Source organism: Rhodoferax sp., from assembly GCF_028715765.1.
Lineage (GTDB): Bacteria > Pseudomonadota > Gammaproteobacteria > Burkholderiales > Burkholderiaceae_C > Rhodoferax.
Genome location: NZ_JAQURE010000004.1, coordinates 1 through 57,671 on the forward strand (window position 1 = coordinate 1; position 57,671 = coordinate 57,671).

49 protein-coding genes (1 of these 49 running past the window's edge) are annotated in these 57,671 nt (G+C 58.6%); 21 read left to right on the forward strand and 28 right to left on the reverse strand.

Going from position 1 to position 57,671, the window contains the following annotated elements:
• Positions 1 to 314: 314 nt before the first annotated feature.
• Positions 315 to 1,568, forward strand: a complete 1,254-nt coding sequence (gene icd, locus PHT20_RS02325) for an NADP-dependent isocitrate dehydrogenase (protein ID WP_300080750.1) — start codon at positions 315 to 317, stop codon at positions 1,566 to 1,568.
• A gap of 184 nt (positions 1,569 to 1,752) precedes the next feature.
• Here the strand turns inward: icd and PHT20_RS02330 are convergent, their stop codons facing one another.
• Both PHT20_RS02330 and PHT20_RS02335 read right to left on the reverse strand, forming a co-directional pair.
• Positions 1,753 to 2,076, reverse strand: a complete 324-nt coding sequence (locus PHT20_RS02330) for an AzlD domain-containing protein (RefSeq protein WP_300080747.1) — start codon at positions 2,074 to 2,076, stop codon at positions 1,753 to 1,755.
• Positions 2,073 to 2,780, reverse strand: coding sequence for an AzlC family ABC transporter permease (locus tag PHT20_RS02335; protein ID WP_300080743.1), 708 nt, complete (start codon positions 2,778 to 2,780; stop codon positions 2,073 to 2,075). The genes PHT20_RS02330 and PHT20_RS02335 overlap by 4 nt, the downstream gene beginning before the upstream one ends.
• A 150-nt stretch (positions 2,781 to 2,930) precedes the next feature.
• Between PHT20_RS02335 and elbB the strand changes: the two genes are divergently transcribed.
• Genes elbB through PHT20_RS02355 form a run of 4 tightly spaced genes read left to right on the forward strand, consistent with a single transcriptional unit; the run spans position 2,931 to position 5,100 of the window.
• Positions 2,931 to 3,623 carry an isoprenoid biosynthesis glyoxalase ElbB gene (gene elbB / locus PHT20_RS02340; protein WP_300080740.1) on the forward strand — a complete coding sequence of 231 codons (693 nt, stop codon included), beginning with the start codon at positions 2,931 to 2,933 and terminating at the stop codon, positions 3,621 to 3,623.
• Positions 3,620 to 4,210 carry a TIGR00730 family Rossman fold protein gene (locus PHT20_RS02345; RefSeq protein ID WP_300080737.1) on the forward strand — a complete coding sequence of 197 codons (591 nt, stop codon included), beginning with the start codon at positions 3,620 to 3,622 and terminating at the stop codon, positions 4,208 to 4,210. Before elbB ends, PHT20_RS02345 begins: the two co-directional genes overlap by 4 nt.
• A 57-nt stretch (positions 4,211 to 4,267) precedes the next feature.
• A complete protein-coding gene (locus PHT20_RS02350) occupies positions 4,268 to 4,897 on the forward strand; it encodes an RNA polymerase factor sigma-70 (protein ID WP_301019268.1) in 630 nt (209 codons plus the stop codon).
• Entirely contained in the window at positions 4,894 to 5,100 is a 207-nt protein-coding gene (locus PHT20_RS02355; RefSeq protein ID WP_300080731.1) for a hypothetical protein, read from the forward strand. Before PHT20_RS02350 ends, PHT20_RS02355 begins: the two co-directional genes overlap by 4 nt.
• Positions 5,101 to 5,104: 4 nt before the next feature.
• Here PHT20_RS02355 and PHT20_RS02360 read toward each other — a convergent pair whose 3' ends face one another.
• From PHT20_RS02360 to PHT20_RS02375, 4 genes are read right to left on the reverse strand one after another with little or no spacing between them, the layout of a single operon-like run.
• On the reverse strand, positions 5,105 to 5,578 hold the full coding sequence (locus PHT20_RS02360; RefSeq protein ID WP_300081119.1) for a DoxX family protein: 474 nt from the start codon (positions 5,576 to 5,578) through the stop codon (positions 5,105 to 5,107).
• Positions 5,579 to 5,628: 50 nt separating this feature from the next.
• Entirely contained in the window at positions 5,629 to 6,399 is a 771-nt protein-coding gene (locus PHT20_RS02365; protein ID WP_300080728.1) for a DNA-binding domain-containing protein, read from the reverse strand.
• Positions 6,396 to 7,325 carry a DUF692 domain-containing protein gene (locus tag PHT20_RS02370; RefSeq protein WP_300080725.1) on the reverse strand — a complete coding sequence of 310 codons (930 nt, stop codon included), beginning with the start codon at positions 7,323 to 7,325 and terminating at the stop codon, positions 6,396 to 6,398. Before PHT20_RS02370 ends, PHT20_RS02365 begins: the two co-directional genes overlap by 4 nt.
• Before the next feature lie 28 nt (positions 7,326 to 7,353).
• Positions 7,354 to 7,677: a DUF2282 domain-containing protein gene (locus PHT20_RS02375; RefSeq protein ID WP_300080722.1), complete on the reverse strand. Its 324-nt coding sequence runs from the start codon at positions 7,675 to 7,677 to the stop codon at positions 7,354 to 7,356.
• Between the two features lie 525 nt (positions 7,678 to 8,202).
• Between PHT20_RS02375 and PHT20_RS02380 the strand changes: the two genes are divergently transcribed.
• The 3 genes from PHT20_RS02380 (at position 8,203) to PHT20_RS02390 (ending at position 16,539) form a co-directional block, all read left to right on the forward strand.
• The gene (locus PHT20_RS02380) at positions 8,203 to 10,071 is read left to right on the forward strand and encodes a hypothetical protein (RefSeq protein WP_300080717.1); all 1,869 of its coding nucleotides are present in this window, start codon (positions 8,203 to 8,205) and stop codon (positions 10,069 to 10,071) included.
• A 211-nt stretch (positions 10,072 to 10,282) separates the two neighbouring features.
• Positions 10,283 to 12,352: an EAL domain-containing protein gene (locus PHT20_RS02385; RefSeq protein WP_301019269.1), complete on the forward strand. Its 2,070-nt coding sequence runs from the start codon at positions 10,283 to 10,285 to the stop codon at positions 12,350 to 12,352.
• Between the two features lie 164 nt (positions 12,353 to 12,516).
• Positions 12,517 to 16,539: a DNA methyltransferase gene (locus tag PHT20_RS02390; RefSeq protein WP_301019270.1), complete on the forward strand. Its 4,023-nt coding sequence runs from the start codon at positions 12,517 to 12,519 to the stop codon at positions 16,537 to 16,539.
• 441 nt (positions 16,540 to 16,980) lie between these two features.
• On the opposite strand, the gene PHT20_RS16705 is transcribed toward PHT20_RS02390, so the two are convergent.
• Positions 16,981 to 17,319, reverse strand: coding sequence for a BrnA antitoxin family protein (locus tag PHT20_RS16705; RefSeq protein ID WP_366520876.1), 339 nt, complete (start codon positions 17,317 to 17,319; stop codon positions 16,981 to 16,983).
• A 126-nt stretch (positions 17,320 to 17,445) separates the two neighbouring features.
• Between PHT20_RS16705 and PHT20_RS02395 the strand changes: the two genes are divergently transcribed.
• Both PHT20_RS02395 and PHT20_RS02400 read left to right on the forward strand, forming a co-directional pair.
• Positions 17,446 to 18,015 carry a carboxymuconolactone decarboxylase family protein gene (locus tag PHT20_RS02395; protein ID WP_301019271.1) on the forward strand — a complete coding sequence of 190 codons (570 nt, stop codon included), beginning with the start codon at positions 17,446 to 17,448 and terminating at the stop codon, positions 18,013 to 18,015.
• Between the two features lie 100 nt (positions 18,016 to 18,115).
• Entirely contained in the window at positions 18,116 to 20,266 is a 2,151-nt protein-coding gene (locus tag PHT20_RS02400) for a bifunctional TVP38/TMEM64 family protein/FAD-dependent oxidoreductase (protein WP_301019272.1), read from the forward strand.
• A gap of 50 nt (positions 20,267 to 20,316) precedes the next feature.
• Here PHT20_RS02400 and PHT20_RS02405 read toward each other — a convergent pair whose 3' ends face one another.
• The 6 genes from PHT20_RS02405 to modA all read right to left on the reverse strand — a co-directional run bounded on the left by PHT20_RS02405 (position 20,317) and on the right by modA (position 26,599).
• On the reverse strand, positions 20,317 to 20,958 hold the full coding sequence (locus PHT20_RS02405; protein WP_300080709.1) for an ATP-binding cassette domain-containing protein: 642 nt from the start codon (positions 20,956 to 20,958) through the stop codon (positions 20,317 to 20,319).
• A gap of 1 nt (position 20,959) precedes the next feature.
• Positions 20,960 to 22,525, reverse strand: coding sequence for an ABC transporter permease (locus PHT20_RS02410; RefSeq protein ID WP_300080706.1), 1,566 nt, complete (start codon positions 22,523 to 22,525; stop codon positions 20,960 to 20,962).
• Positions 22,526 to 22,643: 118 nt separating this feature from the next.
• Entirely contained in the window at positions 22,644 to 23,822 is a 1,179-nt protein-coding gene (locus PHT20_RS02415; protein WP_300080702.1) for an ABC transporter substrate-binding protein, read from the reverse strand.
• Positions 23,823 to 23,967: 145 nt separating this feature from the next.
• Complete coding sequence (modC, locus tag PHT20_RS02420; RefSeq protein WP_301019273.1) at positions 23,968 to 25,056, reverse strand: molybdenum ABC transporter ATP-binding protein; 1,089 nt, start codon at positions 25,054 to 25,056, stop codon at positions 23,968 to 23,970.
• A gap of 6 nt (positions 25,057 to 25,062) precedes the next feature.
• On the reverse strand, positions 25,063 to 25,752 hold the full coding sequence (gene modB, locus PHT20_RS02425; RefSeq protein WP_301019274.1) for a molybdate ABC transporter permease subunit: 690 nt from the start codon (positions 25,750 to 25,752) through the stop codon (positions 25,063 to 25,065).
• A gap of 70 nt (positions 25,753 to 25,822) precedes the next feature.
• Entirely contained in the window at positions 25,823 to 26,599 is a 777-nt protein-coding gene (gene modA / locus PHT20_RS02430) for a molybdate ABC transporter substrate-binding protein (protein ID WP_301019275.1), read from the reverse strand.
• A 217-nt stretch (positions 26,600 to 26,816) separates the two neighbouring features.
• On the opposite strand from modA, the gene PHT20_RS02435 reads away from it, so the two are divergent.
• A complete protein-coding gene (locus PHT20_RS02435; protein ID WP_301019276.1) occupies positions 26,817 to 27,671 on the forward strand; it encodes a TOBE domain-containing protein in 855 nt (284 codons plus the stop codon).
• Positions 27,672 to 27,704: 33 nt separating this feature from the next.
• Here the strand turns inward: PHT20_RS02435 and PHT20_RS02440 are convergent, their stop codons facing one another.
• Positions 27,705 to 28,838: a helix-turn-helix domain-containing protein gene (locus tag PHT20_RS02440; protein WP_301019277.1), complete on the reverse strand. Its 1,134-nt coding sequence runs from the start codon at positions 28,836 to 28,838 to the stop codon at positions 27,705 to 27,707.
• Between the two features lie 86 nt (positions 28,839 to 28,924).
• On the opposite strand from PHT20_RS02440, the gene PHT20_RS02445 reads away from it, so the two are divergent.
• The 8 genes from PHT20_RS02445 to PHT20_RS02480 all read left to right on the forward strand — a co-directional run bounded on the left by PHT20_RS02445 (position 28,925) and on the right by PHT20_RS02480 (position 38,995).
• Positions 28,925 to 30,739, forward strand: coding sequence for an ATP-binding protein (locus tag PHT20_RS02445; protein ID WP_301019278.1), 1,815 nt, complete (start codon positions 28,925 to 28,927; stop codon positions 30,737 to 30,739).
• Positions 30,714 to 32,093 (forward strand): sigma-54 dependent transcriptional regulator, encoded by a 1,380-nt coding sequence (locus tag PHT20_RS02450; RefSeq protein ID WP_301019279.1) that lies wholly within the window; start codon positions 30,714 to 30,716, stop codon positions 32,091 to 32,093. The genes PHT20_RS02445 and PHT20_RS02450 overlap by 26 nt, the downstream gene beginning before the upstream one ends.
• Before the next feature lie 164 nt (positions 32,094 to 32,257).
• On the forward strand, positions 32,258 to 34,180 hold the full coding sequence (locus tag PHT20_RS02455) for a cytochrome c3 family protein (RefSeq protein WP_301019280.1): 1,923 nt from the start codon (positions 32,258 to 32,260) through the stop codon (positions 34,178 to 34,180).
• 312 nt (positions 34,181 to 34,492) lie between these two features.
• Positions 34,493 to 34,969 (forward strand): 4Fe-4S dicluster domain-containing protein, encoded by a 477-nt coding sequence (locus PHT20_RS02460; protein ID WP_300080677.1) that lies wholly within the window; start codon positions 34,493 to 34,495, stop codon positions 34,967 to 34,969.
• A 38-nt stretch (positions 34,970 to 35,007) separates the two neighbouring features.
• Positions 35,008 to 36,861, forward strand: coding sequence for an aldehyde ferredoxin oxidoreductase family protein (locus PHT20_RS02465; RefSeq protein ID WP_301019281.1), 1,854 nt, complete (start codon positions 35,008 to 35,010; stop codon positions 36,859 to 36,861).
• A gap of 98 nt (positions 36,862 to 36,959) precedes the next feature.
• Positions 36,960 to 38,348 carry an FAD-dependent oxidoreductase gene (locus PHT20_RS02470; protein ID WP_301019282.1) on the forward strand — a complete coding sequence of 463 codons (1,389 nt, stop codon included), beginning with the start codon at positions 36,960 to 36,962 and terminating at the stop codon, positions 38,346 to 38,348.
• 34 nt (positions 38,349 to 38,382) lie between these two features.
• A complete protein-coding gene (locus PHT20_RS02475; protein ID WP_300080668.1) occupies positions 38,383 to 38,637 on the forward strand; it encodes a MoaD/ThiS family protein in 255 nt (84 codons plus the stop codon).
• A gap of 58 nt (positions 38,638 to 38,695) precedes the next feature.
• The gene (locus PHT20_RS02480; RefSeq protein WP_300080665.1) at positions 38,696 to 38,995 is read left to right on the forward strand and encodes a hypothetical protein; all 300 of its coding nucleotides are present in this window, start codon (positions 38,696 to 38,698) and stop codon (positions 38,993 to 38,995) included.
• A 115-nt stretch (positions 38,996 to 39,110) separates the two neighbouring features.
• Here PHT20_RS02480 and PHT20_RS02485 read toward each other — a convergent pair whose 3' ends face one another.
• The 12 genes from PHT20_RS02485 to gyrA all read right to left on the reverse strand — a co-directional run bounded on the left by PHT20_RS02485 (position 39,111) and on the right by gyrA (position 52,915).
• On the reverse strand, positions 39,111 to 39,413 hold the full coding sequence (locus PHT20_RS02485; protein ID WP_300080663.1) for a helix-hairpin-helix domain-containing protein: 303 nt from the start codon (positions 39,411 to 39,413) through the stop codon (positions 39,111 to 39,113).
• Between the two features lie 23 nt (positions 39,414 to 39,436).
• Complete coding sequence (rfaD, locus tag PHT20_RS02490) at positions 39,437 to 40,456, reverse strand: ADP-glyceromanno-heptose 6-epimerase (RefSeq protein ID WP_301019283.1); 1,020 nt, start codon at positions 40,454 to 40,456, stop codon at positions 39,437 to 39,439.
• Positions 40,453 to 41,382: a D-glycero-beta-D-manno-heptose-7-phosphate kinase gene (rfaE1, locus tag PHT20_RS02495; protein WP_301019284.1), complete on the reverse strand. Its 930-nt coding sequence runs from the start codon at positions 41,380 to 41,382 to the stop codon at positions 40,453 to 40,455. The genes rfaD and rfaE1 overlap by 4 nt, the downstream gene beginning before the upstream one ends.
• The gene (gene lapB / locus PHT20_RS02500) at positions 41,379 to 42,536 is read right to left on the reverse strand and encodes a lipopolysaccharide assembly protein LapB (protein WP_301019285.1); all 1,158 of its coding nucleotides are present in this window, start codon (positions 42,534 to 42,536) and stop codon (positions 41,379 to 41,381) included. The genes rfaE1 and lapB overlap by 4 nt, the downstream gene beginning before the upstream one ends.
• Positions 42,526 to 42,828: a lipopolysaccharide assembly LapA domain-containing protein gene (locus tag PHT20_RS02505; RefSeq protein WP_300088006.1), complete on the reverse strand. Its 303-nt coding sequence runs from the start codon at positions 42,826 to 42,828 to the stop codon at positions 42,526 to 42,528. The genes lapB and PHT20_RS02505 overlap by 11 nt, the downstream gene beginning before the upstream one ends.
• 59 nt (positions 42,829 to 42,887) lie before the next feature.
• Positions 42,888 to 43,190, reverse strand: coding sequence for an integration host factor subunit beta (locus tag PHT20_RS02510; RefSeq protein WP_300088004.1), 303 nt, complete (start codon positions 43,188 to 43,190; stop codon positions 42,888 to 42,890).
• Positions 43,191 to 43,269: 79 nt separating this feature from the next.
• Positions 43,270 to 44,976 (reverse strand): 30S ribosomal protein S1, encoded by a 1,707-nt coding sequence (gene rpsA / locus PHT20_RS02515; protein WP_301019354.1) that lies wholly within the window; start codon positions 44,974 to 44,976, stop codon positions 43,270 to 43,272.
• A gap of 132 nt (positions 44,977 to 45,108) precedes the next feature.
• Entirely contained in the window at positions 45,109 to 47,106 is a 1,998-nt protein-coding gene (locus PHT20_RS02520) for a bifunctional 3-phosphoshikimate 1-carboxyvinyltransferase/cytidylate kinase (RefSeq protein WP_301019286.1), read from the reverse strand.
• Entirely contained in the window at positions 47,100 to 47,978 is an 879-nt protein-coding gene (locus PHT20_RS02525; RefSeq protein WP_301019355.1) for a prephenate dehydrogenase/arogenate dehydrogenase family protein, read from the reverse strand. Before PHT20_RS02525 ends, PHT20_RS02520 begins: the two co-directional genes overlap by 7 nt.
• Positions 47,978 to 49,060: a prephenate dehydratase gene (gene pheA / locus PHT20_RS02530; RefSeq protein ID WP_300088260.1), complete on the reverse strand. Its 1,083-nt coding sequence runs from the start codon at positions 49,058 to 49,060 to the stop codon at positions 47,978 to 47,980. Before pheA ends, PHT20_RS02525 begins: the two co-directional genes overlap by 1 nt.
• Positions 49,061 to 49,091: 31 nt before the next feature.
• Complete coding sequence (serC, locus tag PHT20_RS02535; RefSeq protein WP_300088262.1) at positions 49,092 to 50,180, reverse strand: 3-phosphoserine/phosphohydroxythreonine transaminase; 1,089 nt, start codon at positions 50,178 to 50,180, stop codon at positions 49,092 to 49,094.
• 71 nt (positions 50,181 to 50,251) lie between these two features.
• A complete protein-coding gene (gene gyrA / locus PHT20_RS02540) occupies positions 50,252 to 52,915 on the reverse strand; it encodes a DNA gyrase subunit A (protein WP_301019287.1) in 2,664 nt (887 codons plus the stop codon).
• A gap of 262 nt (positions 52,916 to 53,177) precedes the next feature.
• Between gyrA and ompA the strand changes: the two genes are divergently transcribed.
• A complete protein-coding gene (ompA, locus tag PHT20_RS02545) occupies positions 53,178 to 53,828 on the forward strand; it encodes an outer membrane protein OmpA (protein ID WP_301019288.1) in 651 nt (216 codons plus the stop codon).
• 73 nt (positions 53,829 to 53,901) lie between these two features.
• On the opposite strand, the gene PHT20_RS02550 is transcribed toward ompA, so the two are convergent.
• Positions 53,902 to 54,879 (reverse strand): GMP reductase, encoded by a 978-nt coding sequence (locus PHT20_RS02550; protein ID WP_301019289.1) that lies wholly within the window; start codon positions 54,877 to 54,879, stop codon positions 53,902 to 53,904.
• 277 nt (positions 54,880 to 55,156) lie between these two features.
• Positions 55,157 to 55,348: a hypothetical protein gene (locus tag PHT20_RS02555; RefSeq protein WP_301019290.1), complete on the reverse strand. Its 192-nt coding sequence runs from the start codon at positions 55,346 to 55,348 to the stop codon at positions 55,157 to 55,159.
• 21 nt (positions 55,349 to 55,369) lie between these two features.
• Here PHT20_RS02555 and PHT20_RS02560 point away from each other — a divergent pair, with 21 nt between their 5' ends.
• Positions 55,370 to 57,671, forward strand: partial view of a UvrD-helicase domain-containing protein gene (locus PHT20_RS02560; RefSeq protein WP_301019291.1) — the 5' portion only. Its footprint extends 107 nt past the window's final position; the window shows 2,302 of its 2,409 coding nt (coding positions 1-2,302); its start codon is at positions 55,370 to 55,372; the stop codon falls past the right edge of the window.

Sequence of the window (57,671 nt, forward strand, 5' to 3'; positions counted from 1 at the left end):
GCGAATGGCTTTGGCACGACGGCGACGAAAGTGGTTTGAGGGCCTTTGGGCTCAAGCTGAAATTGACCCAAGTCTGCACAAGTTCGGACTCGCTTGAAACATCGAAATCTCTAATGGATTATCTGGGGTGAACTGACAACCCTTCAAATTCAAAGAAGGTGCGTCTTGAACGACTGCCACAGCCGTATCGTTGACAGAAATTGGTAATTTAATCCGACTAGAATCAAATTCACAAGGGGAAGCCCCGAGCCGCATTGTGAAAAATGATGCTGTTCAAAACAGGATGATTGATCAATTACCGGAGACCCAATTCCATGTATCAGCACATCAAGGTGCCCTCAGAAGGCCAAAAAATCACCGTCAATGCCGACAATTCATTGAACGTGCCAGACCAGCCCATCATTCCGTTTATCGTCGGTGACGGTACTGGTTTTGACATCACGCCGGTGATGATCAAGGTGGTGGACGCTGCGGTTGCCAAGGCCTACGGTAGCAAGAAAAAAATTCACTGGATGGAAGTTTATGCCGGTGAAAAAGCCACCACGGTGTACGGCCCTGATGTCTGGTTCCCCACAGAAACACTCGATGCTCTGAAAGAATATGTGGTGTCCATCAAAGGCCCACTGACCACGCCCATCGGCGGCGGCATTCGTTCGCTCAACGTGTTCATGCGCCAAGAGCTTGACTTGTATGTCTGCCTGCGCCCGATTCAGTATTTTGAAGGCGTGCCCAGCCCGGTCAAAGAGCCCGAAAAAACCAACATGGTGATCTTCCGTGAAAACACCGAAGACATTTACTGCGGCATTGAGTTTGATGCCGAGTCTGACAAAGCCAAAAAGCTGATCAAGTTCTTGCAAGACGAATTGGGTGTGACCAAAATCCGCTTCCCCAACACCTCAGGCATTGGCATCAAACCAGTGTCACGCGAAGGCACTGAGCGCTTGGTGCGCCAAGCCATTCGTTACGCCATTGACAACGACAAACCCAATGTGACCTTGGTGCACAAGGGCAACATCATGAAATTCACCGAAGGTGCATTCCGTGACTGGGGCTACGCCTTGGCGCAAAAAGAGTTTGGTGCCGAACTGATTGACGGCGGCCCATGGTGCAAATTCACCAGCCCCAAAACGGGCAAAGAAATTGTGGTGAAAGACTGCATTGCCGATGCCTTCTTGCAGCAAATTTTGTTGCGCCCGGCTGACTACAGCGTGATTGCCACCATGAACCTGAACGGCGACTTCATCTCTGATGCGCTGGCCGCACAAGTGGGTGGCATTGGCATTGCTGCTGGTGCCAACCTGTCAGATGCTGTGGCCTGCTTTGAAGCTACCCACGGCACGGCACCCAAATACGCCGGCAAAGATTACGTGAACCCAGGTTCTGAAATCTTGTCGGCTGAAATGATGTTGCGCTACATGGGCTGGTTTGAAGCCGCCGATGCCATCATCAATTCCATGGGTCGCTCCATCAAGAGCAAAAAGGTCACCTATGACTTTGCCCGCCTGATGGACGGTGCCACGCAAGTCAGCTGCTCTGGCTTCGGTCAAGTGATGATTGACAACATGTAATGCAAATAACAACCGCTGACAGCGGTTGAGCCAACCCCTAAGCGATTGATTTGCTTAGGGGTTTTTTGTTTTTTGTGCAACGACTGTGACACCCAACGGAAAAGTTTTACACCATAAAAGAGCCTCTATGGTGTAAAAAAAGCAGCCAACCTGATTGGATGGTGTCACCATGGTGTGTGCTGCTTCAGCCCCCATTTCTCAGCAGCACATACAAGGCGGTGCCGGCCAAGATGCTCAGCAGAGCTTGCTTGCGCAAAGCCTGCAGTGCCACCACGCAGGCCACTGCGGCCAGTTCAGCCCACGGGCCCTTGAGGTTGCTTTGGGCGCTGCCCACCAGGGTGTGCAGCAGCAGCAAGGTCATGATGGCCAGCGGCAAAAAGCGCCCCAGGCGCTGCACCAGCGGGTGACTTTGCAAAAAACGTGCAGCCAAAAAGGGCAGGGCGCGCAGTCCAAACGTGACCCCTGCCATGGCTGCCAGCGCTCCCAGCGCATAGGTTGTGTTGATCATGGCGCCACCTCGTCAGCGGTGGGTTGGGCCAAAAACACACCAGCGCACACGCTCAAGCCGATGGCCAGCAGCAACGCCTGTTGTGGCCACACCCACCAAGCCACAGCGTAGCTGAGCACCGCCATCCACAGCGGCGCGCCAGAGGCTGCACTGCGCCACTGCTCCACCGCCAGCACGGCAAACAGGGCAGCCAGTGCAAAGTCCAAGCCCACCAGCCCCACTTGCGCCTGTGCGCCAATCACCGCCCCCAGCAGCGTGCCCAGCACCCACCAGCCCTGATTCAACAAGGCCACCGTGACCATTTGCCCGGTGTGTGTGCCGGGTGGCAAGGTGGTCAAGACTGAATAGGTTTCATCGGTCAGGGCAAACACCAAATACCAGCGCGCCAGGGGTTGCGTGGGCAACTTGTGGAGCAAAGACAGGCCGTAAAACATGTGGCGCAGGTTGACCACCAGCGTAGCCAGCGCGATGGAGGCTACCGGCAAACCTGCTGCCAGCATGGGCACCATCATGAACTGCGAGGCTCCGGCATAGACCCCAACACTGGCGACCAGCGCCAACCACCAGGGCGCACCCGCTTGCACAAACAAAAAGCCAAACACCATGCCCAGCGGCACATAGCCCATGGCCACGGGGATTGAGAGTGACAGCACCGACATGCTGGGTTGCGCTGGGCTGGGCGGTTGCGTGGGCGGGTTGGACATGGTGCTGGTTTCTGGCCCATGCCGGCGCTGCAAGGGTGAGGTTGTGGAGGACGCGAGATTTTGACAGACACCGGCAAAGGCCAACCTGAAACCTTTGTGCCCACTGCAGGTTGCGTCGCATAATCTCAAAAAAACCACCTCAAGGACACCATGACAAACCCTCAAAAAACTCCCAAAGTGGCCGTGCTGCTCTCCGGCTGCGGCCATCTGGATGGCGCTGAAGTGCGCGAAGCCGTGTTGACCCTGTTGGCGCTTGATCAGCAAGGTGCACAGTACCAATGCATTGCGCCTAACGCGCCGCAGTTCCATGTCATCAACCATGTGACCGGTGAGCCGGTGGAGGGTGCCAGCCGCAATATTTTGGAAGAGTCCAGCCGCATCGCCCGGGTGGGGCAATGTCTGGACTTGGCGCAGGCCCAGGTGGCTGACTATGACGCACTGCTGATGCCTGGTGGCTATGGCGTGGCCAAAAACCACTGCTCGTTTGCCTTCAAAGGCGCAGAGGCTGAGGTGCGCCCCGACGTGGCTGCGTTTGTGCGTGGTTTTTTTGACGCGCACAAGCCCGTGGGTGCCATCTGCATTGCCCCGGCACTGGTGGCGCTGGCGCTAAGTCAAGCCCACGACAGCGCCGCCATGACGCTGGGCAATGACGCAGGTTGCGCCGCCGCGTTAACCCAGCTGGGTCAGCACAACCACAACACGCCCAGCGCCAAAGAGATCGTCATTGACGAAGCCCACAAGCTCATCACCACCCCCGCCTACATGTTTGACGACGCCAAATTGGCCGATGTGTTTGTGGGCATTGAGCGCTGCGTGGCAGAGGTGCTCAAGCGCGTGGCATGAAGGCCATTTGCGTTTACTGCGGCTCCAGCCCGGGGCGTTTGGCTGACTATGCAAAGGGCGCGCGCGCCTTGGGGCAAGCGCTGCTGGCACAGGGTTTGGGGCTGGTGTATGGCGGCGCCAGCATTGGCCTGATGGGCCTGGTGGCCAACACCGTGCTGGCCGGTGGCGGGCGTGTGGTGGGGGTCATACCGCAGGCGCTGGCGTGCCAAGAGGTGGCGCATGCCGGGCTGACTGAGTTGATCGTTACCCAAAACATGCACGAGCGGAAAACGCGCATGGCCGAGTTGTCAGACGGCTTCATTGCCTTGCCTGGCGGCATTGGCACGTTTGAAGAATTGTTTGAAATCTGGACCTGGGCGCAACTGGGCATCCATGCCAAGCCGGTGGGGTTGCTCAATGTGGCGGGCTATTACGACGGCCTGGTCTCATTTTTAGACCACGCCACGCAAGCGCAGTTTTTAAAGCCGCAGCACCGCGCGGCGTTGCTGGTGGAACAAGACCCGGTGCTGCTGTTGCAGCGGTTTGCTGCCCAGGCATCGGCCCAGGTGTCAGGCGGCGCAGCCGTGCTGAACATTCACCAGGTTTAAATACTGTGTTGCCAGTTACAGCACGACCAAAAACGAACTGATACCACGAGGACATTCATGATGGAGACTTCGCCCATTAAAGCATCGGGGCTGGCTGCGGCCGACACATCCATCCTGTCTGATACAGCATTTTTGAACGACTTGCGCCGCCAGATGGTGAAGTTTGCGACGCTGCAACTCTCCAACAGCCACGCGGCAGAAGATGCCGTGCAAGAGGCGCTGGTCGGTGCGCTTAAAAATGCCACTTCTTTTGCCGGTCGCGCAGCATTGAAAACCTGGGTGTTTGCCATTTTGCGCAACAAAATTGCCGATGTTTTGCGGCACAAAATGCGAATGGTCGATGCCAGCAGTCTGCTGCGCGAAGATGAGGAAGGCGAAGACTTTTCGGAGCTGTTTGATCGCAAAGGTCATTGGCAGGCTGATGAAAAGCCTGCCACCTGGGGCAACCCTCAGAGTGCCTTGCACCAGAACCAGTTCTGGAAAGTGTTTCAGGCGTGCCTGGAAGGCTTGCCTGGCAACCAAGCCAGGGTGTTCATGATGAAAGAATTTGTTGAACTCGACACAGCCGAGATTTGCACGACTGTCGGCATTACCACCACCAACCTGAATGTGATGCTGTATCGCTCACGCCTGCGCCTGAGAGAGTGCCTGGAAAACACCTGGTTCCTGAAGGGAGAACACGCATGATGAATTGCAAGCAAGCCACCCGCCTGATCTCTGAATCGCAGGAACGACCACTCCCTTTGGCTGAAAAGATGAGCCTGAAAGTTCACTTCATGATATGTACGGGATGCAAAAACTTTAGTCTGCAGGTGCCTTTCCTCAGTCAGGCGATGAAGGCGTATGCCAAGGGTGCTGACGAAGATTTTCTGCCAACGACAAAAAAATAAGCCTTCACGGGTAAAACCGGGCGATCCAATGGTCAACAGACAGCTTGCCCGGCCCGTGCACCATCAGGTACAGCAGCACCGCAGCCCAGGTGCCGTGGGTCGGGTACGCATCTGGGTAGACAAACAGCTGGATGGTCATCGTCATGCCCAGCAGCGCAAAGGCTGACAGTCGGGTGGCGAAGCCCCACAAAATCAGCATTGGGAAAAGATGTTCTGCCGTCGCAGCCATGGTGGCTGCAATTTCGGGTGGAATCAAAGGCAAACGGTATTCATCGCGGAACAAGTCCACCACCGAGCTTGAGAGGCGCGGCCAGCCCAAGGTGAATTCGCCATTGACAATGTCAACCGCAAAGCCTTGAATTTTGGTCTGGCCAGACTTCCAGAACACAGCCGCAATCGAAAAGCGTGCCACAAAGGCCAGCAAGGTGTTGGGTATGCGCTCGGCGATGTCAATGAACTGCCGAATCAGGCCTGGCATCAAGCCCTCATCAGCAGGTGAAGCTAAGCCCAATTGGGTCGTGCGTGTGTTCATGCTCTGTCTCCGGTATTCAGGTGGGTGATGAGTTGCAAGCGCAGCAGCAGCGTCAGCGCGTGGGTCAAATCAAATGTGGGGTCAAGGTCGCTTGCGGCTTGCGCGGCATCGGCCAAGGTCTGGCCAGCCAGCAAAGCTTTGACAAACATCCCGGTTCCAGCGGCAAGCGCCAGGGTGTTGACAGTCAGCCCGGCGCGGTACACCAGCGCCGTCTGCGCCACATCTGGGTCGACTTCTAACGCACTCACTGCGCCTTGATGCGCGGTCCATACGGAAACAATAGCAAAACTTGATTCAATGACCTGTATCGACGGATGCAACACCAGTTGCAATGACAAAAGCTGTTGCGCGTTGGCCAGCGCCGCTTGCAACACTTGCGGGTCAATGGCGGCGACATCGGCCGCGTGGTAAGCCAGCACCCGTGCCATTTCCAGACGTGCCACATCGGCCAGGTAAGGCACTGAAGCAACTGGGGGAAAAGCCGCCACAAAATCTGCAAAGTTGCGCCCGTAATAGGCCATGACCGCCGACCTTGGTGGATGGTTTTGAGCAAACTCCCGTGCCATGGCGCGAAAAAATGCTTCACCCACCAGTGTTTGCACTACCGGGTAAGTGTCAGCCAAGGCGTCAATCAAGGACACCATCACGTTGTTGCGGTACACAGCAAACCGCAGGGTGGGGTCAGAGCCATTGCAGGTGACCAAACCACTTGGGGGTGGCAGCTGTGCATCAAGCACCGCTTGGGCAAAGGCCGTCTGGGTGCTCATGCCGCCACCTCATGCAAAGCCTGTTGTTCTGCAAGGGGTGGTTGACCCACTGTGGCCGGGTGTAAGTAGCCCTCGGCCAACGTCGCTTCAGCCAGCAGCACCGGCCAGGTGGGTATGTCGTTGTCACGCTCCAGCAAAGTAGCCACCGGGCCGGTCAAGGTCAGCGTGTAGGCATACAAGTCCCACATCGCCTGCGCCACTGGCGAGCCGTGGCTGTCAATCAGCAGCCGATCATTGTTGCCATCCACCTGCTCGGCAAAGCCCGCCAGGTGAATCTCGCCCACTTGCGCCAGCGGCAATGCGCGGATGACGGCCTGCGCATCACGCTGGTGGTTGACACTGCTGACATACACGTTGTTCACGTCCAGTAACAGCCCGCAACCGGTGCGGCGCACTACCTCAGAGATAAAAGCCGCCTCGTCCCAGGTGGACGCGGCAAATTCAACATAAGTGGCAGGGTTTTCCAGCAACATGCGCCGTTGCAGGTGCGCTTGCACTTGGTCAATGTGGTCGCAAACCCGCTGCAAGGTGGCGGTGTTGTAGGGCACGGGCAGCAAGTCATTCAAGAAGGTTGCACCGTGTGTTGACCACGCCAGGTGCTCTGAAAACGATTGCGGCTGATGCTTATCTAGCAAGCGCTGCAAGGCATTCAGGTGTTCAATATCAAGCGGTGCATCAGCCCCAATCGACAAGCACACACCATGCACTGAGAGCGCATAACGTTCGTGGATGCGGCTCAGGTAATGGTGAAACGGGCCACCCGCCACCATGTAGTTCTCGGCATGGACTTCAAAAAAACCGATGTCTGGCTGGGTCGCCAAAATCTCCTGAAAATGTTCGGGTTTGAGCCCCACACCCGCCCGGGTGGGCAAGGTGGGGGTCAGAGCAACCTGGGGCGGTGTGTGTTGGCTGCTTGGGTTCAACATGCCAGGTGCTCCGTGGTCTGCCAATGAATCAGGCTTTGACTTCCTTGAATTCTTTCATTTGGCCATGACCCGTGGGCGAGGTTTTTGACACGGTTTTTTCGCAAGTGCCCTTGGGCACCATCGACCAGGCGTTGCCTTGGTAGTCAACCTTGGAGGTGCCCGCGCAGGTGGTGCCGGCACCCGCTTTGCAGTCGTTTTTGCCTTTAAGGGCTACGCCAAAGCACTTTTCGGTGTCAGCTGCTTGGGCGGCAATGGGTGTGGCGGCAATCGTCAGGGCGGCGCTCATGGCCAGCGCCAGACCAGCGGCGGTTGCGGTACGACGGGTCACAGAAGATTGGGATGCGGTTGTCATGGTGGTGTCCTTCAATGCGTAAATGGTGGATAAAAAGTAACTAACCAGCAAATGCCATGTTTTTGACACTGCTGCTCGATTGGTCGAAGCAGCAGCACTTTTATTACAGTGCCTTGAAGAAAAATTTGCTTGCTCTGCAAAATGCAGCTTCAGGGCTTGAGAAAACCAGCGCCTCATGGGCTACACGCAACAACGAAGGGTAACAACCCGTAATGCCTTCATGCGCCATAGATGGCAAGGATTCTGGTTTGATGCTGGTCTGCTGCTGACTCGACCACCCATTCACGCTTTTTACCAGCCAGTGATTTCTGAAAGCGCGCACTTACCGACTGTTACCTGTTCATATAGCCGTTGATCAGCGAATCCAAATACGATGACTTCGAGTCTGTCAGCCACTTCGCCCACCTGCTTGGGATGCCTGATGAGCCCGTTGTGGTGCGGGTGATCAAGGCCATCTGGTTTGTCGACTCGGGGCGTTACAGGTAGCTCTGTGACGCATGGCGTTCAACAACCGGAGTAAACGAGATGAACAGGAACATGTATCGCGCGGCACGCATCGGGGTCAGTGCAGCAGTGGCAGCGCTGATGGTGGCATGCGGCGGAGGGGGTGGCAACGACAGTGCGACCGCTTCACCCATAGAGCAGCTGGCCAGTAGTCGGTCGTCGTCAGACAGCTCATCTAAGAGTGACGAGCGTAAAAAGACGAGCGACAAAAACAAGCATGAGGAAAGCAAAAAGAGCAAGGATAACCACGACAACAGCAACCACGATGCACAAGGGGGAACAACCCCAACCCCAACCCCAACACCCAATCCGACACCTACTCCAAGCCCAACCGCTGGCAATGGCTACACACTGCTGGCCTGGAACGACCTTGGCATGCACTGTGTGGATGGCAAAGACTATTCGGTGTTCTCGATCCTGCCGCCGTACAACAATTTGCACGCGCAGCTGATCAACGCCACCCAGGGTGGCTTGGTCACGAGCGGGGTGACATTGACGTATGAGGCCATGGCCGATGCCACCGGTTCCATCAACACCACCAGCGCCAACAAGACCAACTTCTGGAGCTGGGTGAAAGCGCTTTTTGGGACGACGCTGGGACTCGACAGTGGTCTCAAGGGCAACGCGGTACCCACCTCAACGCCCCGCGCGATGACCTTTAACGCAACCAACAAATGGTTCGAGGCTGAAGGCATCCCCATCACCCCTTACGACGATGCGATGCGTAAAAACTTTTACCCTATGGTCAAAGTGGTGGCCAAGAATGCCAGCGGCACCGTGTTGGCCACAGCACGCACCGTGTTGCCGGTCAGTGATGAGATGAGCTGCAAGTCGTGCCATGCCTCAACAACGATCAGCACCGATGCCAAACCGGCAGCAGGCTGGGTCAACGACGCTGACCCCGAGAAAGACTGGAAGAAAAACATTTTGCGTCTGCATGACGAGCGCAAACTCGCCAATCCGGCGTTTACTGCGGCGTTGGCGCAACTGGGCTACAACCCCGCTGGCTTGCAGGCTACTGCCGCGGGGGGGCAACCGGTTTTGTGTGCCTCGTGCCACAGCTCCAACGCCTTGCCTGGCACTGGCGTGGCCGGCATCACGCCGCTGACCCAAGCGTTGCATACTTTGCACGCCAAAGTGAAAGACCCGGTAACGCAGTTGACGATGGACAGCAGCACCAACCGCACCGCCTGCTACATGTGCCACCCCGGCTCGGAGACGCAATGCCTGCGTGGCCCCATGGGTAACGCGCTCGACGCCACTGGCAAACCGGCAATGAATTGCCAAAGTTGCCACGGCAGCATGACGGCAGTGGGCAGCAACGCACGTATCGGCTGGCTCAACCAGCCCACCTGCCAGTCTTGCCACCACGACGGCAAGCGTGAGCTGAGCGGGGTTAACGCGGCGGGTCTGCCCAATGTCTGGACAGATCAGCGCTTTGCCTCCAACGCCAATGCGCCTGCAGCGGGCTTGAACCTTTACCGCTTTAGCAGCGGCCACGGCGGCCTGCAGTGCGAGTCTTGCCATGGTGCAACACACGCTGAATACCCCAGCTCGCACGTCAATGACAACGTGTTGAGCACCGATGTGCAGGGTCATGCAGGCACCATCAACGAATGCACCGCCTGCCACACCACGATGCCCAACACCATATCGGGCGGCCCGCACGGCATGCACACCACCGGCAACAGCTGGATTTCAACCCACAAGGACGTGGCTAAAAAGTCCACCAGCGACTGCGCTTATTGCCATGGCGCTGATTTCCGTGGCACCGCGCTCAGCCAGGTCAAGATCAGCAAGACGCTGGCAGTTGAAAAGGGTAACAAGACGTTCTCTGCTGGGCAAAACGTGGGTTGCTACGATTGCCATAACGGTCCCAAGGGAGGGTGATTCGCCCATCAAAGCAATCCATGAATTTTGCATTCATGGATTGCTGCATTTGATTGAACTGTAAGTAATCAGGTCAGTCGGCAGACTAATCGGGCACACCCTGTGCCTGGAATGGCACATTTATTTCTTTGATCCATTTCAGGTGTCGTTGTGTTTGTCGCTGCACACGACAATGCGCCTGTTCATGGGTCTTAAACTGATGGTTCACAAGATGTCGATTCGTACCCGCCTGATCCTGGCCTTTTCTGTTTTGCTGGCATTGCTGTTGGCTGTGGCGGCGGTGTCATTGCAGCGGCTGGAAGCATTGACAGCCACCACACAAGACATTGTTAACTTTCAGGCTCGCCGCGCGCAGCTTGCACAACGCATCAACCAGCACGCGCAAGCTGAGGCTATCCTGCTGCTCAACCTGTTGCAAACCACCGAACGTGACGAGCGAGTCAAACTTTACGCCGCTCTGGATCGTGAGATTGCAGCCTCTGGCAAAGCGGTCAGTGACCTTGACATGACCATGCTCAGCCCACAGATGCAAAACGAAATCAACCAGGTCAGTGACCTGCGCCAACGCTATAGCGTGCTGCTGCAAGAGACGGTGGAGCTGATTGAAGTTGAAGGCACTGCCAGCGCCCGCAATTATTTTGAAAATCGCACGCACAAGGTACTCAACACCCTGCTGTTTGACACCCAGGCGCTGGAACAACACCTGCAACAGATGATGCAGTCCGAGCTGGAGCAGCTCAAACTTGCTGCTGACCAGGCGCGGCAACGGGTGATTTGGCTGGCCATTGTGGCACTGGTGATCGGGGCCCTGCTGGCCTGGTTCATTGCGCGCGGCATTGTCATCCCCGTTCGCTCGGCGGTCGCTTTGGCGCGCGACATTGCCGCCGGGCGTTATGACCTGGATGTGCCGCAGGGCCAGCGCGGTGAAATTGGGGCACTGCTGCGAGCGCTGCGCACCATGCGCGACAGCATTGCCAGCCGCGAAGAAAAAATCCTCAAACTGGCTTATGTCGACCCGCTCACCAATTTGCCTAACCGCACCCGTTTCAATGAATTGTTTGAGGCACGCCAGGCCACTGACATTGGGGCTCTGGTGCTGCTCGACATCAACCGCTTTGCGCCCATCAACAACGCGCTGGGGCACAACGTGGGTGACCGTTTGTTGTGCGCGGTGGCCACGCGCATTCTGGGTGTGGTGGGCACTGACAACACTGTGGCGCGCCTGTGGGCAGATCAATATGCGCTGCTGTTGCCGGGTGTAGACCAGAGCACTGCCACTGCGCTGATGAAGCGTGTCATCGACGCGGTGCGTGCCCCGATGTTGATTGAAGGTCAGCTGTTGGACATTGAAGTCAGCACCGGGGTGGCACTGTACCCGCAAGATGGCGTGGATAGCACCACATTGCTGCGCCGCGCCGGGCTGGCTCTGACGGCGGCCAAGCGGCGGCACGCAGTGCTGGAATTTGCAGCCCATTGGCCAGATGAGCCATCGCCCAGCCAGCTCTCGCTGATCGGTGAAATGCGCGAAGCCCTCAAGCGCGGCGAGTTTGTCATTTATTACCAGCCCAAGCTGCACCTGGCAACAAACAAAATCACCGCCACCGAGGCGCTGATCCGCTGGCGGCATCCGGTCAAAGGCATGGTGCCGCCGATGCAGTTCATTCCGTTTGCCGAGCAGACCGGGTTCATTCGCGACATCACGCCCTGGGTGTTGCGCCAGGTCATTGCAGACGCGGCGCAGTGGACGCAGCGCGGTTTGGCCGTTGTGGCATCAGCCAATTTGTCTACGCTTGATCTGATGTGCCAGGGGCTGGTGCAGGATGTGGCGCAGATGCTGGCCGAGTCAGGCCTGCCGCCGGCACAACTGTGCCTTGAGATCACCGAAAGTGCCTTGATGGACCAACCCGATCTGGCGCTGCAGCACCTGCATGAGTTGTCAAAGCTGGGCTTGAAACTGTCGATTGATGACTACGGCACCGGCCAGTCGTCGCTGGCATACGTCAAGACCCTGCCGGTGAATGAACTCAAGATTGACCGCGCCTTTGTCACGGCAGTGGATGTAACCCCGAAAAACGCGGCCATCGTGCGCTCCACCTTGCTGCTGTGCCAGGAGCTGGGGTTATCTGTGGTGGCCGAAGGCGCGGAAACCGCCGAAGAGCTGGCTTGGCTTGTCAACAACCACTGTGATCTGGTGCAGGGCTATGTGGTGGCCAGGCCGATGCCGTTGCCGGAGTTTTTGGCTTGGGTTGAAAAATTCAACGTCAGCTCTGCCATCCACTGATTGAAAAAGATTAAGGATGTGGCAAGAAATAACTTCCCCAATTCGCTGCGGCGGATTCGGACGCCTTGCGCCTAGCAGCGCATCCCGATGTGAAGCAGTTGAGTTGCTGCGCCGGGTAGCGCCTAGCCCACCGCTATCATTCCCGCCATAGGGAATGACCCACCATGCACAACCCCAATCCACCAATCAACCCAGACACCCTGGCCGCCGCCCAGGCCTTCATCGCCCGCTGGGTGGGCAGCAGTGCCAGCGAACTGGCCACAGCTCAGAGCTTTGTCATCGACCTGTGCGCGTTGCTGGGTGTCGCAAAACCCCATGCCACGCCCGAGCAGGACTACATGTTTGAGCGCCCCGTCACCTTTGTGCACGGCGACGGCAGCACCAGCCCCGGGCGCATTGATTGCTACCGGCACGGCCACTTTGTGCTGGAGGCCAAAAAGTTCAAGGCTCCCAGCCACACCAAAGGCTTTGACGATGGCATGTTGCGTGCCCGCTCGCAGGCCGAAGGCTACGCGCGCGCCTTGCCCGCCACCGAAGGTCGCCCGCCCTTTTTGCTGGTGGTTGATGTGGGCAACGTGATCGAGGTGTACGCCGAATTCAGCCAAAGCGGTGCCACCTACACCCCGTACCCCGACCCGCGCAGCCACCGTCTGCAACTGGCCGACCTGGCTCGGCCGGAGGTATTGGCGCGCCTGCGCAGCATCTGGACTGCACCGCAAAGCCTGGACCCGGCGCGCATCAGCGCCCAGGTCACGCGCGACGTGGCGGCCACGCTGGCACGCCTGTCACAGTCGTTGGAGGCAGGCTTTTCTTTACAACAAAATCAGCCTCTAGCGCTTGATGCGTCTGCGCAAGCAGCACCTGAATTTGTAGCAAATTACCTCACCCGTTGCCTCTTTTCGATGTTTGCCGAAGACGTGGATTTGCTGCCCAAAGGGGCTTTTCAGGGCTTGCTGCAAACCCACCGCGACGACCCGGCTACGCTGCAGCAGATGCTGCGCATTTTGTGGGCCGACATGGATCGGGGCGGCTTCTGCGCCGCGCTGGCCAAAAACGTGCTGCACTTCAACGGCAAGTTGTTCAAGGGCGCGCAGCAAGACCACTACAGCTTGCTACTCACACCGGCGCAAATTGACCTGTTGATTGAGGCTGCCCGTGCCAACTGGCGCGAGGTGGAGCCCGCCATTTTTGGCACACTGCTTGAGCGCGCCCTGAACCCCACCGAGCGCCACGCGCTGGGCGCGCACTACACGCCGCGCGCCTATGTGGAGCGGCTGGTGTTGCCCACGGTCATCACACCACTGCGCCAGGAGTGGGCCAACGCCCGCGCTGCAGCGCTGGTGCTGGCGCGCGAGGCCGCCAGCCTGGAGGGCAAGGCGCAAGAGGCCAAACTGGACGCCGCCCGTGCCGAGGTGCTGCGCTTTCACCACCGGCTGTGCAGCCTGCGCGTGCTCGACCCGGCCTGCGGTAGTGCCAACTTCTTGTACGTGACGCTGGAGCATTTGAAGCGCCTGGAGGGCGAGGTGGTGAACCAGTTGCAAGAGCTGGGCACCACGCACGCGCATCAGCAAGCCAGTCTGGGCTTTGAGGGCGAAACGGTCACGCTGGCGCAGTTGCGCGGCATTGAGTTGAACGAGCGCGCCGCTGCGCTGGCCGAGCTGGTGCTGTGGATTGGCTATCTGCAGTGGCACATTCGCAGCCGTGGCAACGCCGCCGTGGCCGAGCCGGTGGTGCACAACTACGGCAACATCGAGTGCCGCGACGCCGTGCTGGCCTGGAGCGCGCAAGAGCCCGCGTATGACGCGGCCGGCCAGTTGCGCACGCGCTGGGATGGCGTCACCTTTAAAACCCACCCGGTCACGGGCGAGCCGGTGCCCGACGAGGTCGCGCAGGTGCCGCTGTGGCGCTACGTGGGGGCGCGCAAAACCGCCTGGCCGCAGGCCGATTTCATTGTGGGCAACCCGCCGTTTATTGGCAACAAACGCATGCGCGAGGCACTGGGTGACGGCTATGTGGAAGCACTGCGTGAGGTCTGGCACGGCGTGCCTGACAGTGCCGACTTTGTCATGTACTGGTGGCAGCACGCGGCCTATTTGGTGGGCTGTGGGCAGGTGCAGCGCATGGGGTTGATCACCACCAACAGCCTGACGATGATCTTTAACCGGCGTGTGGTGCAGTCGGCGCTGGACGGGACTGCCGGGATGACTGGGTCAGTTGGTGCAATTGAGGCTGGTCGCGCTGCTTTTGCATCGGGCAATGGGCACTCGGGCGCTGATGGTGGGTGTGAGTCAGAGGAAACCGGGGTTGCGAACTTTGTCGGTGGGGCCGAGGGGCAGACTGGGGTCGCCCTCATGCTGCCAAACGCGCAGAAATCGGGCGGCCCCAGTCTGCCCCTCGGCCCTGCCAGTGTTGTACCCTGCCACCTGGAAATGGCGATACCAGATCACCCCTGGGTGGACAGCGCCAGTGGCGCGGCGGTGCGCATTGCGATGACCGTGCTGGCCGCTGGTGCGGGCGAAGGCGTGTTGCAAACGGTAACGGCTGAACAGGCCGGGGAGCATGGCGAGATGCGCGTGCAACTGGCCGAGCGTGCCGGGCTGATTCATGCTGATTTGAGCGTGGGGGCGAATTTGGCGGGGGCGAAAACATTGCGCGCCATGGATGGCCTGGCCAACCGTGGTGTGATTCCGCATGGCGCGGGCATGACCGTCACGCTTGAGCAAGCCCGCGCTCTGGGTTTGGGCGTGGTGCCCGGCATCGAAAACCATCTGCGCCCATACCGCAACGGCAAGGATTTGACCGACAAACCGCGCGGCGTACTCGTCATCGACTGCTATGGCCTGAGTTCCGAACAAGTGCGAGACCGTTTCCCCGCGATCTACCAATGGCTGCTGGAGCGCGTTAAGCCCGAACGCGATCTGAATCCCCGACCAAAGCGTCGTGAACTGTGGTGGCGCTTTGCTGAGGATCAGCCACGAATGCGTGCGTCGCTCAATGGCCTTACACATTACATCGCCACAGGCCAGGTCTCCAAGCACCGCGTGTTTCAGTTTCTGGACGCGTCCATCCTGCCCGACGACAAACTTATCGCGGTTGCTCTGGACGACGCTTACTCGCTGGGCATTCTCTCCAGCCAAGTTCACATCGACTGGGCGCTGGCACTAGGTGGCAGGCTTGGCGTGGGCAATGACCCGGTTTACAGCAAGTCCCGCTGCTTCGACACTTTCCCCTTCCCCGACGAAGACACCGGCCTCACACCCGTCCTGCGCGCGCGCATCGCCCATCTGGCCGAGCAAATAGATGCCCACCGCAAGCGCGTGCTGGGCTTGCCCGTGACTGCGCCTGTGCCCGCGCCGGGCGGGGTCAACGCACCAAGCGCTGGTGGTAGAGCCCTGGCAACCGCCGCAGTTCAAGAGCAAAATCAGCCTCTAGCGCTTGTCAATCAAGCGCTGACAGCTATCAATACAAAAGCAAATGGTGGTGTTGCTGACGCGCAGTCAGACGCCATCGGGGTCAAACCGCATCAAGACGTCACGCTGACTGGCCTGTACAACGTGTTGCAAGCCTTGCGCCAGGGGCGCGCGCTCACGGCCAAAGAAAAAATCATCCACAGCCGCGGCCTGGTGGGCGTGCTGCGCGAACTGCATGACGAGCTTGACGCTGCCGTGCGCGCCGCTTACGGTCTGCCCGTTGACGCCAGCACCGCAGACACGCTAGCGCTGTTGCTGCAGCTCAACGCCCGCCGCGCCGCCGAAGAGGCGCAAGGCCTCGTGCGCTGGCTGCGCCCGGCGTTTCAGCACCCCACCGCGCCACAGCAGGCACCGCTAGAGCTTCAAAATAAAGAGCTGCCTGCGCATGCGGATCAAGGGCTAGAGGCTAATTTTTCATATAACTCTGATGCATCATCTGGCCTACCACCGGACGCAGCGCCAGACGCACTTTCCGGCACCTTGTCCGGCGCAACCAGCCGCCCCAGCACTGCGCAACCCTGGCCGGCCACGCTGCCTGAGCAGGTGCGCGCCGTGGCCGCCGTTTTGACGGCCAGCCCCGCGCCGCTGTCTTTGTCCGCGCTGGAAGCCCACTTCAAAGGTCGCGGTGCATGGAAGAAAGGTTTGCCCATCATTCTCGACACCCTTGCCGCGTTGGGCCGGGCGCATTGCCAGGCGGCGCTGTGGCGTGGGGTGTGAAGCATGGCTGGGTTGTGTGATTTCAGCCGCCTCCTGTGCGCAGGGGCAACGTAGTGGGCTAACACGGCTTCAAATCGGCTAAATGCCGTCAGCCTATCGCGTGAGAAGTCCCCGCCAGGACCTCCGACACTACACGCTGGGTAACCAGACTGCGGCGGCGGTCTGATTTTTTCGTGCCTTGAATCGGCGGGTGTCGCTGCGTAAGCTTTGAAGGTTATTGCTGTCTTGCCGGTCTGGATGCATAGCTGCACAGCGATGCCACCCGGTGCGACTGTGAAATCGCACGACTGCTCAGACAGGGTGAAAAAAATGAGGCAGCCCCTGGACTGCCTCGTGGCTACTGCGCGGCGGGCTCCCCTGACCGCCGACGAAACCTTTGGGTGCCAGGAACACCCTCAGCATAATGCCGGGAGACTTTGCCGCAGTGGCTTGGCGTTGAATTTACACCAAAAGCTCGCCCCAACATCTAACGTCCGAAACGTTTCTGGGTATGAGCCAGACGATGCCATGCACGAGCTGAATCATTTTACAGATCAGAACATCAGCATCAACAAGATATGAAAACAATAGCGCATGCTTTGCCAGCACAGCGGCGGCGCGAGTCTGCCTGCCCTTGCCTGACGCACGCAAGCGATTCAATGCTGTTGTATCGAGGCGCAGGGTTGTTGGTATTTTTTGACAGCTTGTACGCTGCCCACCGCGCGGCCACCGCGCCGGGACATGATTTGCTCGGGGCGCTGTGCAGCGGTCAGTCAGGATGCCTTTGAGACGGGCGCGCAAATATTCGAGACGATCGGTGCTATGGGTCTATGCGCCTGTTCTTACCATTCACGGACACGCTGAAGGGTTGCCACGGATTCGCTGTCGGTTGCCAGTTTCAACGTGAAAGCTCAGGAGACCTCTACCATGTCAACCACCCCACTCGTCCATCAACTCAAGCCCATCGACCACGCCAGCGCTCAGGGTAAGTCGAAGGAAATTCTCGACCTTGCCCTCAAGCAAGTCGGTTTCATTCCCAACATGTACGCCAACATGGCCAATGCACCGGCTGTGCTGAGCACTTATTTGCATGGTTACAGCTTGTTTCGCAGCGAATCGGGTCTGAAGCCTGCCGAGCAGGAAGTCGTTTTTCTGGCGGTCAGCCAGGTCAACGGTTGCAAATACTGCACCGCAGCGCACAGCATGATCGCCGAAAAAATGTCGGGCGTTCCAGCCGATGTGCTCAAGGCCATCCGGGCGCAAACCGCTATTCCCGATGCCAAACTGGCCACGCTGTATGCCACCACAGTGGCCATGGTCAAAAGCCACGGCCAGCCCAGCCCCGAAACCGTCAAGACATTTCTGGATGCGGGCTACAAGGAAGCCGACCTGATGTACATCGTGCTGGCGATTGCCGTCAAAACCCTCAGCAATTTCAGCAACCATTTGTTTGCCACCCAGGTGGACGAGCGCTTTGCAGCGTACAAAGTCGATTGACCCTGCTGTAGAAGCTGTAAGAATCCAGCCCTGAACTCGACAAAGTCAGTACTGGGCGTTGGCTTTTCGCCTGCGTGATTTCAATGACACTGGGCGACCCATGAAAAAAATACTGATTCTTGTCACTGCAGGCCTTTTGGCCGTTGGATTCTTTGCGCTGGACTTGAACCAGTACCTGACCCTGGAGGGCATGAAAGCCAGTCTGGGGCAGTTTGAGACGCAACGTGCGGCATCGCCCTTGGGCGTGGGGCTGGCCTTCTTTGCAATCTATGTGGTGGCCACTGCCTTGTCACTGCCAGGTGCGGTGATCCTGACCCTGGCGGCAGGCGCGTTGTTTGGTTTGTCGGTGGGCACGGTCATCGTGTCATTCGCCTCAAGCATCGGAGCTACTTTGGCTTTTTTGGCCTCGCGCTATGTGCTGCGCGATGTTATTCAACGCCGTTTTGGGGATCGTCTCAAGGCCATCAACGACGGCATGGCCAAAGAGGGCACTCTGTATTTGTTCACCTTGCGTTTGGTGCCCATCTTCCCGTTCTTTCTGGTCAATTTGCTCATGGGTTTGACCCCCGTGCGCACCCTGAGTTATTACTGGGTCAGCCAGTTGGGCATGTTGGCTGGCACTTTGGTCTATGTCAACGCCGGCACCCACCTGGCCCAAATCAAAAGTTTGGCGGGCATTGTGTCGCCCGGCCTGCTGCTCTCTTTTGCACTACTCGGCGTCTTTCCCATGCTGGCCAAAAAGTTCATGACTGTTTTGCAAAGCCGCCGTGTCTATGCCAAGTGGCAGCGCCCTAAAACCTTTGACCGTAACCTGGTGGTGATTGGCGGCGGCGCGGCGGGCTTGGTTACTTCGTACATTGCGGCCGCGGTCAAAGCCAAGGTCACTTTGGTGGAGGCGCACAAGATGGGCGGTGATTGCCTGAACTATGGTTGCGTGCCGAGCAAGGCACTCATTAAATCGTCACGTGTAGCCCATCAGATGCGTCATGCCGAGAACTATGGTTTGAGCGCAACTGCCCCCCAGTTCAGTTTCAAAAAAGTCATGGCGCGCGTGCATGAAGTCATTGCCACAGTGGCCCCGCATGACAGCGTGGCGCGCTACACCGAGCTTGGCGTGGAAGTGCTGCAGGGCTACGCCACCATTGTTGATCCCTGGACGGTTGAGATCAAACTGAACCATGGTGGCACGCAGCGCCTGACTACCCGCTCTATCGTCATCGCTGCCGGTGCCAGGCCTTTTGTGCCGCCTTTGCCGGGCCTGGACGATGTGGGCTATGTCACCAGCGACACCTTGTGGGACGAATTTGCCAAACTTGACGCACCGCCCGCGCGGCTGGTGGTGTTGGGTGGTGGCCCCATTGGCTGCGAGCTGGCGCAAAGCTTTGGCCGCCTGGGCTCCAAGGTGACACAAATCGAAATGGCACCGCGCATCATGATCCGCGAAGACATCGAGGTCTCTGACTTGGCTCGTGATTCTTTGTCACGCGATGGCATTGATGTGCTGACCAGCCACAAAGCCTTGCGCTGCGAACGCGAGGGAAATCACAAATTCATCGTGGTTGAGCACCAGGGCCAAGAAAAACGCATCGAATTTGATGCCCTGCTGTGTGCCGTGGGTCGCGTGGCCCGCTTGCAGGGGTATGGATTGGAAAATTTGGGCATTCCCACCCAGCGCACCGTGGCGGTGAATGATTACCTTGAGACTCTGTACCCCAACATCTATGCGGCAGGCGACGTGGCTGGCCCTTATCAATTTACCCACACGGCCGGGCACATGGCCTGGTACGCGGCGGTGAATGCGCTGTTTGGAGAGTTCAAGAAGTTCAAGGTGGACTACTCCGTAGTGCCTTGGGCGACCTTTATTGAGCCCGAGGTGGCGCGTGTCGGCCTCAACGAACAGGATGCCAAGGAAAAGAACATTCCCTATGAGGTCACAAAATACGGCATCGACGACCTTGACCGCGCCATAGCCGACGGCACTGCGCACGGTTTTGTCAAAGTGCTGACCGTGCCAGGCAAAGACCGGATTCTGGGTGTCACCATCGTCGGCGAACATGCCGGGGATTTGCTGGCCGAATTTGTGCTGGCCATGAAACACGGGCTGGGCTTGAACAAAATTTTGGGCACGATCCACACCTACCCGACGCTGGCCGAGGCCAACAAGTATGTGGCGGGCGAGTGGAAACGCGCCCATGCGCCGCAAAAAGTGCTGGTCTGGCTGGGGCGGTTTCATGCCTGGCGGAGAGGCTAGTTTCATCTCGCTATTGGTTGGCGTATTAAAGACCTTCAGATGGCAGGGTGTTACCCCTGCGCGAGTTCTATCACCCGCCCGCCCGCTGGCACATCCGCCGGGTCATGCGTGACCAGCAAGGTGGGGATGCGCAGCAGCGCAATTTGCTCACACACCAAGGCGCGAAACTGGCCGCGCAGCGCTGCATCAAGCTTGGAAAACGGCTCGTCGAGCAACAGCGCCTGCGGTTCGGCAAGCAGTGTGCGCATCAGGCTCACGCGCGCCCGCTGCCCACCCGAGAGCGTGGCTGGGTCACGGTCATGAAAACCGGCCAGCCCTATGCTGGCAAGCGTTTGCTCAATGCTCTGGCGCCGTGCCGCCGCGCCCTTGACTTGGGCTGGCAGTGCAAACGCCAGGTTGCGCCCCACACTCAGATGCGGGAACAGCAAATCGTCTTGAAACAGCAGCCCGATGTGGCGCGCCTCAATCGGCAAGGTGTCGCTGCGCACGCCGTTGACCCACAACTCGCCGGTGGCCGTGAAGTGGGGGTCTAACGCCCCCACCACCCAGTTCAGCAGGGTCGACTTGCCCGAGCCAGACGCACCCGTCAAGGTGACCACTTCACCGGGCTGCACCTCTATGGATAGACCTGAACACAGCGGCTGTGCAGGCAGTTGGGTGGGTGCCAGGGTCAGGTTTTTGATGTGCAGCATGTCAGCGCAGTCCTTGTCGGCGTCGTCCCAGCGCATAGGCCATCACGCTGGCCAGCCCAAAAGCGGCCAGCGGCAAAGCAATTTGCAGCAAGGCCTGCACTGCCAGCACCCGGCGGTTGCCGCCTGCGCTCGACGCCACTGCCTCGGTGGTCACGGTGGCAAATCGGCCACCACCCGCAAACAGCGTGGGCAGGTATTGCGCCACGCTTACGGCAAAACCGACTGCCCACGCGGCCAGCAGGGGGCGCAACAGCATGGGCCATTTCACCGTCAAGCAGGCGCGCCAGGGCGAGCAGCCTAGGGCGCGTGCGCTGGTCATCAGGCGTGCATCAAAAGCGCGGTAGGCGCCTATCAGGGTCAGCACCATGTAGGGCAGCACCCACAGCAAATGGCTCCACACCAAGGCCACTGCTGTGCCGTCAAGCTGTGCCTGCAGCAGCACCGCATATTGCCCGGCGACCAGCGGCAGGGCGGGCACGATCAGGGGCAGGTACAACATCGCATTGAGCTGCTTGGGACCCCATTCCAGCCACAGCAGCACCGCGGGCAAACACAGCATGCTAGCCACAGTGGCAAGCCACAAGGTAGTCCAAAACGGGGTCCAGTCGGCTTGCCGCCACGCTTCAAGCGACACGCCATCCGGCAACAGCGCCGGAAAAAACCACCCTTGCGACACCGACCACAGCAGCAGCACGGCTACCACCGCATAGCCGCTGAAAAACCACAGCGTGTGCAAACTGAACCCACGCCAGCGTGATACGGGTATGCGCCGCCCACTGGGGTAGGGTTGCAGCTGCAACCACAACCCAGCCAGACCACGCCCCCCCAAAGCGATGATGAGCAACCCAGCCAGCAGCACCAACGCAGCAGCACTGCCAAGGGCTTGCAGCGCGGGGTTGGGGTCGGTCAGCCAGTGCCAGGCCAGCACTGCCAAGGTGGGCGGCGTGTTGGGCCCCAAGATCACCGCCATGTCCACCACCGACAAGCCATAAGCCAGCACGGCCAGCACCGGCCATTGCATGCGTGGCAGCAACTGCGGCCACAAAATCTTGACCCAAACCTGGGTGCGGCTGTAGCCCAAAGCGCGCCCCATCACCATCTGGCGGCTCACCGCCTGCTCGCCCAATACGGCTGCCAGCACCCACAGCAAAAACCAGCTCTCTTTGATGGCCAGCGCCAGCGCCAAACTCAGGCCATAGGGATCTTGCACTGTGACCCAGTCTGGCGGGCTAGACCATTGAACAAATTGGGCTGTAGCCCTTGCCAACCAACCGGAAGGTGCTATTAAAAAAAACATGCCTACAGCAAAAGCCGCATGCGGAACCGACAGCAGCAGCGGCAAGCGGCGCTGTAGCCGCAACCACACCCAGCCGGGGTAGTACAGCGTGGCCATCAAGGCAGCTATGGCGCAGGCCAACGCAGTGCTCAAGACACTGGAAATTAGCGTGGCGCGCAAAGCCTGCGGCCACTGGGCATCGCGCCACAGGGTCTGCCACACAGCGCCATCCAAAGCGGGCAGCAACGCCCAATACAGGCCAGGCAGCAGTGGGCCAAAGATCAGCAACATGGGCAGAGCCGCCAGCCACAGCCCCCACCCAAGCCCCCACCCCAACCCTCCCCCAGAGGGGGAGGGAGAGGATATTTGGCAGGCGAAAGCCATGAATCAGATAGACGAAGAGCGCAACTTAGCGCGCCCCGTAACGTTTGAGCCATTCAGCCTCTAGCGCCTCCACCCAGCTGGCATGCGGCTCGGGCAAGGTTGGCACTGCTTCAACCAATGCCCCGGGTGCTTTCTTGCGCATCAAAGCTTGTGAGTCTGCAGGCAATTTGGCCGTATCCAGCACCGTGCCGTCGCCCCACACAGTGATGTCTGCCTTGTGCGTCTGTGCCTCGGCAGAGAGCAAAAAGTTGGCAAACACCTGCGCCCCAGCTTTGGCGCGCGCATTCACCGGGATGGCGACAAAGTGCACATTGCCAATGGTGCCGCCGGTAAAACCAAAGCTGGTGGCCATGGCGGGCAGTTGCCGCGCCGCAACCAGGTTGGCACCCTCGTTGGGGTTGAAGGTGAGCGACAGTTTCAGCTCGCCATCACCCAGCATGCGGTGCATTTCAGCAGCACTGGCCGGAAACGCCTTGCCGTTGCGCCACAAGCTGGGGTGCAGCTGATCCAGATACGCCCACAGCGGCTGCGTGGCGCTGGCAAACGTGGCTGGGGTCACGGGCTGCTGCAACACCTCGCGGTTTGGGGTGAGTTCAAGCAACAGTTGTTTGACAAACGTGGTGCCATGAAAATCGGGCGGCTTGGGGTAGCTGATGCGTCCCGGGTTGGCTTTGGCAAAGGCCAGTAACTCAGTTGCCGAGCGTGGTGGTGTCGGGGTTTTGGCGCTGTCGGTGATGAACGTGAGCTGCGCCGTGCCCCAGGGCGACTCATAACCCTCGGTGGCTACCGAAAAATCCGTGCGTACCGGTTTGTTCAAGTCCACCAGCCCCCAGTTGGGCAGCTGTTGCGCCCACGGACCAAACAGCAAGCCACCGTTTTTGAGGTTGCGAAAGTTCTCGCCATTCACCCACATCAGGTCCACCGAGCCGCCGCTGGTGCGGCCAGCTGCCACTTCGGTTTGCACACGTTTGACGACCTCAGCCGCATCGGTGATTTTGACGTGCCTCACGTCAATTTGATAGCGCGCTTTGGCCTCTTTGGCGGCCCAGGCGATGTAGGCGTTGATGGCATCGCCGCCGCCCCAAGCGTTGAAATAGACCGTTTGGCCTTTGGCCTCGTTTTGCGTTTGAGCCCAATCCGCTTGTGCGCCTGTGGCCACACCCAGGACGAGAGCCAGGGTGGCAAAGGGTAAAAATTTCAGCATAAAAACTCCATGGACGGTGATTGAATGGTTTGGTCGGTGTCACCCCCCAAAACCTTACAGCTGTGGGCGTGGAACTGGGGTGGCTATTGCGCTTGAAAGTGCCAACCGCTTCATCAAGCGTATTGGCTTGAGTTTAGGGCGCAGTTCAATGACTGTGCGCGTCCATCAAAGCGACTGATTTCACCAATGCATACACCTGCATGCCCACCCGCAGCGCCAGCGTGTGGCAAGAATAGCCAGTGATCTCAGCCAGCAGTGTTTGGCCGTCGGCCAGTTGGCACACCACGGTCACGCGCCCACCTGTGTCTGGGTGAAGCGCGGTGATGGTGGCAGGCAGCTGGTTCAAAATGCTCAAGCCTTGTGGTTGCACCGTGGCCAAGCCCACGTCGCGCGCTTTGATGCGCAGCCGCGTGGCGCTGGGTTGTGCATGGGCGGGCAGGCTCAGGCGCACGCGAAGGGTTTGGTGCACAAACGGGGTCAGTCCGTCGCCGTCGCGTGCGTGCAAGTCCCCGTGCAGTACGCTCACTGGCCCCTCGTCGGCAAACAGGGGTGAATCCACCTGTGCCAGTGCCTCAGTCAGGCTCTGGATGCGCTGAATGCGCCCGTCAGCCAGGAAAATCACGCGCTCGGCCAGGCGCTGCACCTCCAACGGTGCGTGCGTGATGTAGAGCACCGGCAGCTGGGTTTCCTGCGCCAGCGCGTCGATCAGCGCCAACAGCTCGACACGCGCGGGGGTGTCCAGGGCGCTCATGGGCTCGTCCATACACAGCAGGCGCGGTTGCGACAGCAGCGCGCGGGCCATGGCCACGCGCTGGCGCTGCCCCCCTGAGAGCGTGCTGCTGGGTTGATCCAGCAACTCGCTGATGCCCACACGCTGCGCGACGCTGGCAATGGCGGCCCCCTGCTTGCCGCGCTTGGCCAGCGGGGCGCGCTGCCAGGCAAACAGCAGGTTGCCCCGCACACTCAGGTGTGGAAACAGCGCTGCGTCCTGAAACACAAAACCGATGTCGCGCTGTGTGGCGGGCAACTGCCAGGCATCGTTTTGCCAGCATTCACCTTTGAAGTGCAGCTGGCCCTGGGTGTTGCGCTCCAGCCCGGCCAGGGCGCGCAGCAGCGTGCTTTTGCCCGAACCTGAGCGGCCAAACAACGCGGTGACACCGCTGGCAGGCACCGAAAATGCGCCGGTTTGCAGCGTGAAACTGCCTTTTTGCAGGGTCAGATTGCCTTCGATCATGGCGCGTCAGTGGGGCTTAATAGGCGTCAGCACGCGCTGGTTGATGGCGTAAAAAGTCAACAGCGTGAGGAATGAAAAACCCACCAGAATGGCCGACAGGCGGTGCGCCGCGTCGTAGTTCAGCCCCTGCGTATAGTCGTAAATGGCGATGGACACCACGCGTGTTTCGCCCGCCAGGTTGCCGCCGAGCATGGCGATCACGCCAAACTCGCCCACCGTGTGCGCAAAGGTGATGACCACGGCGGTCAGGATGCCACCACGCGACAGGGGCAACACCACATGCATGAACCGGTCGACTGGCCCGGCGCGCAGCGTCGCCGCTGCGTCGAGCAAGCGGGTGTCGATGGCGGCAAAGGCCTCGCGCAGCGGCTGCACGGCAAATGGCATGGAATAAATCGTTGATCCAATCAGAATGCCCCAGAAGTTGAACGCCAGATGCGGCAAGCCCAGTGCCTGCAGCGTGCCACCCACTGCGCCCTGCGGGCCCAGCAGCAGCAGCAAATAAAAGCCGATGACGGTGGGCGGCAGCACCAGCGGCAGTGCCACCAGCGCCGCCACCGGGTTGGCCCAGCGGCTGCTTGAGCGCGCCAGCCACCAGCCCAGCGGCGCGCCGAGCAGCAGCAGGATCAGCGTGGTCAGGCCCGCCAGTTGGGCGGTGAGCCAGATGGCCTGCCATTCACCAAGGGAGAGTTGCATCAGAAATCAGCCGGTTGTTGAGCGGAGCTTGTTGGGGGATGTGGGTGGGGGAAGCAGGCGGTACGTTGGATTACAGCGTCTCGCCCGGCAGCACAAAGCCATATTTGACCATCACCTGGCGCGCTGCTGGTGTGGTCATGAAGCGCGCAAATGCATGCGCTGCAGCGTTGTCTTTGCCGTGGCGGGTGACCGCATAAGCCTGCTCCAGTGGCAGGTGGTAGTCGGATGGAATCAGGTAGAAACCCCCTTTGGCCTTGAGCGCGTCGCTTGCCGCCAACGACAAGGCGACGATGCCGATTTCGGCCGCCTGGGTGTCGATGAGCTGGGCGGTATGCGCAATGTTTTCGCCAAACACCAGCTTGGGTTGGACCTTGGCCCACAGCCCAGCGTGTTCCAGCGCCTCTTTAGCGCGCGCGCCGTAGGGCGCGTGGTCAGGCGCAGCAATGGCGATTTTGCGGAACTGGTCTTGGGTCAGGTCTTGCAAGGTGAGCTTGCTGGCATCCACCTTGGCGCTCCAGAGCACGACGCGTCCAAAAGCATAGGTGGTGACCGGTGCAACCGCTTTGCCGCTGGCCACCAGTTTTTTCGGAAAGGCCACGTCAGCCGAGAAGAAAATGTCAAACGGCGCGCCGTTGTCGATTTGCTGCATAAACTTGCCTGAAGAGCCCAAAATCAGCTCCAGCTTGTGCGCGGGTTGGGCTTTTTCAAACAGCGGCTGCAGCTCGGCAAAGACATAGCGCAAATCGGCAGCTGCCGCCACGCGGGCGGTGTCGGCCTGCGCAGCGCAGGCCAGGGCAGCCAGACCAATGGCGCTGATGAAACGGGAAATACGGGAAATACGGGACATGGTGGGCTCCTGGGTGAAAAAAGGATAAAGAAAGGGATGATTCGCTATTCTTAAATGGAATAGCGATGATAGCAGCCCGAAGATTGACCGCGAGACGCGCCCGATCAGTGTGGCTGTCAGGTGCCTATTTTTTAAATAAATTATGAATAAAATAAGCCTCTAGCCCTTTATTTATAAGTGTAAGGAGCTATTAAAATTGATATGCCACAATGCCCGAATGAATACGGACAACAGCACCACCTTGACCGCCGCCCTGACCGACTCCGCCAGTGACCGGCGCCTGGAGGTGCTGCGGCTGGTGGGGCAGTCGGGCTCTATCAGCGAGGCCGCGCGCCAAGTGGGCATCAGCTACAAAGCGGCCTGGCAGGCCATTGACACCTTGACCAACTTGAGCGGTGTGGCGCTGGTAGACCGCACCGTGGGCGGCAGTGGTGGTGGCGGCGCGCGCATCACCGCGCAGGGGCTGGCACTGCTGGCGCTGGCCGATGAACTGGCCAGGGCACGCCAGCAAGTGCTGTCACGTTTTGCGGGTGGCGCGGCGCTGGCAGGCGGATTGGGCTTGCGCACCAGCATGCGCAACCAGTTGCCTTGCACTGTGCTGCGTTGTGAGGCGCTGGCCCCGCATGACCCAATGGCCACGGTGACACTGCAAACGCCGGGTGGCGCGCTGCTGCAGTCGAGCATCACCTGGGAAAGTGCTGATTTGCTGGGGCTGGCCCCCGGCTTGGCGGTGTTGGTGTTGTGCAAGGCCACGGCAGTGCAGGTGCTGGCGGTGACCGCAGAGGTCAAGGCAGAAGTGACCGCTGGGGTCGCGGCAGCTGAGTCGGCAAACACCATGACAGCCCGCGCCGACGAGTCCGAGGCCGCCGCTCAAGCCCTGGCCGGTGACTGTCAGCTCGTGGGTCGGGTGGCGCGGGTCACCCCGGGCCAGGGACGCGACGAAGTGGTGCTGGCACTGGACGGCGGTGGTCACTGGGTCGGGTTTGCCACGCATCCGTTTGCCGCGGCGCTGGGGCAGAGCGCGGTGGCGCGCATGGGCACGTCTTCATTGGTGGTGGGGTTGGCCGGGTAATACCGAAGCTGGCGTTCAGCCGAGCACGGGGAGTCAACCTTGGGTCTGGTCTTTGTCTTTGGCTCCGAGCTTGCGGTACAGCGTGGCGCGGCTGATGCCTAAAGTGCGTGCCGCCTGGCCGACATGGCCACGTGCATCGTCCAGCGCTTTTCGGATCATGGCGGCTTGTACGTCACGCAAGGCCTGGGTGGGTAAAGCACTGGGGTGTGGCAAGGGGGTCGATTCTTGGGTGTGGGCAAGCACCTGGGCGTGCAGACGTAAGCCGCTCCACAGTGGCAATTCCATGACCACCCCGATGCGTTTGGCGGCATCAAACAGCTGCTCATAGGGCAGGCCAAACACGTCGCTGAGGTGCACCGCTGCGAGCCCGGGGCCGCCCAGGCCGGGAACCATCTGGCGTGCCACCCGGTTGGCTCCGGTGATCCAGCCATCTGCGTCCAGACACAACAGGCCGTCGGCCTCACTGCCCAGCGTATTGCCGGGCCAGTTCAGCCGCAGCAGCAGGGTATGGTTTTGGGCTGTGAGCAGGGCGTTTTCGATCTTGCTGGCCGATTGGCGCACCAGGTGTTTGAGCTCGGGGCGCTCTTGCGCATCGACTCCGGTTACATCCAGCATGCCCACGCAAGTGCCGTCGGGGCCGAACAGGGGTGCACCGGCACAACTGTAGCTGGAAGTGGCTTCAAAGAAATGCTCACCCCGGTGCAGCCACACGGGTTGCAGCTCGGTCAATGCCGTGCCGATGGCGGTGGTACCGATGCTGCGCTCAGACAAATCCGTGCCCACACGGGTGATCAGGTGGGCGCGCCGGTCGGTGTGGTCAATGGCACCACAGGCATCGACCACCACGCCCTGGGCGTTGGTCAAAATAGCAAAGTAGCGGGTGTTGACGATGGCGCGTGCCAAGCCTTGCAAAATAGGTTGTGCAGCGGCTATCAGCCCGTGGTTGGCCTGCAGGGTGTGGCTCAACTGCACTGCCGTGATTTGGTCAAAAGCCACCGAACCCTGGGGTTGCATGCCCAAACTCAGGCAGCGTTGCCAGGAGCGCTCCACCCAGGGGGCAACCCAGCCGGGGCTCAAGGGCTGGCTTTGGCTTAACGCCGCTTGGCGTGCCAGCGCAATCTGCGTCAGGCGCGGCGTGGGTTGAGGGGAATTTGAGTTTGTGTGCACAGACTTGAATCTAGATGACGTGGCCCCGAATCTAGCGCAAAAATGACCCCGTGGTTGGCCGGGTTGGCGGTACAGTTCAGCGCAGCATGAAATTCAAGTCCACCATTTCCCCACCGCGAAGGGTCAAGGCCAGTTTGATGTGGCCCCTGGCGCTGGTGCTTGCTTTTGTGTTGCTGGTGTTTGTGGCAGCCACGTATTTTCTGCAAGTGCAGGTGCGTGACCGAGCGCTGTCTGAGCGCGTCAACGCGGTATCCAGGCTGGTGTCGCAAAAATTGGACAAAGACACCAATCTGATGCGCGCCGTGCTGCAGACCATGCAGGGTATTCCACCTATTGGCACTGCGTTTGCCCGCCAGGATCGGCAGGCCTTGCTGGTTGCGGCGGGGCCGATGTTTGACAGCTTGCGTGCGCAGTCCCGCATCACTCACCTTTATTTTGATAACCCGGAGCTGGTCAACCTGGTGCGCTTGCACAGTCCGACCGAGTTTGGCGATGAAATCACGCGCTCCACCACGGTGCAGGCGCGCCGTCAGAACCGGGTGACCCATGGGCTCGAATTGGGGGCACTGGGCACGCTGACCTTGCGGGTGGTGTCGCCCTGGCCAAGCGCCAACGGGGTGCTGGGCTATGTCGAAATGGGGGAGGAAATTGGCCATCTGATGCAAGAAATCCATGACAGCCTGGCGGTGGATTTGTTTGTGCTGGTGGACAAGCAGTTTTTGCCAGTGCAGCAGTGGCATCATGGCCTGGACATGCTTCAACGCCAGGGTAATTGGAACCACTTTGCCGATCAGGTGATGGTGGCCAATACCGCTGATCCCACCCCGGTGGCCTTGAACGATGCCGTGCTGGCGTATTTGCGTGGCGGTGCAACCCATGTATTTACCCAGGGTCAACAGACCATGCACCTGGCGCTGTTGCCGATGGACGATGCGAATGGCCGACGCATTGGCGACTTGGTGGTGATGCGCGATATTTCAGGCTTGCAGAAAACGTTTCAGAGTTCGATTGTGACGGTCATTTTGATGAGCCTGGGAGTGGGGGCTTTTGTGCTGGGGCTGTTTTATGTGGCACTTGACCGAGTTGAGCGTGATTACCAGCGCCAGCATGACCTTGAGCACCAGCTGCTGCGCCTGGACACCGAACACGCCCGCATTTTGCAAATCGAGAAACTCTCGGCCTTGGGCACCATGGTGGGCGAAATCGCGCATCAGCTCAACAACCCGTTGGTCGGGGTGGTGAACCTGGCGCAACTGGCGCAACGCGAGCTGGGTGACCCTGATCGCACTCGTGAACTGCTGGCCGAGATTCGGCGTGCGGGGGAAGATTGCCACACCTTCATCGCCGCCATGTTGCGCTTTGCCAAGGTATCCAAGTTTGACTGCCATCCGGCCAATTTGACACAGGTGATTGCCGACACGGTGCTGCTGTTTCATCAAACTGTGCGCCGGCAAATCCCGGTGGAGCTTGCGTTGCCAGCGCACCCGGTGGTGCTCTCGATGGACCCGATTCTGATGCGGCATGCCCTTTTTAACTTGTTGATCAATGCGGCGCAAGCCTCGGCTGATGACCAGCCAGTGGTGATCAGCCTCACGCCAACGCCGCACGCAGAGACGGGCGCACCCGGCTGGTTGCTGGCGGTACTTGACCACGGCCATGGCATTGACCCGAAAGTATTGGACAAACTGTTCGTGCCCTTTTTCACGACCCGTAGCGATGGTACGGGCCTGGGCTTGCCGGTGGTGCAGCACGTGGCTTTGCTGCACCAGGGTTATGTAACGGTGAGCGCCCTGCCAGCAGGTGGCACGCAATTTGCAATTTGGTTGCCACAGCAGGCCACTGTGCCAAGCGCTAACTCTCTACCAGGTACTTCAGATGTTGCCCAAGATTTTGGTGGTTGATGATGACCGTTACACGCGCACGCTGATCGAGCAGTTGCTGCGCAACACGGCACAGGTCTTTCTGGCCGATGAGGGCGAGGCGGCGCGCACTTTGTTTGCCGCGCACGACTTCAACCTGGTGTTGATGGATCAACGCCTGCCGCAGCACCATGGGCTGGATTTGTTGCGTGAGTTTCGCTTGCAGCGCCCGCGCATGGTGGCCATTTTGATGACCGGCTTTGCCGACGTGCGTGATGCGGTGGCCGCCGTGCGCGAAGGCCTGTTTGATTACCTGAGCAAACCCTTTGAAGACCTGGAAGCGCTGGAGGCAGTGATTGGCAAGGCGCTGGAGTTTGATGCAGCGTACCGCGAGATTGACAGCCTGCGCCAGCGCCTGAATGCAGCAAAAGACACGCCACTGCTGGTGGGCCATTGCAGCGCCATGGAACGACTGGTGAGCCAATTGCGCCAGGTGGCCGGGTTGGACACCACCGTGTTGCTGCAAGGCGAAAGCGGCACGGGCAAAGACGTGTGTGCCCGACTCATCCACCATTGGAGTCAGCGTGCTAACCAGCCCTTTCTGGAAGTGAACTGCGGCGGCCTGCCCGAGTCGCTGCTGGAAAGCCTGCTGTTTGGCTACGACAAAGGCGCATTCACCGGTGCCAATCAGTCCAATGCCGGGTATTTTGAAAAGGCCGACGGTGGCAACCTGTTTTTGGACGAAATAGCCGACATGAGCCCCAAGCTGCAAAGCAGCCTGTTGACCGTGTTGCAGAACCACAGTTTTCGCCGGCTGGGCAGCACGCACATGCGCAGCACCGACTTTCGCCTGATTTGCGCCACCAACCGTGACCTGGCGGGCGAAGTCAAAGCCGGGCGCTTTCGGGAAGACCTGTTTTACCGCATCAACGTGGTGGCCTTGACGCTGCCACCGTTGCGCGAGCGCAAGGGCGACGTGGTGCGGCTGGCGCTGCACTTTTTGGAGCATTACAACGCCAAATTTGGCAAGCATTGCGGCCCGTTGACCGCGGCGGCTGCGCAGGCGCTGGACGCGCAAGCCTGGCCTGGCAATGTGCGTGAATTGCAGCACTGCATGGAGCGGGTGGTGGCCATGCAGGCCGATGGCCCGGTTGACGAGGCGCATCTGAATCTGCAAGCGTTACAGGCACCAGAGTGCGTTGTCGCTGTGTCCGACGACGTGAACCCCGGCAGTCTGGCTTACCAGGATGCGCGCGCCGATTTTGAGCGTGATTACCTCAAGCGTCTGCTGGCCGCCAGCAAAGGCAACATGTCGGAGGCCGCCCGGCTGAGCGGTTCGCCACGTCAAAACCTGTACGTGCGGATGAAGCGCTGGGGGTTCGACATCAAGCCTTGAGAGTTTTAGTTTGTCACTAGTGAATGACAGCTGTCATTATTTTGTGACGGTTAATCGGCGTTGACGCAGTCGATTTCCCTGTTTTTCGCGGTGTGCGGGCAGATGTTGCGTGGCACAAATCATGCGTGACCGGCCGTGTGTTCTTTCTACAAAACGAGGTCATGATGAAAATGCAGAGATTCAAAGCCAGCCTGATTGCGCTGGCCGGTGGGTTGCTGTTAGGGGGCTGTATGCAGCCCGGCGGACAACTCACTGCCAATGCGCCCATCAAAGGCGTGGTTGAAAACGGTACGGCTGAACGCTTCCAGAAAATTGCGGGAGCCACAGTCTGGTTGATCCCGGCCGCCGATGTGGCGGCAATGGCCAAAACGCCAGTGGTGATCAAAAAGGACTCTGTCAATGACGAACCGCTGGAGGACAACCTCAATGCCCATCGCGACCGCTACCTGCACGCCAAGACCAACGCCCGGGGCGAGTTTGATTTTTCCAGCGTGCCCGCAGGCAATTATTTTGTGTATGCGGAACCTGGTGATGCCACGCACCTGCCGGGCGGTTCGCTGACGCGCAAGGCTTTGAACACCACGGAGTTGGCTGCCAAACCGGTCACCGTCAAGCTGTCGGGCAATACCCCGGCAGGGGCAACCTACGTGGGTACATCGGACTGCATGGAGTGTCATGACGACAAAGAGCACTTCAAGCAAACCATGCACCGCTTGGGCATCCAGGTGGTGGGCAAGCCCAGCGGCCTGCAAGACTATTCACGATTTCCAGAAGTCAACAAGGGTCTGAACAAGTTAATGGCTGGCACCACGTTCTGGTTCCATGGCTATGACGGCAAGCGCAGTTTTGACAAATACCTGATCAGTACCAAGGCTCCGGCCGACCTGGCCAGCGCCAGCTTTACCGCCACCTTCTTTAAAGACAGCGACGGCAAGCTCAAATTCCGCACCAGCAACCTGCGCAACCCGGCCGATGCGCCACGTGTCTACCCGGTCGATGCGGCGTATGGCGGCGGCGTGTACAAGCAACGTTATCTGTACCGCGTGGGTGCGAACCTGTTCCCGTTTGTCCAGTTCAATCAGCTGGGTGACGATAGCTTTGCCGACCGGGGTCGCAAACAATGGCGCGATTACCACTCTGATTGGCTGTTCAGTGAAAAAACGAACAAGCTGACCGACCCGTCCAAGGAAAAGTCGTTCGAGAAAGAGTGTGCCTCTTGTCACTACAACGGTTACAGCCTGACCAAGAACGCGGCGGGTGCCTACATCGCCAGCTCGGCCACCGACCCGAATGGTGAGATGGACGTGGATGGCGACGGCAAGCTCAATGAAATGAACATGGGCTGCGAAACCTGTCACGGCCCAGGATCTGCGCACAAGGCGGCCAAAGGTTTGGCCAAGTTCGCCAGCATCGTCAGCCCCAACAAGCTAGCAGCAGAGCGTGAAGTGATGATTTGCGTACAGTGCCACAGCCGTCCGCAAGGGTATCTGAAGAACGACCAGCCGGTGAATGCCGCCAACCAGATGATGCTGCCGGGTACCTCGCGCAACGCTTTCCTGAAAGAGTTCACCCTCCGTGAAGACGCGGCCAAGGGTAGCTACTGGGCTGACGGCTTGCACTCCAAGGCGCACCATCAGCAAGGCACGGACTTCATCAAGTCCAGTAAGTACCGCAACGGCACCCAACTGGTGGCTTGCTCCAGCTGCCACAGCCCGCATGGCGATGCCAAGTTTGCGCACCAGCTGACGCAAGACCCCAAATCGACCGCGTCGTGCACCACCTGCCACACCAACAAGGTGGACTTGAAGGCGCACCTGGCCGATAAAGCCAAGTGCACGGTCGATGTGAGCAAAGTCACCTGCAACAGCTGCCACGGTACCAAGACCATGCAGAGTGGTGCCGGTATGGGCAAGGGTCTGGTAGCGGCCGATGGTAAGAACTACTGGATGAACGACATCACCTCGCATATCTACGACGTGCCACGCAAGGACAACAAGGGTGTCAAGGGTGTGGCAGCCAATGCAGCCATGCCGATCCCGTATACCAATGCCTGTGGTGCGGCTTGCCATGATGTGAAGAAGCTCTAGTTAGTCAGTTGGGGTCAGAGCACATTTGCTGCGCAAAGTGGTCTGACCCCAAGGTCGTAAGTTAGGTCAGGGCACATTTGCTACGCAAAGTGGTCTGACCCCAAGTTCTCCAAAAACCGCCGACATGTTCGGCGGTTTTTTTACGCCCAACCTGTCTCATTTTGAGAATGAATGAAGCTCACCCCGCGTGCATTAGGGTTAGTCCTAGGTGGTACTGACCTGCAAAAACGAACAATCGCTATGCATTCGATTTCATAAGAACGGTCTTACCTAAGTCGCGTTCAGATTTTTCTACCTACAGGAGACATACACATGCAAAAGGTGTTGCACATCAACGCAGACAAATGCACCGGCTGTCTGCAGTGCGAAATGGCCTGTTCTTTCGAGAACTACGGCACTTTCGCCACCGCCAAATCGCGCATCAAGGTATTCAACTTCCATCACACCGGCAAGAAAGTGCCTTACACCTGCACCCAGTGCGACGAAGCCTGGTGCTTGCATGCGTGCCCGGTAGAAGCCATCACGGTGGACAAGCTCACCGGCGCCAAAGTGGTGAACGAATCCACTTGCGTGGGCTGCAAGGTCTGCACCATTGCCTGCCCGTTTGGCACCATCAATTACGTCCAGGAGACTGGCAAGGTGCAAAAGTGCGACCTGTGCGGCGGCGAGCCCGCATGCGCTGAAGCCTGCCCCACCGGTGCCATCACCTTCATTGATGCCAATTGGACGGGCTTAAGCAAGATGGAACAGTGGGCCGACAAACTTGGCAACCAAACCACAGCCGCCTGACCCCACCTCAACACACAACTCATTTAGGAGACATCACTATGTCATGGGCTGGAAAAATACTCCGCGTTAACTTGACCGCAGGCACCGTCAAGTCTGAACCTCTCAACATGGAATGGGCGCAAAGCTACATCGGCTCACGCGGCCTGGGTACCAAGTACCTGGTCGAAGAAGTTGATGCCAAAGTTGACCCGCTGTCTGCTGACAACAAAATCATCTGGGCCACTGGCCCGCTCACAGGCACCATGGCTTCTACCGGTGGCCGCTACACCGTCATCACCAAAGGCCCGCTGACGGGTGCCATTGCCTGTTCCAATTCGGGTGGCTACTGGGGTGCTGAGTTCAAGATGGCCGGCTGGGACATGGTCATTTTTGAAGGCAAATCCGAGAAACCGGTTTACCTGTATGTCAACGACGACGTGGCCGAGTTGCGCGATGCTGCCCACCTGTGGGGTCAAAGCGTCTGGCAGACCGAAGAAATTATCAAGAAAGGCCTGCAAGACCCCTTGACCCGCGTCTCCAGCATTGGCAAAGCCGGTGAAAACGGCGTGCTGTTTGCCGCCGTGGTCAACGACCTGCACCGTGCGGCAGGCCGCTCTGGCGTGGGCGCGGTCATGGGCAGCAAAAACCTCAAGGCCATTGCCGTGCGCGGCACCAAAGGTGTGGGCAACATCAAAGACCCGAAAGCTTTCATGGCTGCCACCAAAGCCGCCAAAAAAGTGCTGGCCGACAACGGTGTCACCGGCACCGGCTTGCCGGCCATGGGCACACAAGTGCTGATGAGCGTGATCAACGAAGTGGGTGGCTTGCCCACCCGCAACCACACGGACAACCAGTTTGAAGGTGCGATGGACATTGGCGCTGAAGCCATGGCCAAACCGCGCGCCACCGACGGCAAAAAACACCTGGTGACGAACCAGGCCTGCTTTGGGTGCACCATTGCTTGCGGGCGCATCAGCAAAATGGACGAAGGCCACTTCACCATCGAGAACAAGCCGCAATACCGCGGTGCCAACGGCGGTCTCGAGTACGAAGCAGCTTGGGCGCTGGGCGCGGCCAACGGCGTGAACGACCTGGAATGCCTGCAGTACGCCAACCTGCTGTGCAACGAAGAAGGCATTGACCCGATCAGCTTTGGTGCCACGGTGGGCGCGGTGATGGAGCTCTACGGCATGGGCGTGCTGACCAAAGAGCAAATCGGCATCGAAGCCCCGTTTGGCTCGGCGCGTGCACTGGCCTTTTTGGCTGAAGAAACCGTCAACGGGCGCGGCTTCGGCAAGGAAATTGGCCAGGGCTCCAAACGCCTGACCGCCAAATATGGTCACCCGGAACTCAGCATGTCCAGCAAAGGCCAGGAATTTCCGGCCTATGACGGCCGTGCCATTCAAGGTATCGGCTTGGCCTACGCCACCAGCAACCGGGGCGGTTGCCACCTGCGCGGTTACACCATTGCGTCCGAGATTCTGGGCATCCCGGTCAAGACCGACCCGCTTGAATCGCAAGGCAAGCCAGAATTGGTCAAGGCCTTCCAAGACGCTACGGCTGCTTTTGACTCAAGCGGTTTGTGCATCTTCACCACCTTTGCCTGGGGTCTGCAAGACCTGGCGCCGCAAATCTCCGCCGCCTGTGGCGACCAGTACACCATTGAAGAGCTGGCACTGATTGGCGAGCGCATCTGGAACATGGAGCGTGAGTTCAACAACCGTGCTGGCTTCACCAAGGCCGATGACAGCCTGCCCGCACGCCTGACCAGCGCCGAGGGTGCCTGCAAAACTGGCCCCGCCAAAGGCAAGTTCAACGAGTTGGCCACCATGCTGCCGCTGTACTACCAAGCCCGTGGCTGGGACGCTGAAGGCCGCCCCACCGCTGAAACCCGCGAACGCTTGAGCCTGTAGGTTAATTGGGGTCAGATCACCGCCCGCAGGGTGTGTGCTCTGACCCCGAACATCAAACAAGCGGTCTTCCACGACCGCTTTTTTCTGGAGAAATCATCATGACCCACCACGTCATCCTGGGCGCAGGCCCAGCCGGTGTCATTGCCGCCGAAAGCATTCGCAAATTGGCACCGCTGGATGCCATCACCCTCATCGGCGACGAGCCCGAGCCGTCTTACTCGCGCATGGCCATTCCCTACCTGCTGATGGGCAACATCATTGAGTCTGGCACTTACCTGCGGAAAACCCCCAGCCACTTTGCCGATTTGAAAATCAAAGTGGTTCAAAACCGCGTGCAGTCTGTGCAGGCTGCTACCAAAACAGTGGTGCTCAAAAACGGTGAAATGCTCCACTTTGACACCTTGTTGGTGGCTACGGGTTCGCACCCGGTAAGCCCGCCCATTCCTGGCATCAAGTCAGCTGGCGTGCACACCTGCTGGACGCTGGCCGATGCCCGCGCCATCATGCAACTGGCCAAACCCGGTGCCCGGGTGCTGCAGCTTGGCGCTGGCTTCATTGGCTGCATCATCATGGAAGCGCTGGCGGCACGTGGCGTGAAATTGAGCGTGGTGGAAATGGGCGACCGCATGGTGCCGCGCATGATGGGCCCCACTGCCGGCGGCATGATCCGCGACTGGGTCGATGCCAAAGGTGTGCAGGTGTTCACCAGCACAAGGGTTGAGTCGATTGAGCCGCAAGCCGCGCCTGAGCCCAGCTTGCTGGAGAAAATTGCCAGCACAGTCGGTATTGGTTCAGGCGTGGGCTCGTCGGACGCTGGCGAACATCATTCACCGGTGTTGAATGTCAAGCTCTCCAATGGCACCACAGTGCAGGCAGATTTGGTCATCAGCGCGGCCGGTGTGCGCCCGGCCATTGGTTACCTGGAAAACTCTGGCATCACCTGCTTGCTGGGGGTGTTGACGGACGAGCACCTGCAAACCAACGTGCCCGGTGTGTATGCCGCAGGGGATTGCGCCGAGGCCCTGGACAAAGTCAGTGGCAAGATGATTGTCAGCGCCATCCAGCCCAACGCCGCCGAGCAAGCCCGCGTGGCCGCAGCCAACATGGTGGCTTATTCAAAAGGCCAGCCCCCCACGACCGAACTCAAAGGCGTGACGCAAATCAACGTGCTTGACACGCTGGGGCTGATTTCCAGCAGCTTTGGCGACTGGCAGGGTGTGCCCGGTGGGGCGCATGTGGAATTGACCGACAAGGCCGCTGGCCGTCACCTGAGCCTGCAGTTCAAGGACGATGTGCTGGTGGGTTGCAACAGCGTCGGCTGGACCGAGCACGTGGGTGTGATGCGTGGGCTGGTGGAAGGCCAGATCAAACTTGGGGGCTGGGCTGACACCTTGAAACAAGACCCTACCTTGTTGATGGAGGCTTATCTGGCCAGCGCGCAAGGGCAAGGCCACTGGTCGGGTGCGCAGGACGAACGTCGGCGATAAAGTGACGTGAATGTCAATGGAGGTGTTCCAACTTATGAAAATCACACTCAAACTGTTTGCCTCACTCACTGACTATTTGCCACCTGAGTCCAAGTACACCAATGTGGTGGCGCTGGACATTGCGCCTGAGACCACCATTGCGCAACTCATTGAGCAGCACCGTTTGCCAGAAAAATTGGTGCATTTGGTGCTTGTCAACGGCACCTACGTGGCGGCAGACCAGCGGGCGGGTAAAACCCTCAACGAAGGCGATGCCTTGGCCATTTGGCCACCCATTGCTGGGGGCTGATGTTTGTATAAGAAATTGGCATCTAGAGCTTATTCTATAAGCATGAGTAGCTATCAATATGCAAGCATTTTACGCTGAGCGTTTTGACCGTGAAATGGCTTGCACTGAGGCCGATTGGCTGCGCTGGCTGCCCGCTGCCGTGGGTGACAGGCACTGGAAACTTCAGACTGGCACGGCCGGTGTACGCATTGACGATGGTGCGCTGGGCTTGAAGTGGCAGGTGGCCGCCCCGCGGGTGATTGGCTTGGTGCGCATGCCGGTGCTCAGGGTGAGCTTTCGCTTTGCCGGGCTGGACGATGCGCAGCGTTACACCTTCATGAAACGCTTTGATTTGTACATGCAGCGCGGTGGCGGCTAGCTTGTAAGCCAAATTGGCCTCTAGCGCTTATGGATAAAGCTTAAGCAGCTACAAATGAAATAGCAATTAACCGTCATGGCTCTGGCTTGCGCTGAGCGTGTTGATGAGGTTTGGGTCAGTGCCCAGACTTGGCTGGTATGGCCGGGTGCACGGGCGCAAAGGGCAGGGCGTTGACTGTGACCCCTTCGGCTGAAAAGTTGGCGGCTTTGCGCGCGCCAATGCCTTGCACCCGGGTGATGACATCGTTCCAGTCTTTGAATGGTGCTTTTTTTCGTTCAGCCAAAATTTTGCTTGAAGTGCCAGGCCCCACGCCTTTGATGCTGTCGAGCTCGGCCTCAGAGGCTTGGTTGAGGTCGATGGCGGCCAGGCAGGCCAACGCGGTGCACAGTGCACACAGGGTGACTAATTTTTTTAGCATCACATGCCCTCGGTGTGGGTGACTCAACCCTGTTGCGCCAAATTCGCTACATAGCTGCTGACCCCGGTGTGCACATCGGCAAACACGTGGTCGCAGCCAGTGGCACGCAGCGCCGTGAGGTCGGCCTGGGTGTAGCACTGGTATTTGCCGCGCAAGGCCTCTGGAAACGGCACATATTCAAGCAGCCCTTGGGCCATCAACTCGTCCAACGGCAAAGCGGCTTGGCCGTTGAGCTGGCGCAGCGCGTTGACAGTGGCACTGGCCACATCATTGAAAGGCTGGGCGCGGCCGGTGCCTAAATTGAAAATGCCAGACACGCCGGGGTGGTCAAAAAACCAGAGGTTGACCGCCACCACGTCGTCAATGAAGACAAAGTCGCGCATTTGCGCGCCCGCTGCGTAGCCACCGTATTCGCCAAACAGCTTGACCTTGCCCTCGGCCTTGAATTGGTTGAACTGGTGAAACGCCACGCTGGCCATGCGGCCCTTGTGCTGCTCGCGCGGGCCATACACATTGAAGTACCTGAAACCCACCACCTGCATGGTTTTGCCAGCAAAAGCGCGGTGAAATTCATGGCCGCATTCTTGGCGCATGCGTTGGTCAAACAGCAGTTTGGAGTAGCCATAGACGTTCAGTGGGCGCTCAAATGCGGGGTCTTCACGAAATGTGTCAGAGCCGCCATAGGTGGCAGCGCTGGAGGCATACAGCAGCCGCGCACCGCGCTTTTGGCAGGCTTGGTACAACTTGACCGAGGTGGCAAAGTTGTTTTGCATCATGTACTTGCCATTCATTTCCATGGTGTCGCTGCACGCGCCTTCATGAAAAATGGCTTCGACCTGGCCGTAACTGCCGCTGGCATAGTCGTCGTAAAACTCATCGGCATCAACATAGTCGCTGATTTGCAGGTCGGCCAAATTGCGAAATTTGTCGCCTTGCGTCAGGTCATCAACCGCAATGATGTCGCGCATGCCGCGCGCGTTGAGCCCTTTGATCAGGTTGGAACCAATAAAACCGGCTGCACCGGTAACCACAATTCTTGTCATGCAAACAACTCCTCATAAGAAACAGTAGCGGTGCCAAATTTGCCCACCACCAGGCCACCGGCGCGGTTGGCCAGCGGCAAGGCTTCGCGCAAGCCATAGCCTGCTGCCACCAAGGCGGCCATGGTGGCAATGACGGTGTCGCCGGCACCGGTGACATCAAACACCTCACGAGCTTGGGCGCTGACATGCAAGGCACCTTGTGCATCAAACAAGGTCATGCCTTCTTCACTGCGGGTCAACAGCACCGCCTGCAGGTGCAGTTGGGTGCGCAAGGCTTGCACTTTGCTCAGCAGCTCGGCCTCTGAGCTCCAGTGGCCGATGACCTGCTGCAGTTCAGCACGGTTGGGGGTGATGACGGTGGCGCCCTGGTAGCGCGAATAGTCGGCGCCTTTGGGGTCAATCAAAATGGGTGTGCCAGCGGCTTGGGCACGCGCAATCATGTCGCTGACATGCGCCAAACCACCTTTGCCGTAGTCAGAAAACAGCACCGCCTGATGGCTGGGTAAAAGCTCAATGAAGGTGGCGGTTTGACTGGCCAGCACTTCGGTTTGCGGCGTGTTTTCAAAGTCCATGCGCAGCAGCTGCTGCTGGCGCCCAATCACACGCAGTTTGACGGTGGTTTTGAGTTGCGCATCGCGGCCAAAGTGGGTTTGGATGCCAGTTTTGGCCACCAGCGCTTCAAGCTTGTGACTGGCTTCGTCGTCCCCCACCACGGTCAATAGCGACGACTGGGCGCCGAGTGTGACCACGTTGTAGGCCACGTTGGCGGCACCACCGTTGCGCTCTTCTTCGCGGGTGACGCGCACCACAGGCACCGGTGCCTCGGGGCTGATGCGGTCGACCGCGCCGTACCAGTAGCGATCCAGCATCACATCACCTACCACCAGCACGCGCGCACTGGCCAATTTTTCTTTTGAGATTTTCATAGTTCTTCAACCCGCTCAGGCGGGTAGCTGTCCCAGGTTTGGCAGCCAGGGCATTGCCAAAAATGTTGTGTGGCCTCAAAGCCGCAAGCGGCGCAGCGAAAACGCAGCAAAGGCGTGACGGCATGCTCTAAGGCACGCTGCACCTGCGGATGAAATTGTTCGTGTTCCAACTTTTCACCGGCAATCCATTGGCTGGCCGCCACCAGCGACGGGGTTTTTTCAAGGTGGCGGGCATACCACTGCCGCGCGCTGGTGGCATCGTCAGACAGCGCCTTGGAGAGGGTGACCACCGCTTCCAGCACATCCAGGCAAGGGTGGCTGGTATACAGGTTTTGCAGCAGTTCGTAGGTTTTTTGGGCCTGGTCACAGCGCAGCGCCAAGCTGGCCAAAGGCTGTGCCATCAAAGCTGTGCCGCTGGGGCATAGGGTCAGCGCACTCACCAAGGTCTGCCAGGCTTGGCTCGTGTGCCCCATTTGGTCTTGCAATTGCGCCAGTGCCATGCGGGGTCGGACTGCCTCTGGCGCTTGATCAATGGCTTGGGCGAGCAAAGCCTCAGCTTCCTGCCATTGTTTTTGAGCGACACATTGCGCGGCTTGCTCGCACAAATAATGTGCCAAGCGGGGGCTGAAGCTGCCGGGCTGTGCCAGGTTGAGCTTGTGAGCCACTTGGGCGGCCTGCGCCCAGTCTCGGCTGCGTTCGTAGTTGGCCAGCAGCGACAGCCTGGCTTGTGCCTCAAAAGGTGTGCCTTCGAGTTTGAGCAAGGCGGCTTCGGCACGGTCAAGCAAGCCCGCTTTTAAAAAATCAAGTGCCAGCGCGTGCTGTGCGCGGTCACGGTCGGCTTGGCTCAGGTCAGCGCGTGAGAGCAAATGCTCGTGCACCCGCACCGCGCGATCGTATTCGCCACGACGGCGAAACAAATTGCCCAGCGCAAAGTGCAGCTCGGAGGTGTCGGGGTCGTTTTGAACGGCTTCAATGAAGGCATCAATGGCCAGGTCTTGCTGCTCATTGAGCAAGAAATTCAGCCCTTTGAAATAGGCTTTGGGATGACTGCGGTTTTCAAGCCGAAACTGACGCAAATCAAACCTGGAGGCCAACCAGCCCAAGACAAAAGCCAGGGGCAGCCCCAGCAGCACCCAACTCAGATCAAAGTCCATCGGCGTAACTCGGCGCGCCAGCAGCCGGTGGCGTTGCAGTGGACGGCGCAGGTTGAGCAGCTGCGGTCTTGTCCACTTGATGGCTGACCCAGCGTGGCAGCATGCCCAGCACGCCCACCACCACACCCGCAGTGAAGGCACCGAGCACCATCAAAACCTGCGGCGCACGCCATGATTTGCCAAAGAAAAAGTTGACAGTGGTGTCTTGCTGATTGTTCAGCGCAAAGGCAAAAAGGGTAAAAAAGATGCCGACTTTCAGGAGCCACTTCAGCAACCACAGCATGTGTTTCATAGGAAAGGGCAGAGGTTAAAAGCGCAAAGTCACCGTTCGAGCGCAGGGTGTAGGGCGCATCAGGGTGCGCAAGGTAGATCGGCGTGCTGGTCAACTGCCAGTCGCAACGCTTTGCCGGGCTTGAAATGAGCCACGCGTTTTCCAGGAATGGCCACGCTCTCGCCACTGCGCGGGTTGCGCCCCATGCGGGGGAGGCGTTGATTGACAGAAAAACTGCCAAAACCACGAATCTCAATGCGGTTTCCGCTGGCCATGGCATCGTTCATGGCATCCAGGATGGCTTTGACTGCAAACTCAGCATCACGCTGAGTGAGTTGCACAAAGCGAGCAGCAAGTTCTGCAACAAGGTCAGAGCGGGTCATGTGATAACAAGGAAGATTAAATAAAAAAACGACCGGCGCACAAAGCCACCGGTCGTTTGGTCAGTCACACATCAACAGATCAGTTGTTGTTGTCTAACTTGGCGCGCAACAAAGCACCCAAGCTGGTGGTACCAGCGTTTTCACGTGCCGATTGTTGGCTCAAGGTGGCCATGGCTTCATTTTGGTCAGCAGCGTCTTTGGCTTTGATCGACAACTGGATGTTGCGGGTCTTGCGATCCACATTCACCACCACTGCTGTCACTTCGTCGCCTTCTTTGAGCACGTTGCGAGCATCTTCGACGCGGTCACGGCTGATTTCTGAGGCCCGCAGGTAACCCAAAATGTCATCGCCCAAGTCGATTTCTGCACCACGAGCGTCAACGGTCTTGACCTTGCCGGTGACCACAGCGCCCTTGTCGTTGATGGTGGCGAAGGTTGTGAAGGGGTCAGAGTCGAGCTGTTTGATGCCCAGGCTGATGCGTTCGCGGTCTACGTCCACGGCCAACACGATGGCTTCCACTTCCTGGCCTTTTTTGTACTCACGCACGGCAGCTTCACCGGGCTCGTTCCAAGACAGGTCAGACAAGTGCACCAAACCGTCAATGCCAGCAGCCAAGCCGACGAACACGCCGAAGTCGGTGATGGATTTGATTGGACCCTTGACGCGGTCGCCGCGCTTGGTGTTTTGGGCAAATTCTTGCCATGGGTTGGCCTTGCATTGCTTCATGCCCAGGCTGATGCGGCGTTTGTCTTCGTCAATCTCAAGCACCATGACTTCGACTTCGTCACCCAATGCCACGATCTTGCTCGGTGCAATGTTTTTGTTGGTCCAGTCCATTTCAGACACGTGCACCAAGCCTTCGATGCCGGGTTCGAGTTCCACAAACGCGCCGTAGTCGGCAATGTTGGTGATCTTGCCGAACATGCGTGTGCCTTGGGGGTAGCGGCGGTTCACGCCCATCCAAGGGTCATCACCCATTTGCTTCAGACCCAGCGACACGCGGTTTTTCTCGGTGTCAAATTTCAGGATCTTGGCGGTGATTTCTTGGCCAGCGGTCACCACTTCAGAGGGGTGACGGACACGGCGCCAGGCCATGTCGGTGATGTGCAACAGGCCGTCGATACCGCCCAGGTCGACAAACGCACCGTATTCGGTGATGTTTTTCACCACGCCTTGAACAATGGCGCCTTCTTTGAGCGTGTTCATCAGCTTGCTGCGTTCTTCGCCCATGGAGGCTTCCACCACGGCGCGGCGAGACAACACGACGTTGTTGCGCTTGCGGTCGAGCTTGATGACCTTGAATTCCAGGGTCTTGTTTTCGTACGGTGACAGGTCTTTGGTGGGACGGGTGTCGACCAAAGAGCCAGGCAAGAAGGCGCGGATGCCGTTGACCAACACGGTCAAGCCACCCTTGACCTTGCCGCTGGTTTGACCGGTGACAAATTCGCCAGTTTCCAGGGCTTTTTCCAGGCTCATCCAAGAGGCCAGACGCTTGGCGGTGTCGCGGCTGAGGATGGTGTCGCCGTAGCCGTTTTCAATGGAGCCAATGGCCACAGAGACGAAGTCGCCGACTTGGACTTCGATTTCGCCCTGATCATTTTTGAATTCTTCCAAAGGCACGTAAGCTTCAGATTTGAGGCCAGCGTTCACAACCACGAAGCTGTGTTCGATGCGAACCACTTCAGCAGTGATGACTTCGCCAGGACGCATTTCGGTGCGTGTCAAGGATTCTTCAAATAGGGCGGCAAAAGATTCAGACATGTTTTGATGCGGTGTTAAGCGCAGGTTATTCACGGTGTGAGCCGTGGGGTTACGATTGATTTGAACCTCAACCCTAGCGCACCATTGCGATGCAGGGAGTTGGTTGAGGGCCGATGCAAAGGGGTTAGCCCTTGCGGTTTTAGCCTTGATGACAGGTCAAAAAGGCTGTTTGCTTTGCCACCAGGTCAACACCTGTTGTACCGATGCTTCAATCGATACGTCAGAGTTGTCTAGCAGCAAGGCATCTTGCGCGGGCTTTAAGGGTGAAACAGGGCGGGACATGTCCCGGGCGTCTCTGGCCTCTAGGTCTTTGCGAAGACTGTCAAGTGTAGCGGTGTTCCCCTTTGAAATCAACTGTTTGAAGCGTCTTTGCGCGCGTTGCGCGGCACTGGCGGTCAAAAAAACTTTCAAGGCAGCGTCTGGAAAAATCTCGGTGCCCATGTCCCGCCCGTCAGCCACCAGCCCCGGCAGACGGCGAAAGCCGTGTTGCAAGGCCACCAAGGCGCTGCGCACTTTGGGCAACACAGACACTTGAGAGGCTTGCATGCCCGTGCTTTCGAGTCGAATCAAGTCTGTGACATCGGCATCAGCCAGCAGCACACGGTCATCTTTGAACTCAATTTGCAAGCGCTCGGCCAACTCAGCAATGGCAAGCTCTGCAGAGGCGTCCAGTGGCAAGCCAGCTTGGGTTGCAGCCAAGGCTGTGATGCGGTAAAGCGCACCAGAGTCGAGCAAGTGGTAACCCAATTGGCTCGCCACCTGGGCAGCCAGCGTGCCCTTGCCGGAGGCAGTGGGACCATCGACACAAATCACGGGAATGTCTTCGGGCGCTGTTTGCACCACCGAAAACAAGGCTTCAAAATAATCCGGGAATGTTTTTGCGACACACTTGGGGTCCACAATCCGCACCGGCAAGTGCGCCGGGTTGAAGGCTGACAGTGCAAAACACATGGCCATGCGGTGGTCGTCATAGGTGTCAATGCTGCCTGTTTGCCAGGCGGCCACGTTGGCAGGTGGGGTGATCTGAATGAAGTCTGCGCCTTCCACCACAGTGGCACCGAGTTTGCGCAGTTCGCAGGCCATGGCAGCAATGCGATCTGTTTCTTTGACGCGCCAACTGCCAATGTGACGCAGCGTGGTGGTGCCGTCGGCATAAAGCGCCATCACGGCCAGTGTCATGGCGGCATCGGGGATGTGGTTGCAGTCGAGGTCAATGGCTTTGAGCGGCCACTGACCTTGCGACACCTCCAGCCAATGAGGACCACTTAACACCTTCGCGCCCATCGCTTGAGCGGCTTCAATGAAGCGAATATCGCCTTGAATGGAATCTGCGCCCAAGCCCAAAATCTTGATGCTTTTTTGGCCTCTAGAGCTTGCTGCTATTGCGCCAGAAGCTATGAAATAACTAGCAGAAGATGCGTCTGCCTCGACATGCAAAACGCCGGGCGACTGGTAGCTGCAACCGGCCGGCACGGTAAAGCGCTGCCAGCCGTCTCGCGCGATGTGAATGCCAAAGCGCGCCAGCAGGTTCAGGGTGATCTCAATGTAGGGGCGCGAAATCAACTCGCCCACCACCTCAATCTGAATGGCCTGCTTGGCCACCAGCGGCAACGCCATCAGCAAGGCGGTTAAAAATTGGCTCGACACATCGCCGCGCACTTGGATGGGTGCGTTCAGCTTGAGCTGGGGTTGGCCAATGTGCAGCGGCGGGTAGCCTTCTTGGCCGGTGTAGTCAATTTGGCAACCCAGCTGGCGCAGGGCATCGACCAGGTCACCAATTGGGCGCTCATGCATGCGTGCCACGCCACGGAGTTCAAAATCGCCCCCCATCAGCGCCAACGCGGCGGTCAGTGGTCGAATGGCCGTGCCTGCATTGCCCATGAACAGCTGGGCCTGTGTGACTTTGGCTTGGCCACCCAAGCCGTCGATCACCACCGTGTGCCCATCTTGCGCGATGCTGCAACCCAATTGGCGCAGCGCGGTGAGCATGACACGGGTGTCGTCAGAGTCCAGCACATCGTGCAAGGTGGTGCGCCCGTGGCAAAGCGCTGCCAGCAGCAGCACCCGGTTTGAGATGCTTTTGGAGCCCGGCAGGTGAACCCTCCCCGAGGCTGATTGCAGGGGCGGCAGGTCGATGAATGCGGTGGTTAGCATGGTTTGGGCAGTTGGGTCATGTGCCAGGCGCTGCGTGCTGCGCTGGCGTTCTCAATCAGGGCTTCAAGCGCAGGCGCATCGGCGGCGTGCATCAGGGCTTCAAAAGTGCCAAGCTGGGCTCGGAACAATTGGCTTTGCTTGAGCAGCTCGGTGCGGTTGGCCAGTAAAATGTCGCGCCAAACTTTGGGGTCGCTGGCGGCAATGCGGGTGAAGTCTCTGAACCCGGGGCCGGCCAATGCCAAAAAGGCCTCGCCCTGGGCTTGCGACTGCACCGAATTCATCAGCGCAAAGGCCAACACATGCGGCAGGTGGCTGACGGCCGCAAACGCCGCATCATGCGCTTGCGACGACATTTGCATGACCTTGCAGCCCAACGCTGTCCACAGCGCTTGCGCTTGCTGGAGTTGCGCGGTGAGCGTGCGCTCGGTGGGGGTCAAGATCAATGGGCAGCCGGTGTACAAATCTGCGTCAGCCGCGTCCACACCAGCACGCTCTTTGCCAGCAATGGGGTGCGCGGGCACAAACGAGCCAATTTGGTCGCGCAGGGCACGCTGGGCTGCGTCAATGACATCGGTTTTGGTGGAGCCCACGTCCATGATCAGCATCTGCGGCGTGACCATGGGTTTGATGGCTTTGAGTGTGGCCTCGGTGGCCGCCACGGGCACGGCGATCAGCACAATGTCAGCGCCAGACACCGCCAGCAGGGCAGACGGTGCCTCGACATCAATCACGCCCAGCAGTCGAGCCCGCTCGGTGGTGGTGGGGGATTTGCTGTAGCCCACCACCCGTTTGACCAAACCCGCTCGTTTGAGTGCCAGCGCAAACGAGCCGCCCATCAGCCCGCAGCCAATCAAGCCCAACTGTTCAAACATCATGCGCTGACCGGGTAGGTGCCCAGTACCTTGTAAAACGCACACAGGCTTTGCAGCTCTTGCAGGGCTGCTGCCACTTGCGGTTGCGCTGGGTGACCGGCCAGGTCGATGTAAAAATAATATTCCCACTGGCCGGAGCGAGCCGGGCGCGACTCAAAGCGGGTCATGGAGACCCCATGGTTTTTAAGCGGCACCAGCAAGTCGTGTACCGCACCGGGGCGGTTGTTGACCGACACAATCAAACTGGTGCAGTCGTGCCCCGTGGCTGCCGGCGCGGCCAGGGTGTGGGGCAGGCAAATGATGGCAAAGCGGGTGCGGTTGAAGGCATCGTCTTGGATGGCATACGAGGCAATGTGCAGCCCAAATTCGCTGCCAGCACGTTCGCTGGCAATGGCCGCCCAGGCCGGGTTGGTGGCGGCCAGGCGTGCGCCTTCGGCGTTGCTGGCGGCGGGGCGGCGTTCGGCGTGCGGCAGGTGGGTGGTGAGCCAGTCCTGGCACTGCGCCAGCGCTTGCGGGTGGGCGTAAACGGCTTCGATGTCGTGCAGCGCGGGCTCTAGGCGCAGCAGGTTGTGGCGCACCAGAAAACTGGTCTCCCCAATGATGTGCAGCGGCGAGTTGAGCAGCAGGTCAAGCGAGCGGGAGATCACACCTTCTGAGGAGTTTTCAATCGGCACCACACCAAATTCTGCGCTGCCAGCCGCGGTTGCGCGAAACACTTCGTCAATGCTGACGCACAACACGCGTGACATGCTGCCACCAAAAAACTGGATGGCCGCTTGCTCGCTGAAGGTGCCGGCGGGCCCCAAATACGCCACCCGTTGCGGTGCTTCAAGCGCTCGGCAGGCCGACATGATTTCGCGCCAAATCAAGCCCAGGCTGTGGTCTTTGAGTGGGCCGGCGTTGTGGGTTTGCAGGGTGGTGATGACCTGGGTTTCACGGTCTGGGCGAAACACGGCTGAGCCGTCTATTTTTTTGATTTCGCCCACCTCGTGCGCCAGCCCAGCGCGCTGGTTGAGCAGGGTCAGCAGTTCCAGGTCGAGCGCATCAATGGCGACGCGCAGTTCAGCAAGGGTTTTGGCCATGAGCAAGCGTAGGTTGGAGCAAGAGGACAGGTCAGAGGTGTTGGGCTTCGAAGTCACGCATGTATGTCACCAGCGCTTGCACGCCTTCAAGCGGCATGGCGTTGTAGAGGCTGGCGCGCATGCCACCCACCGATTTGTGGCCTTTGAGCTGCAACAGTTGCCGGGCGCGGGCACCTTCCAAAAACGCTTCGTTAAGCGACTCCTGGCGCAGGTAAAACGGCACGTTCATGCGTGAGCGGCAGTTTTTGGCCACCCGGTTTTGGTACAGGCTGGAGGCATCAATGGCGGCGTAAAGCAGCTCGGCTTTGGCTTTGTTGCGCGCTTCCATGGCGGTCATGCCGCCCTGGGCTTTGAGCCATTTGAAGACCAAACCGGCGATGTAAATGGCGTAAGTGGGCGGTGTGTTGTACATCGACTGGTTGGCAGCCACTGTTTTGTAGGTGAAGGCACTGGGGCACAGGGGCAGGGCTTGGTCGAGCAGGTCGTCACGCACCACCACCAGGGTCAAACCGGCTGGGCCGAGGTTTTTTTGAGCCCCCCCAAAGGCCAGGCCAACACGTGACCAGTCCACCGGGCGCGAAGCCACGTGAGATGAAAAATCAATCACCAAGGGCGCCTCGCAGCCCAGGGCTTTCAAATCAGGCAGTTCATGAACTTCAACACCGTGGATGGTTTCGTTGGAGCACAGGTGCACATAAGCGGGCTTGGCGCTCAGTTGCCAAGTGGCCGGGTCAGCCAGCGTGGTGTGACCGCTGTCATGGGTGTTGGCGGCTTCATGAGCGGTGCAGTATTTGGCGGCTTCTTGAGCTGACTTTTGGCTCCAACTGCCTGTGACTACAAAGTCTGCCGTGCCAGCGCGTGACAGGTTCATCGGCACGATGGCGTTTTCAGCCAGCCCGCCGCCTTGCATGAACAACAGCTTGAAGTGGGCGGGCACGGCCAAGAGCTCGCGCAGGTCGGCCTCGGCCTCAGCATAAATCTGGCCAAACTCTTTGCCCCGGTGGCTCATTTCCATCACGCCCATGCCACTGCCATGCCAGTCCAGCATCTCGGCGGCGGCTTGGTGCAGCACCTCATCGGGCATTACGGCGGGACCTGCAGAAAAATTAAATGGGCGCATCTTGTTGGGTTAAAAAAATTTATAACAAATAGGGCTCTAGCGCTTATGGATTAAGCGTAAGTAGCTATCAATTATGATTGTGTGACATCTGGGTCAGCAGCGCCGTCCGGGGAACTGTCAGCGCTGTCTGATTCGTCTGGCGCGGCCGTGATGGCATCGTTTTCAACAATGCGTTGCAAGCCACTGAGCTGCGAGCCATCGTCCAAGCCAATTAAGGTAACCCCTTGGGTGGCACGCCCGAGTTCACGGATTTCAGCCACGCGGGTTCGCACCAGCACACCTTTGTCGGTGATGAGCATGATTTCGTCGTCGGCATGCACCAACGTGGCGGCCACCACTTTGCCGTTGCGTTCACTTTGCTGGATGGCGATCATGCCCTTGGTGCCGCGCCCGTGGCGGGTGTACTCGGCAATGCTGGTGCGTTTGCCGTAGCCGTTTTGGGTGGCTGTGAGTACGCTTTGTGTTTCATCTTCAGCCACCAGCATGGCGATCACGCTCTGGCCGTCATCGAGCATCATGCCGCGCACGCCGCGCGCTTGGCGTCCCATGGGGCGCACGTCGTTTTCGTCAAAGCGCACGGCCTTGCCGCCGTCTGAAAACAGCATCACGTCGTGTTGACCGTCGGTCAAGGCCGCGCCAATCAAGAAGTCGCCTTCGTCCAGGTCGACGGCAATGATGCCCGCCTTGCGTGGGTTGCTGAAGTCGTCAAGCGCGGTTTTCTTGACCGTGCCCATGCTGGTGGCCATGAACACATAGTGGTCAGCGGGGAAAGTGCGTTTTTCACCGGTCAAGGCCAGCACCACGGTGATTTTTTCACCCTCAGCCAACGGGAACATGTTGACGATGGGGCGGCCACGCGAGCCGCGCGAGCCTTGTGGCACTTCCCATACCTTGAGCCAGTACATGCGCCCCCGATTGGAGAAACACAACAAATAGTCATGGGTGTTGGCAATAAAGAGCTGGTCTACCCAGTCGTCGTCTTTGGTGGCGGTGGCTTGTTTGCCGCGGCCGCCACGCTTTTGCGAGCGGTATTCAGACAGTGGCTGGCTTTTGATGTAACCGGTGTGGCTCAAGGTGACCACCATGTCGGTGGGGGTGATCAGGTCTTCGGTCGATAAGTCAAATGAGGAGTGTTCGACCAAACTGCGGCGTGCGCCGATTTTGGTCAAGCCAAACTCGGTTTTGATGGCGCCCAGTTCGTCGCCGATGATGATGGACACGCGTTCAGGTTTGGCCAAAATATCCAGCAGGTCGTCAATTTCAGCCATGACCTCTTTGTATTCGGCCACGATCTTGTCTTGCTCAAGCCCGGTGAGGCGCTGCAACCGCATTTGCAAAATTTCGCCAGCTTGGGTGTCTGACAGGCGGTACAAGCCATCTTTGCCCATGCCGAACTGCATTTCCAAGCCATCGGGGCGGTAGTCATCGGCATTGACCACGCTGCCATCGGCTTTGGCGCGGGTGAGCATTTCGCGCACCAGTTGACTGTCCCATGAGTGCGTCATCAGCTCAGCCTTGGCCACTGGTGGAGTGGGTGACTCGCGGATGATGCGAATGAATTCGTCAATGTTGGCCAACGCGACAGCCAGACCTTCGAGCACATGACCGCGGTCGCGTGCTTTGCGCAGTTCAAACACGGTTCTGCGGGTCACGACCTCGCGGCGATGGTTGATAAAGACCTCAATCAGGTCTTTCAGGTTGCACAGCTTGGGCTGGCCGTTGATCAAGGCCACCATGTTCATGCCAAAGGTGTCTTGCAACTGGGTTTGTTTGTACAGGTTGTTCAGCACCACCTCAGGCACTTCACCGCGCTTGAGTTCAATCACCAAGCGCATGCCAGACTTGTCTGACTCGTCTTGGATGTGGCTGATGCCTTCAATTTTTTTCTCATGTACCAATTCAGCCATGCGCTCTTGCAGGGTCTTTTTATTCACCTGGTAAGGCAATTCGTCAACGATGATGGCCTGGCGCTGGCCGCGGTCGATGTCTTCAAAATGGCACTTGGCACGCATGACCACCCGGCCACGGCCGGTGCGATACCCGTCTTTCACCCCCTGAATGCCGTAAATGATGCCGGCGGTGGGGAAGTCTGGCGCGGGAATGATCTCCATCAGCTTGTCAATGGAGGCCTCTGGGTTTTTCAGCAAATGCAGGCAAGCGTCTACCACTTCATTCAAATTGTGAGGTGGGATGTTGGTGGCCATACCTACGGCAATACCGCCGGAGCCATTGACCAGCAAGTTGGGCAAGCGGGTGGGCAGCACCAGCGGTTCTTTTTCAGACCCGTCGTAATTGGGGCCAAAATCAACGGTTTCTTTATCAAGGTCAGCCAACAGCTCGTGGGCAATTTTGGCCAAGCGGATTTCGGTGTAACGCATGGCGGCGGCGTTGTCGCCGTCGACCGAGCCAAAGTTACCTTGACCATCGACCAACATGTGGCGCATGGAAAAATCTTGCGCCATGCGAACAATGGTGTCGTAGACCGACTGGTCGCCGTGCGGGTGGTATTTACCAATCACGTCCCCCACAATGCGGGCAGATTTTTTGTAAGCCTTGTTCCAGTCGTTATTGAGCTCATGCATGGCAAACAGCACACGCCTGTGCACAGGTTTTAAACCGTCTCGCGCATCAGGCAGGGCGCGCCCCACAATCACGCTCATGGCGTAATCCAGATAGCTGCGGCGCATTTCATCCGCAAGGCTGGTGGGTATGGTTTCTTTGGCAAACTGGGTCATGAGCGGGGCTTGGGTCTAGGCAAGTTCTGAGTGAGCTTTGCATTTTATGCTGTTGCTTTGTAGCTACTTCGCAACGGCGCGGTCATATTGTTCACGTTTTCGGTTCCTGGGCTTGGGCTTGACGCCGGAATGGGTTAATACGCCAGAAGGCGCTGTGGCACAATGACTTCAACTCTCAATGTGATAGGCATATTGGGCGTCTGTTTGATAAGTTTGTTTACTTATGCGGCTTTGCTGCAGTTACTTTCCTTTAAGGAGAATCATGAAAAAATTGAATCAAGTGGCTATGTTGATCGCCACCGCAGCTCTCGCTACTGCAGCTGGTGCCCAGTCTGTTGACAACTGGCGTGCAGCCGACGGCACTGTTTGGAAAAACGGTACCAACGAACTTTGCTGGCGCGATGCCAACTGGACACCCGCAACAGCTGCCGCCACCTGCGATGGCGCCATCGTTCCCCCCAAAGCAGCTGCAGCTCCTGCACCTGCTGCGCCTGCAGCTGCTGCGCCAGCCGCCAAGGCTGCACCAGCCCCTGCACCAGCCCCTGCACCGGTGGCTGCCGCCAAGGTGACTTACGCAGCTGATGCATTCTTTGACTTTGACAAAGCTGTTTTGAAACCAGAAGGTAAGGCCAAGCTGGATGACCTGGTGGGTAAAGTCAAAGGCATCAACCTCGAAGTGATCATTGCTGTGGGTCACACCGATGCTGTGGGCTCTGACGCTTACAACCAAAAACTGTCTGTGAAGCGTTCGGAAGCTGTGAAGGCTTATTTGGTGTCCAAGGGCATTGAAAAGAACCGTGTGTACACCGAAGGCAAGGGCGAAGCCCAACCTGTGGCAGACAACAAGACCAAAGAAGGCCGTAGCAAAAACCGCCGCGTTGAAATTGAAGTGGTGGGCACACGCGCCAAGTAATTGGCTGTTGCTGCCGCTCTTTGAGCCAGTCAAAAAACCCGCTTCGGCGGGTTTTTTGTTGTCTGAAGTGGCATCACATCAGCAAATGTTCACCCGCATTGTCGCCACCGAGCGTGACGTAATTGACTTTGCGAATGTCAGAGAGTTTTTTTCCGCCTGAGTAGCTGATTGAACTTTGCACGTCTTGCTCCATCTCGATCAAGGTGCGCGCCAGCTTGCCTTTGATGGGTTCCAAAATACGTTTGCCTTCGACGTGCTTGTACTCCCCCTTGTTGAAGTCGCTGGCAGAACCGTAATATTCTTTGAACAGCTTGCCATCGACTTCCACGGTTTGCCCCGGACTTTCTTCATGACCGGCAAACAGCGAGCCGATCATGACCATCGAGGCACCAAACCGAATGCTTTTGGCAATGTCGCCATGGTCTCGAATACCGCCATCGGCAATGATGGGTTTGGTGGCCACACGCGCGCACCATTTCACAGCACTCAGTTGCCAGCCGCCCGTGCCAAAACCGGTTTTGAGTTTGGTGATACAGACTTTGCCCGGACCAATGCCCACCTTGGTGGCGTCGGCCCCCCAGTTTTCCAGGTCAATCACCGCCTCGGGTGTGGCCACGTTGCCGGCAATGATGAAGGTGCTGGGAATTTTGTCGCGCAGATAGCCAATCATGTTTTTCACGCTGTCTGCATGGCCATGCGCGATGTCAATGGTGACGTATTCGGGGGTCAACCCCAGCGAGACCAGTCGGTCTACGGTGTCGTAATCAGGCTTTTTAACGCCCAGTGAAATGGAGGCATACAGGCCGCGCGCTGCCATGTCTTGCACAAATTTGACGTTGTCCAGGTCAAAGCGGTGCATCACATAGAAATAGCCGTTTTGTGCCAACCACACACAAATGTCTTCATTTACCACTGTTTTCATGTTGGCAGGAACCACTGGTAGCCGAAAGCGCCGTGGGCCAAGCTCGGCACTGGCATCACACTCAGCCCGGCTTTCTACCCGGCATTTGCGTGGCAATAAAAGAATGTTGTCGTAGTCAAAAATTTCCATTGGATATGTCTCCTTGCGTGACTGCACCCCTGTGTTTGCACAGGGTTCAAAAGTTTGGGGTGTGTCGGGTTGAAAGAGAACGCTTGGATTGCTGTGCCAGTGTTTTGCCGATCACGGGGGCAACCCTTATCTGCAAAAAAAAACCAGGCTGCAATGGCTTGGGCTCGGAGAATGATTGTATGAAGTTCAATCTCTCAATTGGCCTGATTTTCATGCGTTGGGCAGTGGGTGGCAGACAGACTGAGAATTTGACCTTGGGCGTTTTCAATCCAGCCGATCAAACGCAGGCGCGCTGGCAGGCTGCGCAGTCGGCGCTGATGAAGCGCTCGAGCAACGCTGTTGGAGGCGTTTGATCGTCACTGCTGCAAGAGGACTGGCTTTGTGCCGAGTTGCAAAACAGCAGTGCTGCAGCACTGCATGACCAGACCAGAAGGGAGCGCAGCTGGGTGATTGGATGAGGCAATTTCATGGTGCTTTCTACAATGAACACATGTTTAACGCAATTACACAACAAAGCCCGGATGCCAGCTTGCTCCATCACCTGAACCCGGAGCAGATGGCGGCCGTAACGCTGCCTTCAGTGCACGCCTTGATTCTGGCGGGTGCTGGTTCTGGTAAAACCCGGGTGCTCACGACCCGCATTGCCTGGCTGCTGCAAACCGGTCAAGTCTCCCCCGGTGGCATCATGGCGGTGACCTTCACCAACAAGGCAGCCAAAGAGATGATGACGCGGCTCAGTGCCATGCTGCCGCTGAATGTGCGCGGGATGTGGATTGGCACGTTTCATGGCCTGTGCAACCGGCTGCTGCGCGCCCACTACAAGTTGGCCAACCTGCCGCAAACCTTCCAGATTCTCGACACCCAAGACCAGCTCTCCAGCATCAAGCGCTTGTACAAGCAGTTTGGGGTGGACGACGAGCGTTACCCCGCCAAACAAACGCAGTGGTTCATTGGCGGCTGCAAAGAAGACGGCATGCGCCCCAAGGATGTGGTAGCACGCGACGAAGAAACCCGTAAAAAAACAGAGCTGTACCAGCTGTATGAAGAGCAGTGCCAGCGCGAAGGCGTGGTGGACTTTGGCGAGCTGATGCTGCGCAGTTACGAGCTGCTGCGCGACAACGATGCCATTCGTGAACACTACCAGCGCCGCTTTCGGCATATTTTGATTGACGAGTTCCAGGACACCAACAAGCTGCAATACCTGTGGATCAAGATGTTGGCTGGAACAGGTGCCAACAGCAGTCTAGAAAGCGCTTTTACGCCTACTGGCTGCGTCATGGCAGTGGGTGACGATGACCAAAGCATCTACGCTTTTCGCGGCGCACGCGTGGGCAACATGGCTGACTTTGTGCGTGAATTTGGCGTCCAGCATCAGATCAAGCTGGAAGAAAACTACCGCAGTGGCAGCAACATCCTTGACAGCGCCAACGCCCTCATCGACCACAACAGCAAGCGCCTGGGTAAAAACCTGCGCACCGCACAGGGCCCGGGCGAGCCCGTGCGCGTGTATGAAGCCCCCAGCGACTTTGCCGAAGCTACTTGGATGGTGGATGAAATGAAGCAGTTGGTGCGCGACGACATCGTGCGCAGCGAGATTGCCGTGCTCTACCGCAGCAACGCGCAAAGCCGGGTGATTGAAACGGCACTTTTTAACGCTGGCATGCCCTATAAAGTCTACGGTGGCTTGCGCTTTTTTGAGCGCGCTGAAATCAAAAATGCACTGGCCTACCTGCGCCTGCTGGAGAACCCGCGTGACGACACCAGCTTCATGCGTGCGGTGAACTTTCCCCCGCGTGGCATCGGCCCGCGCAGTTTGGAGCAGTTGCAAGACCTGGCGCGTGCCAGCGGCTGTGCCTTGAGCGACGCAGTCAGCGCCCTCAGTGGCAAGGCTGGCACCAATATTGGCGCATTTTTGGCAGGCATCGACGTGCTGCGCGAGCAAACCCAAGGCTTGAGCCTGCGCGAGACCATTGAGCGCACGCTGGCGCACAGCGGCTTGGTTGAACACTACCGTGCTGACCGAGAAGGTGCTGACCGGGTCGAAAACTTGCAAGAGTTGGTCAATGCCGCTGAGAGCTTTGTCAGCATTGAAGGCTTTGGGCGCGATGCAGTGGGCTTGCCAGTGGATGAATTGGGTAACGCACTGTCTCAATCCCCCGCGTCCCAAGGGCTAGACCCGAACCTGTCGCTGCAAGACCTTCCTGCGCCCGATGCCGACACCGGCGAAACCTTGTCGCCACTGGCGGCTTTTTTGACCCATGCCGCTTTGGAAGCGGGCGACAACCAGGCGCAAGCCGGCCAAGATGCCATCCAGCTCATGACCGTGCACGCCAGCAAGGGGTTGGAATTTGACTGCGTGTTCATCACTGGCATGGAAGAAGGGCTTTTCCCGCACGAAAACTCAATGACGGACCGCGACAGCCTGGAGGAAGAACGCCGCCTGATGTATGTGGCCATCACCCGCGCGCGCAAACGCCTCTACCTGAGCCACGCGCAAACACGCATGCTGCACGGCCAGACCCGCTACAACCTGAAAAGCCGGTTTTTTGAAGAACTACCCGATGCCGCATTGAAGTGGATCACCCCAAAGAATCAAGGTTTTGGTCACGCAGGCAGTGCTTCAAATACTATGAAATACGGAGCTACTAGCGCTTATTCATCAAGCGCTAGAGGCCATTTTGGCACTGATTTTTCAAAATTCACCACAGCGCCTGTGCCGACTCAAAAAACGCCGCCCACGGGCTTGCAGGTGAAGCAAAAAGTGTTTCACAACAAGTTTGGCGAAGGCACGG

Bases quoted from the DNA above. Each gene is read 5' to 3' on its own strand.
- PHT20_RS02455 (WP_301019280.1), top strand. From the start codon at position 32,258: ATGAAAATGCAGAGATTCAAAGCCAGCCTGATTGCGCTGGCCGGTGGG.
- PHT20_RS02450 (WP_301019279.1), top strand. From the start codon at position 30,714: ATGTTGCCCAAGATTTTGGTGGTTGATGATGACCGTTACACGCGCACG.
- modC (WP_301019273.1), bottom strand. From the start codon at position 25,056: ATGATCGAAGGCAATCTGACCCTGCAAAAAGGCAGTTTCACGCTGCAA.
- PHT20_RS02555 (WP_301019290.1), bottom strand. From the start codon at position 55,348: ATGAAATTGCCTCATCCAATCACCCAGCTGCGCTCCCTTCTGGTCTGG.
- PHT20_RS02350 (WP_301019268.1), top strand. From the start codon at position 4,268: ATGATGGAGACTTCGCCCATTAAAGCATCGGGGCTGGCTGCGGCCGAC.
- rfaE1 (WP_301019284.1), bottom strand. From the start codon at position 41,382: ATGAAAATCTCAAAAGAAAAATTGGCCAGTGCGCGCGTGCTGGTGGTA.
- modB (WP_301019274.1), bottom strand. From the start codon at position 25,752: ATGCAACTCTCCCTTGGTGAATGGCAGGCCATCTGGCTCACCGCCCAA.
- PHT20_RS02385 (WP_301019269.1), top strand. From the start codon at position 10,283: ATGTCGATTCGTACCCGCCTGATCCTGGCCTTTTCTGTTTTGCTGGCA.
- PHT20_RS02345 (WP_300080737.1), top strand. From the start codon at position 3,620: ATGAAGGCCATTTGCGTTTACTGCGGCTCCAGCCCGGGGCGTTTGGCT.
- PHT20_RS02375 (WP_300080722.1), bottom strand. From the start codon at position 7,677: ATGACAACCGCATCCCAATCTTCTGTGACCCGTCGTACCGCAACCGCC.
- rfaD (WP_301019283.1), bottom strand. From the start codon at position 40,456: ATGACAAGAATTGTGGTTACCGGTGCAGCCGGTTTTATTGGTTCCAAC.
- PHT20_RS02550 (WP_301019289.1), bottom strand. From the start codon at position 54,879: ATGGAAATTTTTGACTACGACAACATTCTTTTATTGCCACGCAAATGC.
- PHT20_RS02330 (WP_300080747.1), bottom strand. From the start codon at position 2,076: ATGATCAACACAACCTATGCGCTGGGAGCGCTGGCAGCCATGGCAGGG.
- PHT20_RS02525 (WP_301019355.1), bottom strand. From the start codon at position 47,978: ATGTTTGAACAGTTGGGCTTGATTGGCTGCGGGCTGATGGGCGGCTCG.
- PHT20_RS02460 (WP_300080677.1), top strand. From the start codon at position 34,493: ATGCAAAAGGTGTTGCACATCAACGCAGACAAATGCACCGGCTGTCTG.
- PHT20_RS02390 (WP_301019270.1), top strand. From the start codon at position 12,517: ATGCACAACCCCAATCCACCAATCAACCCAGACACCCTGGCCGCCGCC.
- PHT20_RS02510 (WP_300088004.1), bottom strand. From the start codon at position 43,190: ATGACCCGCTCTGACCTTGTTGCAGAACTTGCTGCTCGCTTTGTGCAA.
- PHT20_RS02395 (WP_301019271.1), top strand. From the start codon at position 17,446: ATGTCAACCACCCCACTCGTCCATCAACTCAAGCCCATCGACCACGCC.
- PHT20_RS02505 (WP_300088006.1), bottom strand. From the start codon at position 42,828: ATGAAACACATGCTGTGGTTGCTGAAGTGGCTCCTGAAAGTCGGCATC.
- PHT20_RS02380 (WP_300080717.1), top strand. From the start codon at position 8,203: ATGAACAGGAACATGTATCGCGCGGCACGCATCGGGGTCAGTGCAGCA.
- PHT20_RS02520 (WP_301019286.1), bottom strand. From the start codon at position 47,106: ATGCTAACCACCGCATTCATCGACCTGCCGCCCCTGCAATCAGCCTCG.
- elbB (WP_300080740.1), top strand. From the start codon at position 2,931: ATGACAAACCCTCAAAAAACTCCCAAAGTGGCCGTGCTGCTCTCCGGC.
- PHT20_RS02435 (WP_301019276.1), top strand. From the start codon at position 26,817: ATGAATACGGACAACAGCACCACCTTGACCGCCGCCCTGACCGACTCC.
- ompA (WP_301019288.1), top strand. From the start codon at position 53,178: ATGAAAAAATTGAATCAAGTGGCTATGTTGATCGCCACCGCAGCTCTC.
- PHT20_RS02475 (WP_300080668.1), top strand. From the start codon at position 38,383: ATGAAAATCACACTCAAACTGTTTGCCTCACTCACTGACTATTTGCCA.
- serC (WP_300088262.1), bottom strand. From the start codon at position 50,180: ATGCGCCCATTTAATTTTTCTGCAGGTCCCGCCGTAATGCCCGATGAG.
- PHT20_RS02360 (WP_300081119.1), bottom strand. From the start codon at position 5,578: ATGCCAGGCCTGATTCGGCAGTTCATTGACATCGCCGAGCGCATACCC.
- icd (WP_300080750.1), top strand. From the start codon at position 315: ATGTATCAGCACATCAAGGTGCCCTCAGAAGGCCAAAAAATCACCGTC.
- PHT20_RS02405 (WP_300080709.1), bottom strand. From the start codon at position 20,958: ATGCTGCACATCAAAAACCTGACCCTGGCACCCACCCAACTGCCTGCA.
- PHT20_RS02370 (WP_300080725.1), bottom strand. From the start codon at position 7,325: ATGTTGAACCCAAGCAGCCAACACACACCGCCCCAGGTTGCTCTGACC.
- lapB (WP_301019285.1), bottom strand. From the start codon at position 42,536: ATGGACTTTGATCTGAGTTGGGTGCTGCTGGGGCTGCCCCTGGCTTTT.
- pheA (WP_300088260.1), bottom strand. From the start codon at position 49,060: ATGGCCAAAACCCTTGCTGAACTGCGCGTCGCCATTGATGCGCTCGAC.
- PHT20_RS02410 (WP_300080706.1), bottom strand. From the start codon at position 22,525: ATGTTGCTGATCTTTGGCCCACTGCTGCCTGGCCTGTATTGGGCGTTG.
- modA (WP_301019275.1), bottom strand. From the start codon at position 26,599: ATGTCCCGTATTTCCCGTATTTCCCGTTTCATCAGCGCCATTGGTCTG.
- PHT20_RS02485 (WP_300080663.1), bottom strand. From the start codon at position 39,413: ATGCTAAAAAAATTAGTCACCCTGTGTGCACTGTGCACCGCGTTGGCC.
- PHT20_RS02470 (WP_301019282.1), top strand. From the start codon at position 36,960: ATGACCCACCACGTCATCCTGGGCGCAGGCCCAGCCGGTGTCATTGCC.
- PHT20_RS02415 (WP_300080702.1), bottom strand. From the start codon at position 23,822: ATGCTGAAATTTTTACCCTTTGCCACCCTGGCTCTCGTCCTGGGTGTG.
- PHT20_RS02355 (WP_300080731.1), top strand. From the start codon at position 4,894: ATGATGAATTGCAAGCAAGCCACCCGCCTGATCTCTGAATCGCAGGAA.
- PHT20_RS02365 (WP_300080728.1), bottom strand. From the start codon at position 6,399: ATGAGCACCCAGACGGCCTTTGCCCAAGCGGTGCTTGATGCACAGCTG.
- PHT20_RS02445 (WP_301019278.1), top strand. From the start codon at position 28,925: ATGAAATTCAAGTCCACCATTTCCCCACCGCGAAGGGTCAAGGCCAGT.
- PHT20_RS02400 (WP_301019272.1), top strand. From the start codon at position 18,116: ATGAAAAAAATACTGATTCTTGTCACTGCAGGCCTTTTGGCCGTTGGA.
- PHT20_RS02335 (WP_300080743.1), bottom strand. From the start codon at position 2,780: ATGTCCAACCCGCCCACGCAACCGCCCAGCCCAGCGCAACCCAGCATG.
- gyrA (WP_301019287.1), bottom strand. From the start codon at position 52,915: ATGACCCAGTTTGCCAAAGAAACCATACCCACCAGCCTTGCGGATGAA.
- PHT20_RS02465 (WP_301019281.1), top strand. From the start codon at position 35,008: ATGTCATGGGCTGGAAAAATACTCCGCGTTAACTTGACCGCAGGCACC.
- PHT20_RS02480 (WP_300080665.1), top strand. From the start codon at position 38,696: ATGCAAGCATTTTACGCTGAGCGTTTTGACCGTGAAATGGCTTGCACT.